This window comes from Ralstonia sp. PBBBR1, assembly GCF_002256165.1.
In the GTDB taxonomy this organism is placed as follows: domain Bacteria; phylum Pseudomonadota; class Gammaproteobacteria; order Burkholderiales; family Burkholderiaceae; genus Ralstonia; species Ralstonia thomasii.
The window spans coordinates 57,158-114,828 of record NZ_NKIL01000015.1; the positions used below are offsets into that span (position 1 = coordinate 57,158).

Annotated in this window: 49 protein-coding genes and 5 pseudogenes (2 of these 54 running past the window's edge); 24 read left to right on the top strand and 30 right to left on the bottom strand. The window is 61.7% G+C overall.

From position 1 onward, the window contains the following. From CFE42_RS22065 to CFE42_RS22100, 8 genes are all read right to left on the bottom strand, one after another. Positions 1-77 carry the beginning of a cyclopropane-fatty-acyl-phospholipid synthase family protein gene (locus CFE42_RS22065; RefSeq protein WP_009241691.1) on the bottom strand. Its footprint begins 1,267 nt before the window's first position, so 77 of the gene's 1,344 nt are visible here — the first part of the coding sequence; it begins with the start codon at positions 75-77; the stop codon falls past the left edge of the window. 142 nt (positions 78-219) lie between these two features. Continuing rightward, positions 220-1,125 (bottom strand): ribose-phosphate pyrophosphokinase, encoded by a 906-nt coding sequence (locus CFE42_RS22070; RefSeq protein ID WP_004635153.1) that lies wholly within the window; start codon positions 1,123-1,125, stop codon positions 220-222. After that, positions 1,122-2,636, bottom strand: coding sequence for a thymidine phosphorylase family protein (locus CFE42_RS22075; RefSeq protein ID WP_004635154.1), 1,515 nt, complete (start codon positions 2,634-2,636; stop codon positions 1,122-1,124). Before CFE42_RS22075 ends, CFE42_RS22070 begins: the two co-directional genes overlap by 4 nt. Then, complete coding sequence (locus CFE42_RS22080; protein ID WP_004635157.1) at positions 2,633-3,997, bottom strand: MBL fold metallo-hydrolase; 1,365 nt, start codon at positions 3,995-3,997, stop codon at positions 2,633-2,635. The genes CFE42_RS22075 and CFE42_RS22080 overlap by 4 nt, the downstream gene beginning before the upstream one ends. A gap of 16 nt (positions 3,998-4,013) precedes the next feature. After that, positions 4,014-4,679 (bottom strand): isoprenylcysteine carboxylmethyltransferase family protein, encoded by a 666-nt coding sequence (locus tag CFE42_RS22085; protein ID WP_004635159.1) that lies wholly within the window; start codon positions 4,677-4,679, stop codon positions 4,014-4,016. A 23-nt stretch (positions 4,680-4,702) separates the two neighbouring features. After that, on the bottom strand, positions 4,703-5,017 hold the full coding sequence (locus CFE42_RS22090) for a DUF2933 domain-containing protein (RefSeq protein WP_004635160.1): 315 nt from the start codon (positions 5,015-5,017) through the stop codon (positions 4,703-4,705). 73 nt (positions 5,018-5,090) lie between these two features. After that, positions 5,091-5,384: a heavy-metal-associated domain-containing protein gene (locus CFE42_RS22095; RefSeq protein WP_004635162.1), complete on the bottom strand. Its 294-nt coding sequence runs from the start codon at positions 5,382-5,384 to the stop codon at positions 5,091-5,093. Positions 5,385-6,155: 771 nt separating this feature from the next. Beyond that, positions 6,156-7,751, bottom strand: a complete 1,596-nt coding sequence (locus CFE42_RS22100) for an oleate hydratase (protein WP_004635167.1) — start codon at positions 7,749-7,751, stop codon at positions 6,156-6,158. A gap of 378 nt (positions 7,752-8,129) precedes the next feature. Between CFE42_RS22100 and ftsH the strand changes: the two genes are divergently transcribed. Beyond that, on the top strand, positions 8,130-10,070 hold the full coding sequence (gene ftsH, locus CFE42_RS22105; protein WP_009241692.1) for an ATP-dependent zinc metalloprotease FtsH: 1,941 nt from the start codon (positions 8,130-8,132) through the stop codon (positions 10,068-10,070). Between the two features lie 112 nt (positions 10,071-10,182). Here the strand turns inward: ftsH and CFE42_RS22110 are convergent, their stop codons facing one another. Both CFE42_RS22110 and ppk2 read right to left on the bottom strand, forming a co-directional pair. Beyond that, on the bottom strand, positions 10,183-10,788 hold the full coding sequence (locus CFE42_RS22110) for a VTT domain-containing protein (protein ID WP_009241693.1): 606 nt from the start codon (positions 10,786-10,788) through the stop codon (positions 10,183-10,185). Positions 10,789-10,864: 76 nt separating this feature from the next. Then, positions 10,865-11,725 carry a polyphosphate kinase 2 gene (gene ppk2 / locus CFE42_RS22115; RefSeq protein ID WP_004635170.1) on the bottom strand — a complete coding sequence of 287 codons (861 nt, stop codon included), beginning with the start codon at positions 11,723-11,725 and terminating at the stop codon, positions 10,865-10,867. 348 nt (positions 11,726-12,073) lie between these two features. Between ppk2 and CFE42_RS22120 the strand changes: the two genes are divergently transcribed. Further along, complete coding sequence (locus tag CFE42_RS22120) at positions 12,074-12,322, top strand: hypothetical protein (RefSeq protein ID WP_004635173.1); 249 nt, start codon at positions 12,074-12,076, stop codon at positions 12,320-12,322. A gap of 156 nt (positions 12,323-12,478) precedes the next feature. Here CFE42_RS22120 and CFE42_RS22125 read toward each other — a convergent pair whose 3' ends face one another. From CFE42_RS22125 to CFE42_RS22140, 4 genes are read right to left on the bottom strand one after another with little or no spacing between them, the layout of a single operon-like run. Then, positions 12,479-12,955: a hypothetical protein gene (locus CFE42_RS22125; RefSeq protein WP_009241694.1), complete on the bottom strand. Its 477-nt coding sequence runs from the start codon at positions 12,953-12,955 to the stop codon at positions 12,479-12,481. Positions 12,956-13,006: 51 nt separating this feature from the next. Next, a complete protein-coding gene (locus tag CFE42_RS22130; protein WP_004635178.1) occupies positions 13,007-13,507 on the bottom strand; it encodes a TPM domain-containing protein in 501 nt (166 codons plus the stop codon). Then, positions 13,507-14,388: a YgcG family protein gene (locus CFE42_RS22135; RefSeq protein ID WP_004635180.1), complete on the bottom strand. Its 882-nt coding sequence runs from the start codon at positions 14,386-14,388 to the stop codon at positions 13,507-13,509. Before CFE42_RS22135 ends, CFE42_RS22130 begins: the two co-directional genes overlap by 1 nt. Then, positions 14,385-15,008: a LemA family protein gene (locus CFE42_RS22140; protein ID WP_004635183.1), complete on the bottom strand. Its 624-nt coding sequence runs from the start codon at positions 15,006-15,008 to the stop codon at positions 14,385-14,387. Before CFE42_RS22140 ends, CFE42_RS22135 begins: the two co-directional genes overlap by 4 nt. Before the next feature lie 254 nt (positions 15,009-15,262). Here CFE42_RS22140 and CFE42_RS22145 point away from each other — a divergent pair, with 254 nt between their 5' ends. Then, the gene (locus tag CFE42_RS22145; protein ID WP_004635185.1) at positions 15,263-16,447 is read left to right on the top strand and encodes a methionine adenosyltransferase; all 1,185 of its coding nucleotides are present in this window, start codon (positions 15,263-15,265) and stop codon (positions 16,445-16,447) included. Between the two features lie 50 nt (positions 16,448-16,497). Here CFE42_RS22145 and CFE42_RS22150 read toward each other — a convergent pair whose 3' ends face one another. The 6 genes from CFE42_RS22150 to CFE42_RS22175 form a co-directional block, all read right to left on the bottom strand. Next, entirely contained in the window at positions 16,498-18,195 is a 1,698-nt protein-coding gene (locus tag CFE42_RS22150; protein ID WP_004635187.1) for an AarF/ABC1/UbiB kinase family protein, read from the bottom strand. 96 nt (positions 18,196-18,291) lie between these two features. Beyond that, the gene (locus tag CFE42_RS22155) at positions 18,292-19,437 is read right to left on the bottom strand and encodes a hypothetical protein (RefSeq protein ID WP_004635189.1); all 1,146 of its coding nucleotides are present in this window, start codon (positions 19,435-19,437) and stop codon (positions 18,292-18,294) included. Next, a complete protein-coding gene (locus CFE42_RS22160; protein ID WP_004635192.1) occupies positions 19,430-21,922 on the bottom strand; it encodes an ABC transporter permease in 2,493 nt (830 codons plus the stop codon). Before CFE42_RS22160 ends, CFE42_RS22155 begins: the two co-directional genes overlap by 8 nt. Continuing rightward, complete coding sequence (locus tag CFE42_RS22165; protein WP_004635197.1) at positions 21,919-22,623, bottom strand: ABC transporter ATP-binding protein; 705 nt, start codon at positions 22,621-22,623, stop codon at positions 21,919-21,921. The genes CFE42_RS22160 and CFE42_RS22165 overlap by 4 nt, the downstream gene beginning before the upstream one ends. Further along, positions 22,620-23,423 (bottom strand): outer membrane lipoprotein-sorting protein, encoded by an 804-nt coding sequence (locus CFE42_RS22170; RefSeq protein ID WP_021197388.1) that lies wholly within the window; start codon positions 23,421-23,423, stop codon positions 22,620-22,622. The genes CFE42_RS22165 and CFE42_RS22170 overlap by 4 nt, the downstream gene beginning before the upstream one ends. 9 nt (positions 23,424-23,432) lie before the next feature. Continuing rightward, positions 23,433-23,657: a hypothetical protein gene (locus tag CFE42_RS22175; protein ID WP_004635200.1), complete on the bottom strand. Its 225-nt coding sequence runs from the start codon at positions 23,655-23,657 to the stop codon at positions 23,433-23,435. A 490-nt stretch (positions 23,658-24,147) separates the two neighbouring features. Here CFE42_RS22175 and CFE42_RS22180 point away from each other — a divergent pair, with 490 nt between their 5' ends. Both CFE42_RS22180 and CFE42_RS22185 read left to right on the top strand, forming a co-directional pair. After that, on the top strand, positions 24,148-24,393 hold the full coding sequence (locus tag CFE42_RS22180; protein ID WP_004635201.1) for a hypothetical protein: 246 nt from the start codon (positions 24,148-24,150) through the stop codon (positions 24,391-24,393). 186 nt (positions 24,394-24,579) lie between these two features. Beyond that, positions 24,580-26,463: a DUF3141 domain-containing protein gene (locus CFE42_RS22185; RefSeq protein WP_004635203.1), complete on the top strand. Its 1,884-nt coding sequence runs from the start codon at positions 24,580-24,582 to the stop codon at positions 26,461-26,463. Positions 26,464-26,878: 415 nt separating this feature from the next. Here CFE42_RS22185 and CFE42_RS22190 read toward each other — a convergent pair whose 3' ends face one another. Genes CFE42_RS22190 through CFE42_RS22210 form a run of 5 tightly spaced genes read right to left on the bottom strand, consistent with a single transcriptional unit; the run spans position 26,879 to position 30,822 of the window. Further along, positions 26,879-27,541 (bottom strand): isoprenylcysteine carboxylmethyltransferase family protein, encoded by a 663-nt coding sequence (locus CFE42_RS22190; RefSeq protein ID WP_004635205.1) that lies wholly within the window; start codon positions 27,539-27,541, stop codon positions 26,879-26,881. A gap of 2 nt (positions 27,542-27,543) precedes the next feature. After that, positions 27,544-27,795 (bottom strand): DUF2933 domain-containing protein, encoded by a 252-nt coding sequence (locus tag CFE42_RS22195; RefSeq protein ID WP_004635207.1) that lies wholly within the window; start codon positions 27,793-27,795, stop codon positions 27,544-27,546. A 44-nt stretch (positions 27,796-27,839) separates the two neighbouring features. Beyond that, positions 27,840-28,139 carry a YHS domain-containing protein gene (locus CFE42_RS22200; protein WP_004635209.1) on the bottom strand — a complete coding sequence of 100 codons (300 nt, stop codon included), beginning with the start codon at positions 28,137-28,139 and terminating at the stop codon, positions 27,840-27,842. Between the two features lie 14 nt (positions 28,140-28,153). Further along, entirely contained in the window at positions 28,154-28,372 is a 219-nt protein-coding gene (locus CFE42_RS22205) for a hypothetical protein (protein ID WP_004635211.1), read from the bottom strand. Further along, positions 28,369-30,822 carry a heavy metal translocating P-type ATPase gene (locus tag CFE42_RS22210; protein WP_004635213.1) on the bottom strand — a complete coding sequence of 818 codons (2,454 nt, stop codon included), beginning with the start codon at positions 30,820-30,822 and terminating at the stop codon, positions 28,369-28,371. Before CFE42_RS22210 ends, CFE42_RS22205 begins: the two co-directional genes overlap by 4 nt. A gap of 185 nt (positions 30,823-31,007) precedes the next feature. Here CFE42_RS22210 and CFE42_RS22215 point away from each other — a divergent pair, with 185 nt between their 5' ends. The 7 genes from CFE42_RS22215 (at position 31,008) to CFE42_RS22245 (ending at position 39,307) form a co-directional block, all read left to right on the top strand. Then, positions 31,008-31,508, top strand: coding sequence for a hypothetical protein (locus tag CFE42_RS22215; RefSeq protein WP_004635214.1), 501 nt, complete (start codon positions 31,008-31,010; stop codon positions 31,506-31,508). A gap of 606 nt (positions 31,509-32,114) precedes the next feature. Beyond that, positions 32,115-32,315 (top strand): hypothetical protein, encoded by a 201-nt coding sequence (locus tag CFE42_RS22220; protein WP_004635218.1) that lies wholly within the window; start codon positions 32,115-32,117, stop codon positions 32,313-32,315. A 150-nt stretch (positions 32,316-32,465) separates the two neighbouring features. Then, positions 32,466-32,885 (top strand): hypothetical protein, encoded by a 420-nt coding sequence (locus CFE42_RS22225; RefSeq protein WP_009277756.1) that lies wholly within the window; start codon positions 32,466-32,468, stop codon positions 32,883-32,885. A 71-nt stretch (positions 32,886-32,956) separates the two neighbouring features. Continuing rightward, a complete protein-coding gene (locus tag CFE42_RS22230) occupies positions 32,957-34,261 on the top strand; it encodes a TolC family protein (protein ID WP_004635223.1) in 1,305 nt (434 codons plus the stop codon). Next, positions 34,258-35,808 (top strand): efflux RND transporter periplasmic adaptor subunit, encoded by a 1,551-nt coding sequence (locus tag CFE42_RS22235; RefSeq protein WP_004635224.1) that lies wholly within the window; start codon positions 34,258-34,260, stop codon positions 35,806-35,808. Before CFE42_RS22230 ends, CFE42_RS22235 begins: the two co-directional genes overlap by 4 nt. After that, positions 35,805-38,972 carry an efflux RND transporter permease subunit gene (locus CFE42_RS22240; protein ID WP_004635226.1) on the top strand — a complete coding sequence of 1,056 codons (3,168 nt, stop codon included), beginning with the start codon at positions 35,805-35,807 and terminating at the stop codon, positions 38,970-38,972. Before CFE42_RS22235 ends, CFE42_RS22240 begins: the two co-directional genes overlap by 4 nt. After that, positions 38,969-39,307, top strand: a complete 339-nt coding sequence (locus CFE42_RS22245) for a copper-binding protein (RefSeq protein WP_004635229.1) — start codon at positions 38,969-38,971, stop codon at positions 39,305-39,307. Before CFE42_RS22240 ends, CFE42_RS22245 begins: the two co-directional genes overlap by 4 nt. 111 nt (positions 39,308-39,418) lie before the next feature. Here the strand turns inward: CFE42_RS22245 and CFE42_RS22250 are convergent. Continuing rightward, positions 39,419-39,964: pseudogene (locus CFE42_RS22250) on the bottom strand (phosphatase PAP2 family protein); the annotation flags it as partial. After that, a complete protein-coding gene (locus tag CFE42_RS22255; RefSeq protein ID WP_012435722.1) occupies positions 39,961-42,363 on the bottom strand; it encodes a heavy metal translocating P-type ATPase in 2,403 nt (800 codons plus the stop codon). The pseudogene CFE42_RS22250 and the gene CFE42_RS22255, both read right to left, overlap by 4 nt. A gap of 87 nt (positions 42,364-42,450) precedes the next feature. Between CFE42_RS22255 and cadR the strand changes: the two genes are divergently transcribed. The 3 genes from cadR to CFE42_RS22270 all read left to right on the top strand — a co-directional run bounded on the left by cadR (position 42,451) and on the right by CFE42_RS22270 (position 45,942). Beyond that, positions 42,451-42,882, top strand: coding sequence for a Cd(II)/Pb(II)-responsive transcriptional regulator (gene cadR, locus CFE42_RS22260; protein ID WP_009277754.1), 432 nt, complete (start codon positions 42,451-42,453; stop codon positions 42,880-42,882). A 144-nt stretch (positions 42,883-43,026) separates the two neighbouring features. Next, the gene (locus CFE42_RS22265) at positions 43,027-44,955 is read left to right on the top strand and encodes an FTR1 family protein (RefSeq protein ID WP_012435721.1); all 1,929 of its coding nucleotides are present in this window, start codon (positions 43,027-43,029) and stop codon (positions 44,953-44,955) included. 24 nt (positions 44,956-44,979) lie between these two features. Next, the gene (locus CFE42_RS22270; protein ID WP_012435720.1) at positions 44,980-45,942 is read left to right on the top strand and encodes a site-specific integrase; all 963 of its coding nucleotides are present in this window, start codon (positions 44,980-44,982) and stop codon (positions 45,940-45,942) included. 99 nt (positions 45,943-46,041) lie between these two features. On the opposite strand, the pseudogene CFE42_RS22275 reads toward CFE42_RS22270, so the two are convergent. Continuing rightward, a pseudogene (locus tag CFE42_RS22275) lies at positions 46,042-46,596 on the bottom strand (Tn3 family transposase); the annotation flags it as partial. Between the two features lie 73 nt (positions 46,597-46,669). Next, the gene (locus CFE42_RS23960) at positions 46,670-48,529 is read right to left on the bottom strand and encodes a Tn3 family transposase (protein ID WP_004635234.1); all 1,860 of its coding nucleotides are present in this window, start codon (positions 48,527-48,529) and stop codon (positions 46,670-46,672) included. Positions 48,530-48,712: 183 nt separating this feature from the next. Between CFE42_RS23960 and CFE42_RS22285 the strand changes: the two genes are divergently transcribed. From CFE42_RS22285 to trfA, 9 genes and pseudogenes are all read left to right on the top strand, one after another. Then, entirely contained in the window at positions 48,713-49,000 is a 288-nt protein-coding gene (locus CFE42_RS22285; RefSeq protein WP_004635235.1) for a hypothetical protein, read from the top strand. After that, the gene (locus tag CFE42_RS22290) at positions 48,994-51,333 is read left to right on the top strand and encodes a VirB4 family type IV secretion system protein (RefSeq protein ID WP_004635238.1); all 2,340 of its coding nucleotides are present in this window, start codon (positions 48,994-48,996) and stop codon (positions 51,331-51,333) included. Before CFE42_RS22285 ends, CFE42_RS22290 begins: the two co-directional genes overlap by 7 nt. 4 nt (positions 51,334-51,337) lie before the next feature. Further along, entirely contained in the window at positions 51,338-52,600 is a 1,263-nt protein-coding gene (locus CFE42_RS22295; protein ID WP_004635240.1) for a TraI domain-containing protein, read from the top strand. Further along, positions 52,597-53,781, top strand: a pseudogene (gene traD / locus CFE42_RS22300) (conjugative transfer system coupling protein TraD); the annotation flags it as partial. The gene CFE42_RS22295 and the pseudogene traD, both read left to right, overlap by 4 nt. Further along, positions 53,778-54,101: pseudogene (locus tag CFE42_RS23965) on the top strand (hypothetical protein); the annotation flags it as partial. The pseudogenes traD and CFE42_RS23965, both read left to right, overlap by 4 nt. After that, positions 54,073-54,354, top strand: a complete 282-nt coding sequence (locus CFE42_RS22305) for a hypothetical protein (RefSeq protein ID WP_004635245.1) — start codon at positions 54,073-54,075, stop codon at positions 54,352-54,354. The pseudogene CFE42_RS23965 and the gene CFE42_RS22305, both read left to right, overlap by 29 nt. Before the next feature lie 95 nt (positions 54,355-54,449). Continuing rightward, positions 54,450-54,713 (top strand): UvrD-helicase domain-containing protein, encoded by a 264-nt coding sequence (locus CFE42_RS22310; RefSeq protein WP_004635247.1) that lies wholly within the window; start codon positions 54,450-54,452, stop codon positions 54,711-54,713. Beyond that, a pseudogene (locus tag CFE42_RS22315) lies at positions 54,689-55,147 on the top strand (3'-5' exonuclease); the annotation flags it as partial. The gene CFE42_RS22310 and the pseudogene CFE42_RS22315, both read left to right, overlap by 25 nt. A gap of 1,131 nt (positions 55,148-56,278) precedes the next feature. Next, a complete protein-coding gene (gene trfA / locus CFE42_RS22320) occupies positions 56,279-57,241 on the top strand; it encodes a plasmid replication initiator TrfA (RefSeq protein WP_004635253.1) in 963 nt (320 codons plus the stop codon). 130 nt (positions 57,242-57,371) lie between these two features. Here trfA and CFE42_RS22325 read toward each other — a convergent pair whose 3' ends face one another. Further along, a protein-coding gene (locus tag CFE42_RS22325) for a ParB/RepB/Spo0J family partition protein (RefSeq protein ID WP_004635255.1) crosses the window boundary here: on the bottom strand, positions 57,372-57,671 show its final stretch. 675 nt of this gene lie beyond the right edge of the window; the window shows 300 of its 975 coding nt (coding positions 676-975); the start codon falls outside the window, past its right edge; it ends in the stop codon at positions 57,372-57,374.

Here is a 57,671-nt window from a genome sequence, read left to right on the forward strand (position 1 = left end):
AACCGACGCAGGATGCGTAGCGCCGGCTCGGTGTCGGTCGAAGGAACGCTGCCAATAAATGCCTTGGTGCTGTTCATCTCTTGCCCTCCCGTTGGGTTGATGGCTCGTCGCGGTCCTCTCCGCCAATTGACACGATGAAGCGCCAACCCGACATCGGAATCGCGGCTTTGCAAAATCCGGCCAGATCTATCTCGAAGTGAACGTGCGGAGTCTTGGCACTCATGTGGCACCCCCGGGGTCTTGCATGAGTTCACGAACCGCGGACGCTAGGTCCGGGGCAACGGAGATTCCATTGGTGGGATGGACAACCGTGTCGCAGCTCACCACCAGCCCGGCCCCAGTGGACTCCAAATCCTGAACCGCGTTGCCTGAAAACACCGCGTGAATCGCGATGCACACAGGCGCGGCCAAGCCCGCGCGCCGCAGATGACCAATGGTCTCGGCCATCGTGCGACCGGTGGAGACAATGTCATCGACCAGCACCGGCGTGTGGTCGCGCCAGCGCTCCACATCCGGCACCGAAACCTCGACATCCCGGTCACCTTTGCGGACCTTGTGCAGCACCACCATGGGCGCGTCCGCCCTGCTTGCGACATCGGCCACCCATTGGTTGCTCTCCTCGTCAGGGCCCACAAGCGCCGGGCGTGTCACATGGGCGCGCAGCCATGCCGCCACAGCCGGCGCCGCGTGGACGTGACGCGTTGGGATTACATAGACCTGCGACAACTTGGTGATGCGGTGCAAGTGGGGATCGACTGTTGCCAGCCAATCAAATCCACGCGACAACCAGGCTGCAAAATGCCGTGCACTCACCGTCTCACCCGGCTGGAAGCAACTATCCTGTCGCATGTAGGCGAGGTAAGGTGCGACCAGACCAACGTCGGTCGCACCGTTCTCCCGGGCGGCCGCCGCCAACAGCAGCAACGGAATCAGCTTGTCGTCCGGCCGGTCTAGCGTGCAGACGATGGCGACCCGCCGCCCCTCCACGGCAGACTCCACCCGCACATACGACTCTCCATCCGGAAAGCGCCGCACCGTCGTAGTCCCGCGCTCTGCGCCCAACGCCGAAGCCAGCTTCTCTGCCATCGCTTCATTGCCCGGCATGGCAAAAATCAGTGGCGTCATCTCGAATCTCCCACATCGATCAGCGGGTGAGCCTCCAGGTAGTCGAACGCGTAGTCCAACTCGCCGAGCGCTTCGGCATGCACGGTGAACAGCGGCATACCTCGCTCGACGCGATCCCCCAGCTTGACATGCAGTTCGAGCCCGGCAGCGGGTGCCTTCGGTGCCCCGGCGAGCTTGGCCACGCGAGCCAACCGCCGGCTGTCGATCTCACGTACCATCCCGTCACGTTCGGCCAGCACAGGCTCGCGTAGCCGCGCCCGCTGCGGCTCGCGTAAGCCCCCTTGCGCTTTGCAGATCGCCTGGAATTTGGCCCACGCGGCGCCGCTATCAAGCAACCGCTGAGCGACCAAGACGCCAGTACCCGGCTCGCTGTGACCGCAAAATTCCAACAGTTGTCCAGCCAATGCGACAGCGCGCACGCTCAGATCCTCGGGCGCGCGCTCGGCACGCTGAAGGACTGCCAGCACGTCGTGCGCCTCCAGTGAGGGACCAATGCCACGGCCCACCGGCTGCGTCCCGTCCGTACGCACTACCTGCAAGTGCAAATCAAAGGCCTGCGCTACCTGCTCCAGCATTTGCTTCAGGCACTCGTAGTCTGCGTCACTGCGCACCTTGGCGGTCGGCCCGACCGGCACATCGATCACGGAGTGGGTAGCGCCGGCAGCGATCTTCTTCGACAGCACAGATGCCACGAGCTGCGCGTCGCTGTCGAGGTCCAGCGGGCGCTCGACGCGGATCAACATGTCGTCGGCCGGGCTGAGCGCCAGCGAGCCTCCCCAGACAAAGCAGCCGCCCTCGCGTTGGACAACGCGGCGCATCTGCTCCAAATCGAGCGCCACCGGCGTCATCGTTTCGATCACGTCGGCGGTGCCAGCCGGCGAGGTAATGGCCCTTGACGACGTCTTCGGCATCGTGAGCCCGGCCGCGGTGATGATCGACACGACAATCGGCGTCGTGCGGTTTCCCGGCAATCCACCCACACAGTGCTTGTCCGCGATCGGTGCATGCCCCCAGTCGAGCCGCTTGCCCGCGGCCAGCATCGCTCGCGTCAGATCGATCGTCTCCTGCAAATCCATCCGCCCGCCGGCGCAGGCGCTTAGAAAAGCGGCGATATGTGTCCCAGGGTAGCTGCCAGCGGCGACGTCACTAATGATCGAGTCCAGAGCCGACGCGTCGAGCCTGTGGCCGTAGATCTTCGCCCGCACCTGGCTCATTGAGTCCAGCGTCGGGGCATGCGAGATCGTGATCCGGTCGCCCGGCGCGGGCGCCAGCGCTCGCCACGCGCTGTTCGAAAGCGCCGCCTCCCCCAACTCCAGCAAGGTCGGATCGACAACGTTCAGCGTGGCGATGATCGAGCGTCCGTTCAGGCTAATCAGTACTCGCGTCTGCGCCTCGAAACCCTCGGAGCGGCAAACATGGCAGTCTCGATGCATGTAGACGACATATTCCTGCTGCGTCTCGATGCCCATCCGACGCACGGCAAGACTTGCCCTGTGGCGAGGGTTCCTCATACATCGAACTCCACGTGCTGTCCCAACAACGGAACGCTGGCGGACCACCCAAGTTCCCGCTCGATGCGCTGGCGCATCGCATCAGCCGGCCCCGGCTCGCCATGGGTGACGAACACCGAGCGCGGCGCCGCTGGCGCACTGCCCAGCCACTCGATCAATTGGCTTGCATCGGCATGCGCCGACATGCCCTGCAGTGAAATCACTTCGGCACGCACGGCGACGTCCTCACCGTGAATGCGCAGGCTTCGCTCACCAGCCTGCAGCCGCGCGCCGCGTGTCCCCCCAGCCTGATAACCGGCCAGGATGATGGTGTTGCGCCGGTCCGGCGCCAGATGCTTCAGATGGTGCAGCACGCGGCCGCCGGTGGCCATGCCGCTGGCCGAGATGATCACAGCCGGGAGGGCCAGCCCAGCCAGCGCCCGCGATTCCTCCGGGGTCCTGATCATGCGCGCAGCTTTGTACATCCCGAGGCAATCTTCGAGCGACAGCTTATGTTCGGCGTGATGGCGGTGATAGATCTCGGTTGCATCTATTGCCATCGGGCTGTCGAGAAAAACAGGCAGGTCTGGAATCGCGCCCTGTTGCTTCAGCTTGTGGATCAAATGCAGCAGCAACTGTGCACGCCCCACCGCAAACGCCGGAATCACGACCATGCCGCCACGGTGTGCTGTGCGAGCAATCGCCTCACCGAGCACGGCCTGCGCATTGGGTACCGGTTCGTGTAGCCGGTCCCCATAAGTCGATTCGACAACGATGTAGTCTGCCTTGGGAGCCGGCGCAGGCGCACGCATCACCGGGTCGTCGGGGCGGCCAACGTCTCCGGAGAACAGCACTGTCGTCTGCCCCGCTGTCAGTTCGGCCGAGGCCGCGCCGAGAATATGCCCAGCCGGGCGCAAGGTCACCGTAACGTCGGGGACGACGTCCACACACTGGTCGAAAGGCAATCGGTGCAACTGTTCCATTGCGCGACGTGCGTCGTCCTCCGTGTACAGCGGCAAAGCCGTGGCGTGCTTGGAGGTGTGATGCCGGTTCGCATAGGCGGCGTCCTCCTCCTGGATTCTCCCGCTGTCGGGCAACAGCAGACCGCATAGTTCGATTGTCGAGGGCGTCGCCAGAATCCGGCCCCGGAAGCCCTGTTTCACGAGCAACGGTAACGCACCGGCATGGTCCAGATGGGAGTGTGTCAGCACCACCGCATCGATGTCGGCGGCGCTGAACGGCAACGGCTCCCAGTTCAGCAATCGCAACTGCTTGTAGCCCTGGAACAACCCGCAATCAACCAGCAGGCGCTGCCCCTGATGCTCCACCAAATACTTTGAGCCGGTCACTGTGCCGGCCGCACCGTGAAAACTGAGCTTCATCGCCTCCCCCTTTTTGTCATGCGTGGTGGTGGCGATCCGCTTGCTTGTCGCCAAAATTCGGGATGAACCGCGGGGTGTGCGACGCATAGTGCGCCCACTCCTCCCCAAATTCGCGCTCCGCCCACTTCTCTTCCGTAATGGCCAAACGCACGTACATGACCACCAGCACTGGGAACATCAGCAGTGTCAGGATGGTCGGCCACTGCAGTAGAAAACCGAACATGATCAAAACGAAGCCCACATACTGCGGATGCCGGATACGGGAGTAGGCGCCGGTGGTCGCCAGCGTATGGCTCCGCTGGTTGTGGTAAAGCACCGCCCAAGCGGCCGACAATAGCCAAAAGCCACCGCCGATGAAGATAGCGCTCAGCAGATGGAACGGCCCGAAATGCGGATTGGCGCGCCAGCCGAACATCACCTCCAGCAGGTGGCCAGCGTCATGCGACATGAAATTCACGCCGGGGAACTTCGCGCTCAGCCAACCCGACAGGAGGTAGATCGTCAGCGGGAAGCCGTACATCTCGGTGAATAGCGCCACCAGGAACGCAGAGAACGCGCCAAACGAACGCCAGTCGCGCGGGCTTTGTGGCTTGGCGAAGCTGAACGCGAAGATGATGAAAACGAGGGAATTGATGATTACCAGCGACCATAAGCCATAGGCGGGAGGTGTCGATTGGTCCATGATGGCGCTCCTCTGAGAAGAACTTAGTGGTGGTGATGCTGAGCGCCCTGAACGGGCGGTTGTTCGCTGGCCGTCGACCCCGATGGGCGGCTACTTCCGGAATCGGAACCGCGCGGCTGGTCCTCGTGACCTGCGTGCCCTCCATGGCCACCGTGCCCGTGGAAGAGGTGCAGCAGCGGACAAGCCAGCAGTAGAAGAAACGGCAACCAGCCGAACAGATGTGCCCGGTGCTCGGTGAACAGGAAGAACAGGGCAATCAACGCAAACGCAATGAAGATGGCCCCTGAACCGATGCGGCCCGACTGGCGGTGCCTGGAGAGAGATCGAAGCGACGACATGAGAACTCCTTCGCAAGGTCAAGGTTAGGGACGCCGATCGGTGCACTGCCCGGCCGCCCCTCCTAGCGGTCTATCAGTGGCAGCATCCACCGCTCTTGTGAGCAGTGCCGGTTGGGACGTCACCATGGTGGGCATGCTCCGTCTTCGCTCCGGCGCCAGTGCTAAGCGACTCGGCTTCGTAACCGGCTGCTGCCAGCGCGGCCAGCATTGCGGGCGCGGCCTGGGCGTTACCGCTGACGCGCGCGATACCGCGCGCCAGATCCACGTCGACGGCATCCACACCAGGCACTCGCTGCAGTGCATGAGTAACCGACGAGACGCAGGAGCCGCAGCTCATGCCCTTGATCTTCAGTTCGATAGTGTCCATGGAAGAAATCCTTTTAGGAGGTGACGTTGAAAATCTCACTGCGACTGCGTTCAACACAGCGCCAGACACTTTCCGGCAGTAGAGAAAGAACGCAATCGAGACGCTCGGGGCGAATGCCGACCAAGGCCGCTTTTGTTCAGTGCATTGACGATGGAACGGCGTGTTGCAACGCACCTTTGGCGGTGTCCGCACTGGATGCGCGTCAAGGCGATACGTAAGACAAAGCCGCGCACTGCCAAACAGCGACAGAGCGCTATAGCGTCAACCGGAGGAAGACGATTGGTATAGACGCGAACTTGTCCGCTGGCCGGGGATTGGACTGACGGTGCACACTGCAGCGGTCCACCTCCGGCGTGGATGCCATGCTCATCGGTAATGGCACGGCCACCGGAATGAGAGGCTTGTCATGATCCGACAGCACACGGGGAATGCTGGTTGAGGACTTTTCGCAGAAGCTGTGGCAGGCAATCTTGCCGCTATCGTCACAGCCATCATCGTCGGCATCCGCATGGTGTCCATGACTGTGGGCTGACACGTGGCCAGATGCCGGCGCTGCGGCCTTACCTGCATCCGCGACAGCGCACGCGTTTGCGATGCCGACGGCCAGACCCAACAGCCACACCAGTAGCATTTGAGCTGCCCAGCGGCGTAGATGTCGGGAGTGGAAGAACATGATTTCTGCCCAAAGAGAGGAACGGTCACACAGAGTCAGCCTAGGCGCGGATGTCCAACCTCCGGTTGATACAAATCAACCGTAAACCGTCCGACGGTTCAACTCAACAACGTCTTCAGGCCCGCAAACGCAGCGCCTGGGTCAGCAATCCCGTGGTAAATGGCCGGGATCTCGTTCTTCAAGCCCAGCAGCCCATAAACCGCGTGCATCGCGCCGCGAACCGAATATTCGACGGTGAACACTACGTCCTGAGGGATCTCAACATACTGCCCAAGCAGCGCGAAGTTCTTCGCTCCGTGCGGGATCACTGGCGGCCGATCCGAAGGCTCGCGGCGCTCAAATTCGCTGGTGATGTACGGCATCATCACCGGGATCACAGTGGTGGTACGACAGACCTCGTCAAGAATGTCCTCGCAATGCAAATGGTGCAGCAGCTCGGTGAGGATTTCCTGGCCGGTTGCCTGGGCCATCGTCTTGTCGATGTAATCGCCCTTGTTGTCCACGAAGAGCCCGTAGCCCCACAGGGTGTACATGTCTTTCGGCTGTCCGGCGAAGTGCGGCGCGTGAGGCACGACGATCGACATCAGCCAACTCGAATCCTTGAACGTCATCAGACCGCCGGTGCCTGGCGCATTGCCGGTAAAGGTCTCAATCCGGTGCACAAGCGCCGGGCTGCGCATCGTCAAGGTGAACGACTCCCACTTGCTTTCGTCGACGTTGCCACAGAACGCATTCGGCCGCCCGAGCCCAGGTTCCTTACGGGCCATGGTCTCCCACAGAGTCCAGGCGCCATCGCGTTTGTCGCGCACCAGTTCCGGTGCATGGTGGTCGTCCCCATAAGACGCGTCGGCGGTCATCGAGCCGATGGTGATGAGCACCAGATCCTCTTGCCGCACGTCATAGGCCATCGGCTGTCCGCCGCGCACCACGCGCAGCAGTCCAATTCGCCGGCCGTCACCGGTTTCAACAAAGTCGACATCCTCCACCTTTGTGCCATATTCGAACACCACACCCTGCTGTTTCAGCCATTGCTCCATCGGCCGCACGATCGCGTCATACTGGTTCAGCGGCGTGCGCCGTACGCCGGCCAACGTGTGGATACGCGGGAACTCCTGCAAGAAGCGCAACATATAGCGTTTGAGTTCGATCGCGCTGTGCCAGTTCTGGAAGGCGAAGGTCGTACGCCACATGGCCCAGAAGTTGGTCTCGAAGAAGTGCGGCGAGAAACAGTCCTCAATGCGAAGCGTATGCAGCAGCCCTTCTGGCGTGGCCAGCAATCGCATGATCTCCAACCGGTCATGGAGGTTGAAACCCAGATCGGCAGCGTCGAGGATACGGCGTTGCCCGTCGATCAGCCGGGCGTGTGAATCCGAGCGCCATTCGGCGTTGAAGGCCCAGGCCTGCTGCTTGACACTGATTTTCGGATCATCCAGCGACGGAATGCTGTCGAGCACGTTCCACAGACAGACATAAGTCTCTTCGGTGAACATGCGACCGCCCCGAGTTACATAGCCTTTGTGCGGATCACCGGAGCCATCGAGCGCACCACCGGCCACCTGCTGTTCCTCCAAGATGTGGATGTTCTCCCCCTTGAAGCCTGCGTCGCGAATCAGCAGCACGGCAGCCGACAATGACGCAATGCCGCTGCCAACCAGGTATGCGCTACGGTGCTCGTTCTTCGTTACCTCAGCCATGGAATCCTCTGATTCTGTGTGGATGCTCAATGAGCAACGCGACTTGGGAATACTTTAGGTGGGTATGCGATCGATACTTTGCGCCAGCGCAAGTTGCTGTTGAGTCTCATGCCGCCGTAATGGATTTGTCATGTTTGCTTTCCGCGACACATCCCCTATCGGCTGGGCACAACCATGGAGAAGCCACGGCGCTTGCGCCCGCGCGCGCGGCCCCAATGTCGCGGGTTGATGAAGGTCAACCTCGGCGATTTCCAAGCGTCAATACTGGGAACGCATACCAATGCGCGGTTGTCCGGCGCCTACCCAGGCCGCCCACCAACCTTCCCAGCATTGGAGACCAGACTCACTTTCAATAAGGTCGACTTGGAGAAGAATCCCATGGAACCGCGACAGCAACAGTTCTCCCTCTGGTACGTGCTCGTGACCATACTGGCCATGCTTGCAATCCAGACGCTCTTCGTGTCGGGGCATGTCGAGACGATCCCATACAGCGATTTCAAGGTCCTACTGAAGGCTGGCAAGCTCAAGGACGTGGCTATTGGTGAGCAGGCTATCAGCGGAACCTTCTCGACAGAAGGTATCGACAATCTCCTTGCCAAGCAGCAGATCGAGGAAATCCGCCGAGAGGCAAAGGGCGACCACGCCTTCTCCACGCTTCGAGTGGCCGATCCTGAGCTGGTGCAGGAGCTCGAAGCGGCAAAGGTGCGCTTCGTCGGGCAGCCCGACAACAAATGGCTGAGCACGATCCTCTCGTGGGTTGTGCCGGCCGTCATCTTTTTCGGTATCTGGAGCTTTCTCATCAAGCGCGTGGGCGGCGCCGCCGGCAGCATGATGGAAATTGGCAAGAGCAAGGCAAAGGTCTACATGCAAAAGGAGACCGGCGTGACTTTTGCCGACGTGGCTGGAATCGACGAAGCCAAGGAGGAGCTGTCGGAGATTGTTAGCTTCCTGAAAGATCCTCAGCGGTACCAGCGCCTGGGCGGAAAAATTCCCAAGGGCGTGCTGCTGGTTGGGGCCCCGGGCACTGGCAAGACCTTATTGGCAAAGGCCGTGGCAGGCGAAGCCGGCGTGCCATTCTTCAGCATGAGCGGCTCCGACTTCGTCGAGATGTTCGTTGGTGTGGGTGCAGCACGGGTCCGCGATCTCTTTAAGCAAGCCGAAACCAAAGCCCCCTGCATCATCTTCATTGATGAGCTTGACGCACTCGGAAAGACGCGAGCACTGAATGCGGTCGGCGGCAACGAGGAGCGCGAACAAACACTGAACCAGCTTCTGGTCGAGATGGACGGTTTTGATAGCAACAAAGGCGTCATCATCATGGCCGCCACAAACCGACCCGAGATACTGGACCCCGCCCTGCTTCGCCCCGGTCGCTTTGACCGCCACGTCGCACTGGACCGGCCTGACCTCAAGGGACGGGAGCAGATTCTCAAAGTTCACGTCAAGGGCGTTGTCCTCGCTCCTGAGGTCGACCTGACTAAACTCGCCGGACGGACCCCGGGGTTCGCAGGTGCCGATCTTGCCAACTTGGTTAACGAAGCCGCGCTCCTTGCCGCGCGCAAGAGCAAGCAAATGGTCGAGATGGCAGATTTCGACGAGGCGCTTGACCGGATCGTCGGCGGCCTGGAAAAAAAGAACCGCGTGATGAATCCGAAGGAGAAGGAAACTATCGCATTCCACGAGGCAGGACATGCCATCGTCGCGGAGCATCGGCCGCTGGCTGACCGTGTCTCCAAAGTTTCCATCATTCCGCGGGGCGTTGCGGCGTTGGGTTACACGCAACAGACCCCAACCGAGGACCGCTACCTGCTCAAGCGCAGCGAACTGCTTGACCGGCTCGATGTCTTGCTCGGTGGCCGTATTGCGGAACAGCTCATTTTCGGCGACGTATCCACGGGCGCACAGAACGACCTGCAGCGCGCAACCGACATGGCTCGGCAGATGATTACCCAGTTTGGCATGAGCGACCAGCTGGGCCTGGCCACGTACGAGAATATGCCGAACCCGCTCTTTGCTGGGACGGGGCTAATGCAGCGCGAACGCAATGAATACAGCGAGAGCACCGCACAGATGATTGATGCTGAAGTCCGTAAGCTATTGGCAGAAGCAAGTCATCGCGTACAAGCGACGCTGGAAGGACAGCGGACCAAGCTCGATGCTCTGGCCCAATTACTTCTCGAGAAGGAAGTGGTTGACCGCCAAGACCTGGACATGTTTTTGTCAGCGAAGGTGACGCCAATGCCTCCGCCCAAGCCCGTCGCGAATATCGAGGAGTCAACTGCAACGGGGAAACCGGACCAAAAAACGCAAGGCACATAGAGCGAAGATTGATGCCATGGCATGCCAAGAACGCAACCACGCCAAAGCGCGGCCGGCTGCCGGCAATCAATGCGTTCACCACGTGAGACAGGCGCCCCGATGGTGTATTGAGCTACCGACGCCCTCCCCGCGTGGGGGTTGTGCCACCGTCAGCCTTCGTGCCGTTGCCGAGCACTGCCCGCAACGTATCGACATGGCGCCGGCCGTGGCGCACAAGCCGATCCGGAAATCGCGAGGCGAGCCAGGCGTAAACATGGTATTTCGCCAACTTGCCGAGCCACAGTGCGGCGATGACCTCTGCGACCGGAAGTCGCGAGATCGCCGCAAACATGAGAGCGGGGGTGAGAGGCACCGGTAATGCGGCAATGACCGAAAGCGATACGACGCCGTAGTGTTCGAGCCAGTGGGTCGCATCACGCCACGCGGTGGATCGCACCACGTCCGGGTAGGCAGCGAACAACCGGTTCCACCCCAGGTGATGAAAGACGAGGTACAGCACGAGAGCGCCAACAGCGGCCCCCAGGCTGGCCAAAGTCGCGATGGACACCCAGCGGCGCGGCGCCAACAGGACTGCGGCCATCAGCAGGCTGGCAAATGGAACCGACATCGACAGTTCCGCCGCCAGTGCTGCCCCGGCAACCACCAGTGGGAACGCGCGCGAGTCGGCCCGCCGGGTTAGGGCACGGAGCAGACCGGACTGCAGGCTCAGGCGTAGCATTGCTCAGTTGCCTTCATCGCTCACGCAGACGACCTTCAAGCGTCTCCTCCTTATCGATTGCGTCTGCTGGATAGCATCAGGATGCGAGACGTTTCGCATCGAGGCACTCCTTCGAAAATTCGAACACGACCTCAGGATCGGGAGCGACCAGCTTGTTCTTCTTGCCCGCGTAGTGCAGCCGCGACAGGATGTGACGAATCAAGTTGAGCCTGGCCGTGCGCTTGTCGTCGGCGAGCACGATGTGCCATGGCGCGGCAGCCGTGTGCGTATGCATCAGCATGGCGTTGCGTGCCGTCGTATAGGCATCCCAATGCTTCAACGCCACGGCGTCGACCGGGCTCGTCTTCCACTGCTTGAGCGGATCGCGGCGCCGCTCGGCAAGTCGGCGAGCTTGCTCGGCTTTGCTGATGTCGAGGTAGTACTTAAGCAGCTTGATACCGGAATTGACGAGCATTTCCTCGAAGTGGGGCACGGAGTACATGAACTCGTCATACTGCTCAGCAGTGCAGAAGCCCATCACGCTCTCAACGCCTGCCCGGTTGTACCAGCTGCGGTTGAAGAGGACAAACTCTTCGGCGAGAGGAAGATGGGGCACGTAGCGCTGGAAATACCAGCCGGTGCGCTCGCGATCTGACGGCTTACCCAGCGCTACCACCCTCGTCTCGCGGGGGCTGAGAAATTCGATAATGCGTTTGATGCTGCCGTCTTTGCCTGCCGCATCCCGCCCCTCCAGCAGGACAAGGATGCGGTCACCACACCCGATGAAATGCCGTTGAAGCTTGACCAATTCAATTTGCAGCAGGTGCAGTTGCGCCTCGTAGTCCTCGCGACCCTGGACTCCTTTGGCAGCATCGACTCGCGCCTGGCTGGACGATAAGCCAGTTACGTGTTCGGCGTCCGATGAAGTGGTCTTTTTCTTCGACTTGCCTTTTGCCATATGCGCACCTCCGGCGTTGGCTATGGAAACGGGAGTAACGCTCCAGAGCGTCATCAGCCGTATGGCGGTTTCGTTGTTACGAAACGCTCAAATGGGCAGACAACCACATTTTGAACCTACGAACGGGTGAACAAGCTTAAGCACCTGCCAATTTTGCGCGGTTGATGTGAGTCAAGCGCCCTCCGATGTATGGTCGAATTCAGGAGGACATGGATCAGCGCGACTATTGCGCGATCCTTTGCCCGAATGACGCTCTCGTAATGTGGTCGTCATCGCTCGGTCAGGGGCGGATTCTTATAGTGGCTCCCATAGCAAGTCCTTTGAGTCCAACCACTTCAGGAGAATGCAATGAACCACACCAAGAAGACCGTCTTGATCGCAGCCGCGCTGATTTCTCTCGGCGCGAACATTTCCAGCGCAGCAACCTCCAGCAACGGGGCCCTCGCTCAGCGCGACGTCTACACCGACGGGGCGCGGGCTGCTGACGCGCGCGATCCGTACACTGATGGCGCCAAGGCTGGAAAGTTTGAGATCTACTCGGACGGCGCATGGACGGGCGACACGCGCTATCCGGCCACCGGTGGCTCGTCGAGTTGAGGCATTACGAAATGTCTACGCGATCATGGCCCTCAACCTGAGTTGACAGGTCTTGGTCGCTGCTGACCTTTTCGACGTCCAATCATCGTCTTACAGGCTTGGCGAATCCGCCGAGATGCATTGGTCGGCACAGTATCGGCCATGCTCCATCCGGTATCAAGGTTCACTTCCGCCGATGTGCGGAGGCGAGACCGAAATCCGATATTCGATGTCATTCGTTCGGTCAACAAGTTTCACCAGTACGCGGAAATACACGCGCCCACTCAGCACCGAGGTGAACACCTGGCCGTAGGAAACCTGGCCGTTGATAACCATGGGCGTCAGATACTTCGGCGGCGAATCAACGATCCCGACTTCCTTGAGTTGCGCACGCACCACGGCATCTGTGATACGGGAGCCGTCGGCACGAAACAACGCCACTAGCAAGTGGTGAGGGCGGCCGCCTCCCGGTGAAGGTGCGCCATGCGACTCCTCCAAGTCGAGCCTTTCCGAGGCGATGGCGGCGGGAATCAACCCCCAGTAGAGGACGACGCCCTCACGTTCGAGCCGCGCTTGCGCGAGCGTTTCCACCGACGGCAGCGCCAAGACACAAATCACCGCAGCGTAGGGAACAAATGAGCGCAGAGACAACATATTCACCTCCTACCGCGACTTCGCAAATATCAAACAGAGATTTCTGCGTCTTCACAGGATGACCGGCTTGCCGGGCAACCTCTGCTCGCGCCGGTCGCGCGCCGGGAAATGCTGCGTCAGGCGCAGCGTGATGGATCGTATCCCGTCGATCACACCGCGCTCATATTCGGCGCGCCGACACGCGGCTTCCATCTGGCTGCAGATCGCCTGCCATCCTTGAGCACCAACCCGCGCGTGAATGCCACGGTCGGCAACGATCTCGACACTGCGGTCCGCCAGCAATAGATAAATCAGGACGCCGTTGTTCTGCTCTGTGTCCCACACACGCAGTTGCGAAAAGACTTCAAGAGCCCGTTCCCGCGCCGTCACCCCCTTCCATAGCGCAGAGAAGCTCAACGCGCCTTCCACGGCAAAGCACAGATGCCCGACATGGGACGACTCGCTTTGAGCGATCGCTTGCCCGATGGCCCGCATCGCCTTGCGCGGGAACGCTCGCCTGACGCGCCAGTGCGTCGTCAGTAGATGGGAAAGAATTCGCTTGATGTTTTCCATCACCATTTTCCCGAGGCACCACCACCACCGAAACCACCGCCGCCTCCACCGAAACCGCCGCTGCCACCGCCGAAACCGCCGCTGCCACCGCCGAATCCCCCGCGGCCCGAGCGTGAGCCTGTAGACCAAGAGCCTCCGTGCCCAACCATGCCCGGACCCAATAGCGTATAGATGAGCGCGATCACTCCCGCCGTAAACGCGACAAAAATGGCGCCCGAAAGCAACCAAGCGACTAGGGCGACGGCGCCGCCCGCTGCAACCGCCCCCGGAAAACGGCCAAGGAAGTCTCGCAGCGCGCCGCCAAACACCAACGTCAACACCAGAATGACAGGCATATAGGACCGAACGGATACGCCTCCGTCGCGCGTCGACCGTGAGGGGGGCGGCAGTGCTTCACCCTCAATCACGGCTTGCATACTCTGAACACCGTCTTTCACGCCGCCATAAAAATCGCCAGTCTTGAACCGCGGCGAGATGACTTCGCTAATGATGCGCTTGCTTGTCGCATCGGTTAGGACACCTTCCAACCCGTACCCGACTTCAATGCGAAGTGTGCGGTCGTCTTTAGCGATGATCAGCAGTGCGCCGTCGTCGACGCGCTTTCGCCCCAACTTCCATTGCTCGACCACGCGCAGCGAATACTGTTCGATGGCTTCGGGCAGTGTGCTGGGCACGATCAGTACAGCGATCTGCACGCCCTTTTTGTTTTCGAAGGCTTGCAGCGTCTGTTCTAGCTCTGCTAGTTGCCCAGGCGTGAGTGTGCCGGTCTGGTCAGTCACCCGCGCCGTCAAGGGTGGCACGGCAACTTCGGCAACCGCCCCAAAAGAGACGAGCGCAGCCGCTGCCACAAGCAAGCCACGCGCGATTTTGAGGAGGTTCACTTGGAGCTCCCCGGCGCACTGGCGGACGGCGAACCGAATTCCACCTGGGGCGGCTTGGCAATGGCCGTCTCGTTGGCAACGGTGAAATTGGGCTTCTCCTGATAGCCGAAGGCCTTCGCGGTCAGATTCGATGGAAATGAGCGCACGGTCACGTTGTAGCTCTGTACCGATTGGATGTACCGATTTCGTGCAATGGTGATCCGGTTCTCGGTCCCCTCAAGCTGTGCTTGCAGATCGCGAAACCCAGCATCTGCCTTCAACTGCGGGTAGTTCTCCGACACGGCAAGGAGTCGGGACAGCGATCCGGTCAACTGCTGCTGCGCCGACTGGAATCGGGCAAACGCCTGCGGATCATTGAGCAACGCAGGCGAGGCTTGGATGGCGCCGACACGCGCGCGAGCCTCAGTCACCTCCGTCAACACCTCTTTCTCATGACTTGCGTAACCCTTGACCGTGTTGACCAGGTTCGGTACCAGGTCGGCGCGCCGCTGGTATTGGTTCACGACTTCAGACCAGCCTGCCTTGACCTGTTCATCCTGCGCTTGAATGGTGTTATAGCCGCACCCCGAGAGGCTGATTGCCAAAATTACCGCAACAACGACTGACCATGCTGCTCGCATCAGACACCTCCATTTTCGAGATTCTTAGCCCCGGAGGCATGGGAACACCGCGCATGGGCCAACCATGCCGTTCCTGCCACACAAGAGCCCATGCCGCTCCGGGTGTCCTGTTTCCATGCTAGTCACTCGGGCGGCGAATTTGTTGATGTCGCTCAAGGCCCACAATCGCGACCCCCGAGGGGACGGTCTTAATACCAAACTGGACTGCCAGTGAATAGAATGACCCAATCGGATTTGGGCAGGAGCGTCTTATCATGCGGACTGTCGGCGAAATTGCACTCTCCATCTCGACCACGTCGACGCTGGAAGCCACACAAACCGAAATTGCCGAGCACAAGGGCTTCGGCCATCCGGACAGCCTGTGCGATGGCGCCGTCGAGGCGGCAGCCTGCGCCCTATCCCGAGCCTATCTGCAAGCATACGGAGCGATTCAGCACTTCAACCTGGATAAGGCGCTGTTAATCGGAGGCATCAGCCAGCCACGGTTCGGCGGCGGCAAAGTTCTGCGTCCCGCGCGGCTGATCGTCTGCGGCCCCGTGACCGAGTTGCCGTCGGCTTCGGCCACGTCACTCGTCGAGCAATCCATCCGCGAATACCTGGTGGCAACCTTGGGAAAGGCAGGCAATGACATCGGCATCGAGCTTGTTTTGAGGCCTTCGGCGCCGAATCTTCAGCGTGTTATCCAGCAGGCGGCGCTTCCGCTGGCCAACGACACCTCCTTCGGCGTCGGGTACGCACCCCGCTCCCGACTCGAAGACACGGTCCTTTGCGCTGCGCGCGTCCTGCGCTCCAACGAATTTCGCAGCGCCTTTGATGCGGCTGGGGCGGATTTTAAGATCATGGGGCACCGGCTGGGCGCGCACTTCGGCCTTACCGTGGCGCTCGCACTCGTCGACCGAGACGTGGGAAGTATTGAAGACTATTTCACACTCAAGGGCCGATTGGCAGCGTACCTGGCTGGGTGTCTGCCGACGGCGTGCCATATCGGGATCAACACCCTGGATGACCCAGCTACGCTTGACGAGAGCGGAATTTACCTGACCGTGACCGGGTTAAGTGCGGAGCACGGCGACGATGGCGAGGTCGGCCGCGGCAATCGCGTCAACGGCTTGATCACGCCGTACCGCCCGATGTCATTGGAAGCGGCAGCGGGAAAGAATCCGGCCGCGCATGTCGGCAAGCTCTACAACGTGCTGGCACATCGATTGGCGGCGAGCATTCATGCCGACATCGAAGGCGTGGATGAAGTGACGGTCAGGCTGCTCTCGGCAATCGGCCACCCGGTCGACCAGCCTCAGTTGGTGGCGATCGACCTTGCAGCGGCGGGTGGGTTCTCCGCTGCGCGGCAGCGGCAAGTTCGCGAGCTGACCGCGCAGCATTTGGCGGCGCTTCCAGCGCTGATACGGGAGTTGGCCACGGGTGCCATCGCCGTCTTTTAGCGGAGCGCTGCATCGTTGCTTTCGAGGCCCCATTGCTTGTAGCGGCGCCTCTAGAACTTTCCTGATCGCAGGATCGCAACCGCCCAAGCGAGGCCCATCACGCTGGCGACGACGAAACCCAGAAGCCCCAGCACTGGAATGCCCGCATAGTGCGGACCGCTGTGGAACGCCATGACGATTGAGGAGCCAATCACGACGCTCGCAATAATCAAGCTCAAGCTCAGCCGGTTGCTTGCACGGTCGATATGCGCTTCCAATCCTTGCAACTGGTCGTGTTTGATATGCAGCGTCGCCTTACCGCTGCTGAGCGCCTCCACCGTGCGGTTCAGAATGTCGGGCAGCAAGGCGGCGGCGTGATGCAGCGCGCGCAAGGTGCGGAATCCCCTGCTGAACTCGGTCTGTACATTCGCCCCCTGCAATAGTTTGCGGCCGAGCAAATGCGGCGCATATTCCCGCAAGGACGCGAGTGCGTTGAAGTCCGGGGCGAGCGTCAACGCTTGCGATTCGACCAGCATGAACGCTTTCGAGACCAGCAGAAACTGGCGCGGCAGTTTGATCCGATGGCGCTGGCTGAGCAGCGCAAACTGGCGGACAATTTCGCCGAACGAATAGCCTTTCCCGGCGGCTTCGTAGTATGCGTCAAGTGCCTGCGAAGCATCGCGGGTAAATGCCTCACGATCCACCCCCTCGGTCGCCACCCCCATCTCGAAATAGGCATCCACCATCCATGACACCTCGCCGGAACTGACGGCGAGAATCAACTGGGCCAAGGCTTCCTGATCATAGGCGGACAGCCGTCCCATGATGCCAAAGTCATGAAAGCAAAGCCGGCCGTCCTCCAGCAAAAATACGTTGCCCGGATGCGGGTCGCCGTGAAAGAAGCCGTCCTCGAAGACCTGCTTCAAGAACGATGCCATCAGCGCCTGCGCCACGCGCCGTCGGCTCTCCTGTTCGGACGACGGAATATGCGTAAGCTTCTTGCCGAAACTGCGCTCCATGGTCAAGACACGTCGGCTGGTCTGCTCCCAAAAGATGCGGGGCACGAAGACGTGCTTATCATCCTGCAAATTCTCCCTCAGGAGATCGCCGTTGCGCGCCTCGACTTGATAGTCCAATTCTTCGTTGATGAGCCGGGCAAACTCTTCCACCAGATCGCCCGGGCCAAATCGGCGACTCTCCGGCACATACCGCTCCAGTTGACGGGCCAAGAAGCGCATGATCCTGACATCGGCATGAATGATGGGCTCGATGCCGGGGCGCTGCACCTTGACCACCACGCTGGTGCCGTCAATCAACTGCGCCGTATGGACCTGGCCGATCGACGCGGCAGCCAGGGGCGTCTCATCGAAACTGGTGAACAACGCGTGAACGGATTTGCCCAGTTCACGCTCGACAATCTCACGCGCCTGCTCGCCAGGGAAAACAGCGACATCATCCTGGAGCCGTTGCAGCTCCTCGATATAGACCTCCGGCAACATATCGCGCCGCAGGCTCAGAAGCTGGCCAAACTTGACGAACGCGGGCCCCAGCCCTTCGAGCGTAGCTCTCAGCCGCTTTGCATCCTGATCGGTCGCTTGCACCGCCTCAACTGAAGCTTCGAGTGCGTCACGGCCAATCCGTAGCCGCTCCACATAATGCGCCCACCCTGCCCCGGCCAATGCGCGCAGGATGTACAAGAGCCGTGGCAGTTCAGCGGGCACCCGCTCGCGCACCGCTGGTTCGGGATTCGCATGCGTTATGACGCCCATGTTCCTTCTCCTCGTTGCCCACCTTCCCCATTGCCGCGCCATGCACGCATCCGAGCCCAGCTTTCCGGACGTCGACAGCCGGCAAGCACTATCGTTTTAGAAGAACCACTGTATCTGCGTGTAGTAGATGTGATGGAAATGTCCAAACTCACTGCCACTGCTGCCCATAAAGAACTGGGCGCCGATCTGCCAGTCGAGATTCGTCTTGATCGAATAGGTCAGCAGGGGCGAAACGAAACGGCTATGGTCGTCCAAATTGACCACCACATAGCCCTCCCACTTGAGCAGCGGCGTGATTTCGTAGCTCATGTAGCCACCAGCATAGTGCTTGGCAACGCTGCGAATCTTGCCGGTCAACAGCGACGTGAAATCGTACGCGGCGGCATTGGTCGTGCCGGCGCCGTTGTAGTAGAGCTCGGCGCTAAGCGTGAGCGTGTTCGCAAACGCATAATCGAGCGCGAGAACGGCACGTTGATAGGTCGAGCCAGTCTTGGCACGCACTTGCGTGAACTCACCACGAATGCCCGCCGTGCCGATCTGCCCCGCGAGATCGAAGCCGGCGACCTGCTCATTGCCGAAGCGCCCGCCGACAATGGAATAGTCCACGCCATGCGTGTTGGCGTGCCAATTGAATGCCGCGCTGGAGTCCGCGCCACCGTGCCCCGGCGCGTACACAGCGCTGATGCGGGAGATGGGCCCCAGCTTGTGCTCGGCCAGCACCGCGTCGACACCCACGCGCTCCTCGCGCTCGATGGCAGTCGGGTTCAGGGGGTTCAGCAGGTCGAGCGGGCTCCAGAAACGGCCCGTTCCCCATGCGATGCGCTGCCGCCCGATGCGCACATCGGTGTCGCCCGATGACAGGGTGACGTTGCCGCGATACAGCCGGTGCTGGCCGTAGTACGAGCCGCCACGCAGGTAATTGCCGTCGAGATCCAGGTACTGATCCGGCGCGAGACTGCTCTGGCTTGCGAACTGTGCGGTGTGCAGGTAGCTGCCGAACAGCAATTCGTTGTCGTACTGCAGATCCACGGCGACGTGCTCGGAGAGCTTGCCCTGCAACTGCAGCCGCAGGCGATTGAGATCGAGCAGATAGCGTTGCCCGCCGGGCACGATGGTTTCCGATTCCTCCAGCAAGCTCTTGTAGTAACCGGAAAATTTCAACCCGGACTGCGACGTCTCCTGCGCCGAGGCTCCGAAGGCCAGAGCCGCCAGAAGTCCGAACGGCACGGCTTGCTTAAACATGGCGTATCGCTTGCACTGGATCGAGCCGCGCCGCCTTGGCCGCGGGATAGAGCGAAACCAGCACGCCGGCAATCAACAGCGCAATACCCGGCGGGACCACCGTCGCACCGAAAATGCGCGGATAAACGATGCCGGTCAACCCGGGGATGGCGGAATATCCGGCGAAGAAGCTCGACAGGTCCATACCGGCATGCCCAAGATACAGCACCAGCGCAATGCCGGCGCCATACCCGACGGCAGACGCGATCAACAGCAAGGCGATGGACTCATATACGACCATGCGCCTCAAGGCGGCGGGCGACGTGCCAAGCGCCAGCATCACGCCAAACTCGCGCGTGCGCTCGGTGACGGCCATGAACACGGTATTGATGACCGACGTGGTAATCACCAGAAGCAGCACCGCCAGGATGATACTGCTCACCACGCGCAGGAGCCGGACCATGTCTTCGAGCTGCGGCAAGAGTTCCTGCCACGGTATCAGCGTCACGTCGGTGCCACCGATACGCGCGCGTAGCAGGGCAACGGCAGCGGACACGTGCGCGCGATCCTCCAGCCGGACATTGATGGTGGAAACGCGTGAACCGAGCGCAAGCAACGACTGCGCCGCTGGCAGCGTGACAAAAGCAAATGCGCCATCGAAACTGGCACTTTCCGTCGAGAAAATGCCCCCCACCCCGTAGGCTGCCGTGCCGAGCTCGCCGTTGGCGGCCTGGGCCATGACGACGATCTTCTCGCCCAGGCGGACACCGAGCTTGTCGGCGAGCCTGCGGCCAATCATGACTTCGCGATCGGCGCCAGGTATGAGCGCCCGTCCCTGGACAACCGTGCGGGAAATGAACGTGACCTTAGCCTCCGCCACCGGATCGATGCCGATGAGCATGATGCCTTCGGATTTCGAGGCCGTGCTGGCCAACGCCTGGACCTGGGTGCGCGGCGCAGCCGCAATCACGCCAGGCGTGCCCCGGACGGCTTGCAGCAGCGAGACGGCATCGTCGATGGCAAGCTCGGGGGCATAATCCTTGCGAAAGCCCTTGCGTTCGACCTGGATGTGCCCCGTCAGATAACGCGTGGAGTTCTCGATCGTCTGGTCGAAGAATCCGTCGAAAAACCCCAGGATGAAGACAAAGCCCACGATGCCGAAGGCAGCGCCTGCGGCCATGAGGGCCGTGCGGCGTGGATTGCGCAGCAGGTTGCGCAGTGCGAGCAGCACGAACACCGGCAAGCGGGAATCGCCCGTGTTTCGTGACGACACCCGCATGGCAGCGGGTAGCCCGCGAATCGCCTCGATGGGCCGCAACTGCACGGCCTTGGCAGCGGGATACAGTGCCGCCAGCCCGGCAATGACGAAGACCGCCACTGACAGCACGACGCCACGCTCGGCGCTCACCACCGGATAGACGACGTCGGACAGCCCGGGCATCGTGCGCAGCCCGGCTTCAAAACCGTGCAGATGGATACCCGCGCGCGCGAAATACGCCGTCACTGTCCAGCCGACGGCGTTGCCGACGATCAGGCCAACGATGCCCAGAAGGATCGATTCATACAGGACCAGCCGAAGCACGCGCGTGCGGCTCATGCCGACGGCAAGCATGATGCCGAATTCGCGCGTGCGCTCCATCACGGACATCAGCACAGGATTCGCCACCGCGAAGACGACCACCACGAAGAACACCAACAGCACCACGTAGGTCGTGACCTCGTGAAAGCGCGAACTGACCGCTACCATCGGTAGCAGCCGTGGCCACCCCACGACTTCGTAACGATCTCCCAGGCGCTCGGCGAGCCCCGCGCTGACCGGCTCCAGGCGCGAGCGCTCGCGCAGCCGCAGGGCGATGGCGGTGGCGCCACCGGGCGCGGAGAGAAACTCCCGCACAACAGGCAGCGGCATCACGGCGACGTAGCCGTCGAGATCGTCGATCTTGCTGCGGAAGATGCCGCGCACCGGATACTTTCCGCTCGATATCGAGCCGTCGTAGCCCTGCCCCACGAACACGATGTTCTGCCCGGGCCGCACCGCGAGCGCTTCAGCAAGCATCTCCCCGATCAGCACGCCGGGCGCGCCGGTCGTCAGCGGCTGCCCGGCCACGATGGCGTCCGAGAGCATCGTCACCTGCGCCTCGTCTGCCGGCTCGACGCCGACGAGCATGAGGCCGCGCGACTTGTCGCCCCGGCTGGCCAGCGCTTTGGTTTCCAGGCGGATGCTGGCGGCTGCCACCCCAGCCTCGTTGCGCACGGCATGCAGGATGGGGGCCGAGTCTGGCATGGCGAGATCAAGGATCGGATCGTCGTGGTAGCCCTTGAGATGCACCTGCGCATCGCCGGCGAAATACCGCGTGGTGTTCTCGACCATCTCGCGGTTCATGCCAGCGGTGAATCCCCAGTTGAAGATCATCGCCGCTAGGCCGATGGCGATCGACGAGATGGTGATGGCGGAACGCCTGCGGTTGCGCAGCACATTGCGCACGGCGAGTGGCAGCAGCATCATGGCGGTCGGCGCTCATCGGCTTCGATCCGGCCGTCACGCAGGCGAATGACCCGCCGCGCGCGTTCGACCACCATCGGGTCGTGGGTGGAGAACACGAACGTCACGCCGCGCCGTTCATTCATGGCCTTCATCATGTCCATGAGCGCGGCGCCGGCTTTGGAATCCAGATTGGCGGTCGGCTCATCGGGCAGCACGATGATCGGCTCGGCCGCGATGGCGCGCGCCACCGCCACGCGCTGCTGCTGCCCACCGGAGAGTTGCTGCGGACGCCTGTGCTCCATCCCTTCCAATCCCAGTTCCTTGAGCAGCGTCATGGCGCGGTCCCGGCGCTGCATCTCTGGCACCCCCTGCAACAGCATCACGAATTCCACGTTTTCTAGCGCGGAAAGAACGGGAATCAGATTGAACTCCTGGAAGACGAAGCCGATCTTGCGCAAGCGGATGTCCGAAAGCGCGGCTTTACCCAGTGTCCCGATCTCGCTGCCGTCGACCCAGACATGGCCTTCGGTGGGTGAGTCCAAGCCACCGATCACGTTCAGGAGCGTTGTCTTGCCCGAGCCGGACGGCCCTACCAGCACCGCAAAGTCGCCTTTGCGGATTTCCAGATTGATATGCTGCAGCGCATGCACGACGCTGGCACCTTGCCGATACAGCCTGGAGACACCTACGAGCTTGACGACTGTATCGGCTGCAGCATTCATGGCTTTTGCAGATTGCGCTGCGTAAAGCGTTCGTCGTCAATCGGCTGGTCGTAGCGCGCGGCCTTGACGACGATCACGGTTGCGTGGCCTGGATCATTCACGGGGCGCATTTCCCATTTGGTCGGAATGGTGCGGCCACCCATCGGGCCAACGTCGGAGAACGTCAGGACCCGCACCAGTTCGTTGCGCTCGTTGTAGTAATACTGCTTGAGCGGAATCGTATCCGCTTGCCGAATCCAGTAGAGAATCTTTCCCCACACGACGGCGGCATCCGGCTTGGGAATCGATTCAATCACGTAAGACGCGGCGCCGTTCAGCACCTCCGTGCGGAGAACCCGATGCGTGTAGTCATCCACGGCGCTGCTTTGCTTGACCAAGTCGTCGTTGGTGAAGTCGGAGCCCATCCAGGGCTGCAGCATCATCGACGGCGGAATCTTGATGGTGCGCTCGATGTTGGGCAGGTAGTTCCACATCTCCGAGCCGATACGCAGCGACCCAATACCGGCCTCCTTGGCCGGCGCCAGAACGCGGATGAACGAGCGCCGCGGCCGCTCCATCCAGGCGCGCAGGTCAAGCGCGCGCTGCCAGCGCGGTGTGGTGATCGTCATCTGGAACTCGCCTTGCAGCGTCTTGCCCCACAGCAGGGTATCGACGCGATCGACGAGCGTGCGGCCGTCTGGTTCCTCAGCCCAAGCCCCACCCACCATGCATGCGGCAGCAAACGCCACAAGGCACGCGGACACCAGAGAGGGAATGGCCTTGCGAACCATGGTGCCATCCGGGCAGCTGAACGATTTCATGGCATCCGACTAGCCAGGACGGCCAGACCCTTGCCGTGGCCATTCGACAAATGCCAGCACCCAAAGCCCGATCAGGTTGAAGAATGGCACCAGCACCAGAATGGCCCAAAAAGGCGACAACCCGATCCGCATCAGGATTCGGCCGATGGGATACAGCAATACCACCGCCATGACGGCAAACGTGATCCAGTGAGCGAGACCATAGCCGGCCATGTCGAACCCGTGAACCATCATCGTGCACCTCCTCGTGAAACCCAAGGTGTAACCCCAAGCACAATTCACGTTACACCTTTATGGGCGGCATCGCTTTACCTGGATCAAGGCATATTCGATCCAATTGCGTAGCAGGTAATAGCTTACCCGTCGCCATTTCAGCCCCCATGTGCCAGAAACATGCACCTGAAGATCAAGCAACTGGAATGCATGACAGAAAAGTCACCTTCCGGTCAGCTTCCCATCGGGAAGCAGTTGGCAGACTGCCGATACCCCGCTCATGGAAACCATCCCCGCACCCACCGCCCCTGCCCAAGAGCATTGGGGCATGGCGTACGAGACCAAACATCCTGCTATTGGCTGGGTGAAATGAGACATGGAGCGCCGATCCGGCTTGACATGGATCAAGCCACGGTCGCTATCCAGCAGGAGTCAGTGCAATAGTGGCCCCTCATCACCCAGAATGGACTGCAAAACTGAACCGCCAACTTTTATCGCTAGGAGACACAACGTGAACCGCAAAACCATCCTTTCCGCACTGCTGCTTGCAACCGCCGCATCCATGTCGGCCGGCGTATTTGCCACGGACAACGACATGCCCATGGCATCCGAAGCCTCCGGCGCGCACAAAATGAAACCGCATTCGCACGTCGCCGAGAAAGCTGGCGCTTCCGCCGCCAGCGCGCCGGCGGCCGCCCCCGCCGAGGACACCAAGGGCAGGGACAAGTCCAAGCATTTCCATCCCGATACCAAGTAAGTCTGCGCGCGGGCTCAGAAAAGAGCCCGCGCTTCAATTCACCTGACCTGCGACAACGAAGTTCGGCCCGATGCGGCTAAGCTGGCCTACAAGGCCCATGCAGTTGCACCGCATGATTTGCAGCCCGTGTCCGCACTGTCTGGTGACGGACATCACGACTTTCACAGGAAGTGATGAGGTGGTGTGATGACAGACCGTACGGTACAGCGCAAACGACGTCCGGCCCGATCGGCGCCGGGTGTAGCAGCCCCGGCGCTGCGGTTGGTTAGCGAACCGGACCACCAGGCCGAGCCACAGCCGGCACCTGCCGAGCCCCCTCTTGAGCAAGGGTGGGACTACTGGGTGGATGTCACGCAGCGGTGGATTCTGTTCATCGATATCCTGCGGCAACGCGCCAACAATATGTTGGCCCATGAGGAGGCCGGCCTGCCGCCACCGCTGCATTTCGACTACGAATTGCTACTGGATGCGCGAACCTTCGAGCGCCCGGCCAACTATGCCCTGCTCCGTATCACGCGCTGTGGCACCGACCACCTGGAGCGACAGGTTCGGGCGGATGCAACCCCCGTCATCGTCATCGACCCGCGTGCCGGTCACGGACCGGGCATTGGGGGCTTCAAGCGCGATTCGGAAGTCGGCATGGCCCTCGCCGAAGGCCATCCTGTCTACTTTGTCAGCTTCTTCCCGGCCCCCTGCCGCGGACAGACCCTTGGCGACGTCCTGAACGCGCTTCGTACCTTCGTCGAGGAGGTCGCGCGACGGCATGACGGGCAGGCGCCGGTGCTCTACGGCAACTGCCAGGCCGGCTGGGAAGTGATGCTCCTGTCTGCCCACTGCTGCGAGCGCGTCGCCTGCCCTGCGGTGCTCAACGGCTCCCCGCTCTCGTACTGGTCCGGCGAAGCAGGCGTCAACCCGATGCGCCTGCTCGGGGCGTTCACCGGCGGCGTGTGGTCAGCAAACTTTCTTGCCGATCTGGGCAACGGCCGTTTTGACGGTGCATGGCTGGTACAGAACTTCGAGGCACTCAAGCCTGAGTCCGCGCTCTGGACCAAGCTCTACACTGTCTTCGCCGATCCGGATGGTGAAGGTGACCGGTTTTTGGAATTCGAGCGCTGGTGGAATGGCTTTTACTTTCTCAGCCGGGAAGAACTGGTCGCAACCATCCAGGATCTTTTTGTCGGCAACAAGTTGGAAACCGGCGAAGTGCATGTCGACGGTAAGTGCACGGTCGACTTACGGCGCATTTGCAAACCGATCGTCATCTTTGCCTCGTACGGCGACAACATCACGCCACCGCACCAGGCGCTCGGCTGGATTCCCGTCGTGTACGAAAGTACGGAAGCTCTGGTCGCCGCCGGCCAGCGAATCGTGTATCTCACCAACCCGCATGTCGGACACCTCGGCATTTTCGTCTCCGCAAGCGTGGCGCGTCACGAGCATCGCGCGATCCTGCAAAGCCTCGATGCGATTGAGGCGCTGCCGCCCGGCTTGTACGAGATGAAGCTGTCGGAACACTCCGATGCGCCGCCACAGAACAACTCCCAACGCGGGGTCACGTTTGAGCCGCGTCGCGTCGAAGACATTCAATTCCCATACCCGCGTGCCCTGTTCGAGCATGTGCGCGCCGTCTCGGAAATCAACGAACGGCTGTATGACCAGTTCTGGAGCCCAACCGTGCGCGCGCTGGCAACGCCGTGGAGCGCTGAATGGCTGAAATGGAGCCATCCGATGCGCTGGACGCGCTATGCATGGTCCGAGCGGTTCCAACCATGGCTGTTGCTCGTAGCCGCCATGGCTGCGGGCGTGAGGGCCTCCAGGCGAAAAGCCGGGGAAGACAATATCTGGCGCGCTTCGGAAGAAGCGCTTAGCGCCACGCTGACACACACACTTGAGACAGGTCGGTCAGTGCGCGACTTGGTGGCCGAGACGGCATTCCAGTGGCTTTACGGGCCATCTTGGCCCTACTCGTTTGCGCAGTCTTATATTCCGGCATCAGACCATCGTGACTGCGACGTTGGAGAAGCAACGGTTCGCCAAGCTTGCAGCGCTTGCGACACTGACGTGCGGTGAGGTTTCCGGCGACTCTTAGCTGCATATCCAATGGGCGGTTGTGATGATCCAGACATGGGCAATGGCCCAATCAACGGGCGCTCGAATTTGCCGGCCAAGCGCACTAGCAACGCGAGCCTCAGCGGGCAGCGCTTTCTCTTTGACCTAACTGGCCGTTGTGCGGCGACTAAAAGAAGGCGCCCGCCGCAAAGAACCGTACTACAAACATGATGGCGGGATACAGAAGGGACCATCACGTGAGCAGTTGGCCGGCAGATGCTTGAAATCTACGCCATGGAAAAGCGTGCCCATGAAATCCACGAAAGGTTCGGGCGCCGCCAGCCAAGCCAACGTGCATTACGTGGAGAAGAGGATCAGAGTGGCGGACTCTGTTACAGCGGCTGCGAAGGGTTGCCTCCTGCCGAGGATGTCGTGATCAATGAGACGACGCCTTCGACGCACCACTGCTCCAACGGGGGATGAAACGTGGTGTGCGCTCACAATACGCTTCGTATGCCCGGCCGAACTCGGCCAGCGCATCTCGCTCCTCAGTCAGCGCGAGATGAACATACATCCAGACCAGCACTGGAAACATGATCAGCGTGAGCAACGTCGGCCACTGCAGCAGGAAGCCGAGCATGATCAGGACAAACGCCACATATTGCGGATGGCGCATGCGGGTATAGAGTCCACCGGTGGCCAGACGGTGCTGCTGCTGCGCCAGATACAGCACCCGCCAGGCGGAAGCGAGCATGATGAAACCACCGAAGATCAGCAGGTTGCTTAGGATGTGGAACGGCCCGAAATGCGGATTAGCGCGCCAGCCGAACATCACCTCCAGCAAATGCCCCGCGTCGTGAGAGAGGAAATCGATACCGGGAAAATGCTTGCTCAACCAGGGCAGCAACAAGTAGATCGTCAGTGGGAACCCGTACATCTCCGTAAACAGCGCCACGAGAAACGCCGAGAAGGCCCCGAAGGACCGCCAGTCACGCGAGGTCTTTGGCTTGGTGAAGCTGAAAGCGAAGATGATGAAGATGGCCGAGTTGATGATGACCAACGACCAGAGCCCGTAGCCGGATTGTGTGTCGTGCTGCATCGTTACTCTCCCTTTGGATGTACGTGCGTTGACGGCTCGCCCCCTTCGTCTTGGTGGCCGTGGTGCATGAACAGGTGCATCAACGGGCAAGTAGCGAGCAACAGGAAGGGCAGGAACGGGATCACGTGTGCCCGATGTTCCGTGAACAGGAAATAGGCGATCACAAGCAGGAAGCCTATCAAAACCCACCTGGACCTGAAGACTGTCCTGTGCGCCGCGTGCGGCCCATCTTCAGGGTTCATTTGATCATTCATGCGAGCCTCCTCGTCCACAGGCAATCGGCTTGAAAAAAGGCTGGCTAGCAGCACCCGCCGTGATGGCGATGGTGTTGGTGGACGAAACGTGAAGGATTCTGCTGAAAGACCGCGCGAGATTGCTCAGACTCGAAGTAGAACGTCTTCCCTTCAAAATTGGCCGTGATGGCGTGGGTCGGGTCAACCCGGTTTCCGGTCACTGGGTCACTGTTTGCATCTGGAGCGCCGTGCATCATGCCGGCACCCTCGCCGCCTCTGGAGCGCATCGCTTGGCTGCGCCAAAGGAACACCACCACCAATCCGCCCAGCACGATCCAGATCAGGTTTTGCGAAAGCCAGGTCATTTTCCACCTCCGTCTTACGACTTCCTACGCGATTTCAGTTCCCGCTCCACTGCCGCCTCAACCTCTCGTCTGGTTTGCCGTGAAAGACGCAAACTCATCCAGATCACCCAGACCGGACAGGCCAGGAGAATCAGCGCAACCAGCACCGAGAACAGTGAGATTCCGTACCAATAGAGGATGGCGGCGGCCAGCGCCGTCGCCACGGCGGCACAGAACCAGACAGCGGGTTTCATGCCGGCACCTCCTGCGCCTTACTTGTCAGCCGCACGCGCTTGAGCATGGCCGAATTCGCCACCACGCTAAGCGAGGACAGCGACATCGCCGCCGCCGCCAGGATGGGATTGAGCAGGCCGAAAGCCGCCACCGGAATGCCGATGGTGTTGTAGAAGAAGGCCCAAAACAGGTTCTGCTTGATCTTGCGCATCGTGGCGCGGGACAACTCGATGGAAGCCGCCACGTCGCGTACGTCATTGCGGATCAGGATGATGCTGCCGGTCTCCTTGGCCACATCCGAGCCCGAGCCGATAGCGACGCCGATATCCGCCGCAGCGAGCGCGGGCGCGTCGTTGACCCCATCGCCGACCATGGCAACCACCTCGCCGTCCTTCTGCAAGCCCTGGATGGTCTTGACCTTGTCTTCCGGCATGACCTCTGCGATTACGCGCTCGATGCCGACCTGCCGCCCGATAGCTTGCGCGGTGCGCTGGTTATCCCCACTGAGCAGAACCACCTTGATGCCGCGCGACTTGAGCATGGCAATGGCCTCTGACGCCTCTGGCTTGACCGTATCGGCCACGGCGATGATGCCAAGCAGTTCATGCCCGATCCCCGCCAGCATCGCTGTCTTGCCATCAGCCTCCAGCCCGGCCAGCGTCGCTTCAATCGTATCGACTGAGATGGCCTGCTGCGCGAGCATGCGCCGGTTTCCTAGCCAGGCCTGCTGGCCGTCGATGGCCCCCTGAATACCCATCCCCGACAGCGCCTGGATGTTGTTCGCCTTACGCGTCGCCAGCTCACGATGCTGTGCGGCACGGACGATCGCTTCGCCCAGCGGATGCTCCGAGCCGGACTCGACCGCTGCAGCAATACTGAGCAGCTCGGCTTCCTGGTGTGTCCCAAGCGGCAGGATATCGGTCACGGTCGGTTCGCCGCGCGTAATCGTGCCCGTCTTGTCAAAGACAACGGTGGTCAATTTCTCAGCGCGTTCGAGCACTTCGCCGCCGCGGATCAGGATGCCGGCGTCCGCGCCTTTTCCCACGCCGACCATCAAGGCGGCAGGCGTCGCTACACCCAGAGCGCACGGGCAGGAGATGATAAGCACGGCAATAAAGGCGAGCAGCCCCTGCGGGAAATGCCCCGCGAGCGTCCATCCGATGACAGCCAGCAGTGCAACGCCCACGACCGCCGGCACAAAATAGCCGGTCACCTGGTCGGCCAGCCGCTGAATCTGTGCCGAGCTTGCCTGCGCGTCTTCTACCATCTTGATGATCTGCGCCAGCGCCGTATCCGCACCGATGCGGGTCGCCTGGAACGTAAAGGCGCCTGACCGGTTCAGCGTACCGCCGATCACCGTTGCCCCAGGCTTCTTGTCAACTGGCATCGACTCCCCGGTCAGCATCGATTCGTCCACGCTGGTTTGCCCGTCCGTCACCTTGCCATCGGTTGGAATCTTCTCGCCGGGGCGGACCACTACCAGCTCCGAGACCATGATGCTTTCGGCGGGAATCTCGACTTCCTTGCCATCGCGAATCACGTGCGCCACAGCGGGCTTGAGGTCAAGCAGGCGACGGACTGCGGCGGAGGACTTCTTTTTGATGATCTCCTCCATGTACTTGCCCAGCAGCACAAAAGCGATGATGACCGCGGACACCTCGAAGTAGACATCGCGTTCGGCCACCTTCACCGGCAACCAGGATGGGAAGAACAACACGACCACGCTGTAGAAGTACGCTACCGACGTACCCAGCGCGATCAGGAAATCCATGTTGATGTTGCGCGTGCGGACCGCGTTCCACGCGCCTTTGTAGAAGCTCCAACCTCCAATGAACTGTACGGGGGTCACCAGCAGGAACAGCCATATTCCCCATGTGAACCAAGGCAGCGCCGGAATGGGCGCCCAAGTCAGCAGGGTCGCACCTGCAGCCAAGGCCAGAAACGCCCCGGCGCGTAACACCGCCAACGCCAGCACACCGGTCAAGGCAATGGTGACGCGCGTCTTCATCGCCTTCAGTTCGGACTCCGGCGACTCAAACGTGTGCAGACAGCTCTCGCTGCAGAAGTAGTACTTTCGCCCTCCTCGCTCTGCGGACAAGGCAGTGGCCTTGTCAACCATCATTCCGCAGATGGGGTCCTTGGCCAGTTGCTTCGTGCTTGCGGACACCGCAGCAACTCCGGTTGGCGCGTGATCATGGGCCGCGCCGTCGTGGTCATGCGCGTCATGCGCGTCATGCGAGAGATATCGCGCCGGATCAGCGAGAAAAGTCTTCTCACAGTGCCGAGAACAGAACCAATAGCGCTGATGCCCGACTTCCGTGCTGGCTGCTGCCTGCGCAGGGGAAATCTCCATACCGCAAACCGGATCGCGCACGCGACCGGCATCGACGACCGGTTGAGCGATGCGCAGCGCGCTCTGCCGACCGACCACTTGATCGCCACGATGGTGTCCGATGGAATCGCTTGGCATGCCAACCTCGGATGTGCTGATTGTTTAACTTGATTAGGTCTGGGCACAACTACGATTGCAGTGTGTTCCACGCCCGGAACGGGAGGTTGATACGGGTCAAGCGAGAGCAATTCGTTGTGATACGTCAACTGGCGACCACCGATCGCATATCAAAATGAAATCCCATCATTTCAGGAGGCAGCACCATGACGAACAACAAGCATGTTGGCTTTCTTGTAGCAGGCGCGCTGCTGATCGCCAGTGCATCGGTCTGGGCCGTTGACGAGCACCACCCCGCCGCAGCGAGCCAGCCTAGTGCGGCAACCCCAGCGAAGACTGCCCCTGCCACGGCAAACTCTGCGGATACGGAAAAGCGCTTCGAGCAAGCCCGTCAGCAGATGAAGAAGATGCAGGCCCAGATGGACAAGATCCATCAGACCAAGGACCCGAAGGAACGGCAACGTCTGATGGCCGAGCACATGCAGGCCATGCAGGACACGATGCAGACAATGCACGGTATGGGCGGCCCGATGATGATGGACATGATGGGCGGTCAAGGGATGGGGGCCGGCGGTGCGGCGCCGATGATGGGCGGCTCGGGCATGCCCATGGAGCAGCGCATGAACATGATGGAAAACCGCATGGACATGATGCAGATGATGATGGACCAGATGCTCAAACAGCAGGAACCATCAAAGAAACCTTGACGTTGCCATTGTGGGAAGGTGAATACTGCCCAGAATTGGTCAACAGGCGTGCGTGACGCATACCTGCTGACCGTTAGCTTGAACCTACGCAACATCTGACAAAAATCCGCGCGCGATGAATCCCCTTTGGCGCATGCTGATGATCGTGCTGCTTGCCGTGGCGTTGCCTGCGCGCGGGCTCCCCATGGCATCAATGCAGATGCACGGCGCTGTGGGTCTGCCAGGGCTGTCGACAGCGCATGATGTCGTACAAGCCGAGAAAGGACACCCCTGCCATATCACCGGTGACGGCCATGCCCAGAGTGGTTCCGACTGCACGGACACCGCTCCTTGCGTGTCTTTCTGCGCTGTGATCGGGGCGCTTTCCAGCCCAGCGATGCCGCTCGGCGCCAAGGGGATGCACATCCTGGTTCCCGCCCAGGAGCCTGTCTATATTTCCGCAGTTCCTGTGCCGCTCGAACGGCCACCCCGAGCCCGCTCCATTTAGCTTTACGGATCGCGCCTTTTTGCAGTGCGGCATCCGTATAGCGGCGTAAGCGAATACGCCACGCAAATTGCTAAGCCGGCATTCATGCCGGCCCCGCGTGAAATCACTGGAGCATCACCATGAAGAAGGTCATTCTTTCCGCTGTCGGCTTGGCGGCTGTTTTGACATCGTTGACGGCCATTGCCGGGCCAGACTGGCAGGTCATCGAGAAAGCTCGCAACGCGAAACTTGCGCAGATCCGCGCAGCGCAAGCGCAGAAAAGCGCTGGCATGCCTGCGATGCCGCAGCCCTGCCAAGACATGATTCAAGCGCCGAAATAACACGGTGGGGCGTTCTGCATTATCGGCAGGACGCCCATCGCGCGATGGCACGTTTGCGGCAGATCAACCCGTTCGATCATAAGCCGCGTCCGCGTGCACATCGCGCGTAGCCGCTGTTACCATTCGATCCAATCACATCATCTGCAGAACGTGCGCGCATCGCTTCGCCGGCCGTGGTTCGCCGGATTCCTAGTCATCGCTTTCCTGACAGTTCAACTGGCAGCGGCAGCATACGCCTGTGCGGCAAGCCGCGGCTCAGCGGAGGTCATGCCCACCATGGCCGATGCGACCGACGCCGGTGCCATGGTGCAGTCGTGCCCCGAGATGGCCATGCAGGCGCAGCAGGATGTGCACCAGCATGACGGCCTCTGTCTTGAGCACTGCCAGAGCGGCACCAAGTCGGCCAATCACGTATCGCCGCAGATTCCCATCTTCCTGCCCGTCCTGATCCGGATGATCACGGCCGAGCCAGTCATCATGGCGGACGGCCAATCGGTCTTGCTCGCCGATGTGGCGCCCCGTGCACCACCACCCCCGATTCCCATCCTGAACTGCTGTTTCCGCACGTAGCCTCCGAAGCGACGTATCTCTCACGCCTTGCCGCCTAACCGGCAAGGTGGTCGTTGCTTTCCGGAGGCTTTATGCTTTTGCGTTTTCCCCCACGCGGTGGGCGCTTGCTCGCGCTCGCCGTCCTGCTGCTTTTAAGCAGTCATCTGGCGTATAGCCAGACCGATGCGCTCTCCTTGCAGGAAGCGATCGGCTTGGCATCGTCCCGCTCCGCCGACGCGGAAACCTCCCGCGCCGGTGTACAGTCGGCGCTCGACATGGCCGTGGCGGCAGCCCAACTGCCCGACCCTGTCCTCAAATTCGGCGTGAACAATGTTCCCGCCGATGGCAGCGACCGGTTCTCCATCGGCACCGATTTCATGACCATGCGCTCGGTCAGCGTGATGCAAGAGCTCACGCGGACCGAGAAGCGCCGTGCCCGTGCGGAACGTTTCAACGCCGAGGCCTCCGCGGCCGAAACACAGCGTGTCGCCGCGCTGGCAGCCGTCCAGCGCAGCACAGCGCAAGCCTGGCTTGACCGCTGGTATGCCGCACGTACCGTTCAACTGCTGGCGGAACAAACAGCCTCTGTCGCCTTGCAGGTCGAGGCAGCCGAGGCGGCCTATCGCGGCAATCGCGGCTCACGCGCCGACATCGTAGCTGCACGCCTTGAACGGCAGCAGTTGCAAGACCGGACCGACGAGGCCCGGGCGACGGAAGCGTCTGCCAAGGCCATGCTGCGGCGCTGGGTAGGCGACGCATCCAGCCGCCCGCCCGCCGCGCCCCCCAGGTTCGACGTCCCGCAGTGGCTCGACGCGCTGGACGACGCGGCCATCGATACCCTGCCCGATGTGGCCGCTGCCAGCGCGCAAGCCGCCATGGCGGACGCTGAAGGACGTGTCTCTCGTGCGGCCAAGACACCCGACGTGACGGTGGAGCTGATGTATAGCCAGCGCGGACCGGCTTACGCCAACATGGTGTCGTTGAACGTCTCCCTGCCGATTCCCTGGGATCAGAAGAACCGCCAGGACCGCGAGGTCTCGGCCAAGCTGGCGCAAGCCAATGCCGCGCGCGCTCAAGCAGAAGTCTTGCGGCGCAACATGGTGGGCCAGATTCTGGGCAAGCGCGAGACGTTGCGACTGAACCAACGCCGCCTGGATCGCTATCAAACCACGACCGTCCCGCTAGCGCGCGCGCAAACCGAGGCAGCGCTAACGTCCTACCGGACTGGAAGCGGTTCGCTCGCCGCGGTCGCCGAGGCAAGCCGCAAGGCACTCGACCTTGCGCTGGAACGTCTCAAGCTCGAAGCGTCGACGGCCCAACTCTGGGCCGAGCTCGCCTTCCTCAAACCGCTCCCCACGGCAAACCAGCCGACCTCCAACGTTGGAGTTCAACCATGAACCGAACCATCTTTGCGCGCATTGCAGCCAGTCTGGTGTTGGCGAGCCTTGGCATGGGCGCCACCTACTACCTTGGCGTGAGGCAGGGACAGCGGAGCGCGCCCACGCAGGCGGCAGCATCTGCCCAAGCCGCCGATGCCCCGCTCAAAGCGGGCGACATCGATCCCAAGACGGGCAAGCGGATTCTCTATTGGCAAGACCCCATGGCACCTGGCCAGCGTTTCGACAAACCAGGCAAATCACCTTTCATGGACATGCCGCTTGCCCCCGTCTACGAGAATGGCGCCGGCGGGAGCGCCGCCGTCACGGTTGATGGCCGTGTGGCACAGAATCTTGCTGTGCGCACGGCTGAGGTCAAGACCGGCCGGCTGGACGCCATGCTGGAAGTGCCCGGCAATATCGCCATCAACGAGCGCGGCATCGAGATCATTCAAGCGCGCGCCGCCGGCTTTGTCGAACGGGCGTACGCGAAAACCACGTTAGACCCGGTCAAGCGCGGGCAACCGCTGATCGTCGTCTACGCGCCGGAATGGGTCGCCGCACAAGAGGAGTACCTGGCCGTTTCGCGTACGGCCAACGCCCTGCAGGGGGACCTGCGCAGCGCAGCGTTGCTGCGCATGCGCCAGGCCGGCATGACGGAGGCGCAGATCCGGCTGGTCGAATCCACCGGCAAGCCACAGCCACGGCTGGCGATTTCCAGCGACATCGATGGCGTCATCACCGAGGTCGGGGTCCGGGACGGCATGGCTGTCGCACCCGGCATGACGCTCTTCAAGATTGCCGACTTGTCCACCGTGTGGGTCTTGGCGGAGATTCCCGAGAGCCAAGCATCGGCCATCCGCCCGGGCCAGGCGGTGACGGCCACGGCGACGGCAATCGCTGGACACGCGCTGACCGGCAAGGTGGATGCCATCCTGCCCGACGTCAATGCCAATACGCGAACCGTCAAGGTGCGCGTCGAACTCCAGAACCGGGACCGCCGCCTCTTGCCCGGCATGTTCGCCAACGTGCGGTTTGGCGCGCAAGCCGGCCCGGACAAGCTGCTGGTCCCCACGGAGGCGTTGATTCGCACCGGTACGCGCACGATCGTCATGGTGGACGCCGGCAATGGCGGCTTCAACCCCATCGAAGTCAAGACCGGAGCCGAAGCCAATGGGCAGACCGAAGTGACCGACGGTTTGAGCGCGGGACAGAAGGTGGTGGTTTCCGGGCAGTTCCTGATTGATTCGGAAGCTAGCCTGCGCGGCACCGCCCAACGCATGGCATCGCCACCTGCGGCCTCCGCGCCCGCAGCGGCCGCCATCGAGCATGAAGGCGTCGGCCGCATTGAGGCTGTCACCAGCGAAGGCCTGACGATCTCACATGGCGCGATTCCGTCCGCGCACTGGAGCGCGATGACAATGGATTTTGCCGCACCGCCCTCCGGCCTGCCAAAGCGCTTCAAGCCTGGGGACCGTGTGCGCTTCCGGTTCCAACTGCATGACGATGGCATGGCAGTCCTGTCCTCGGTCGAGCCGGCCGGCGCGGATCAGGGGGGCAAGCCATGATCGCACGGCTGATTCTCGCGTCCATCCGCAACCGCTTCCTGGTGCTGCTAGCGACCGTCATGCTGACGGCCTGGGGTCTGTGGGCCGCGCGCAGCACGCCGCTCGATGCGCTGCCCGACCTGTCGGACGTACAGGTCATCATCCGCACGCCGTTCCCTGGCCAAGCGCCGCAGATCGTGGAAAACCAGGTCACGTATCCGCTGACCACCACCATGCTGTCGGTGCCGGGCGCCAAGACGGTGCGCGGCTACTCGTTCTTCGGCGATTCGTTCGTCTATGTGCTGTTCGAGGACGGGACTGACCTGTATTGGGCACGCTCGCGCGTGCTGGAGTACTTGAACCAGGTGCAGTCCCGCCTGCCTGCGGCGGCCAAACCGGCGCTGGGCCCGGATGCCACCGGCGTGGGCTGGATCTACGAATACGCGCTGGTCGATAAGACCGGCCGGCACGACTTGGCCCAACTGCGGGCGTTGCAGGACTGGTTCCTGCGCTTCGAGTTGAAGGCCCTGCCGAACGTCGCGGAGGTCGCTTCCGTCGGCGGCATGGTCAAGCAGTTCCAGGTGGTGTTGCAGCCGGACCGGCTGCGTGCGTTCAACCTGACACAGGCCAAGGTGCTGGCAGCGCTCAAGGGTGCCAACCAGGAGACCGGTGGCTCCGTGCTGGAACTGGGCGAAGCCGAGTACATGGTCCGCGCCAGCGGCTACCTGAAGACGCTCGACGACTTCCGGCAGATTCCCCTGATGACGAACGATGCGGGCATCGCCGTGCATTTGGGCGATGTCGCCACCGTCCAACTCGGGCCCGAGATGCGCCGTGGCATCGCGGAACTGAACGGTCAGGGCGAGGTGGCAGGTGGCGTCGTCATCCTGCGTTCAGGCAAGAATGCCCTGGAGACGATCGAAGCCGTCAAGGCCAAGCTCGCCACGCTGCGCACCAGTCTGCCCGAAGGCGTGGAGATCGTTCCTGTCTACGACCGGTCCGGTTTGATCAAGCGCGCGGTGGACAACCTGACGCACAAGCTGATCGAGGAATTCATCGTCGTCGCTGTCGTGTGCCTGGTGTTCCTGTTCCATCTGCGCTCGGCACTGGTGGCAATCGTCTCGCTGCCGCTGGGCGTCCTGGCGGCCTTCCTGGTGATGCGATACCAGGGCGTCAACGCCAACATCATGTCGCTGGGTGGCATCGCCATCGCCGTCGGCGCCATGGTCGACGCGGCCGTGGTGATGATCGAGAACGCGCACAAACATCTGGAGCATTGGCTCGAGGACAACCCCGGCCGCGAACTCACAGGCCACGAGCGCTGGAACGTGATCGGGGAATCGGCGGCAGAAGTGGGGCCGGCGCTGTTCTTCTCGCTGCTGATCATCACGCTGTCGTTCATCCCCGTGTTCACGCTGGAGGCGCAGGAGGGCCGCCTGTTCTCGCCGCTGGCGTTCACCAAGACGTATTCGATGGCGGCAGCGGCTGGGTTGTCGGTCACGCTGGTGCCTGTGCTGATGGGCTACCTGATCCGCGGGCGTATCCCGAGCGAGCAATCGAACCCGCTCAGCCGCTGGCTGATCCGCCTCTACCAGCCAATGCTGTCCAAGGTGCTGGCGTATCCCAAGGCGACGGTCGCTATCGCCATTGTGCTGCTGGGGGCAACGGCCTGGCCGATCCTGCGCACAGGCGGCGAATTCATGCCGCCGCTGGATGAGGGCGATCTGCTGTATATGCCGTCAGCATTGCCTGGGTTGTCGGCCGGCAAGGCGGCTCAGCTCCTGCAGCAGACCGACCGCCTCATCAAGACGGTTCCCGAAGTGGCCAGCGTGTACGGCAAGGCTGGGCGCGCGGACAGCGCAACGGACCCGGCGCCGATCGAGATGTTCGAGACCACCATCCAGTTCAAGCCGCACGACCAGTGGCGCCCCGGTATGACGACCGACAAACTGGTGGAAGAACTCGACCGCGTGGTCAAGGTGCCGGGGCTGTCCAACATCTGGGTGCCACCGATCCGCAACCGCATCGACATGCTCGCCACCGGCATCAAGAGCCCGGTCGGCATCAAGGTGGCGGGCACGGACTTGAAGGAGATCGATCGACTGACCACTCGGATCGAGGAGACCGTCAAAACCGTGCCGGGTGTCACCTCTGCGCTAGCGGAGCGGTTGTCCGGCGGACGATACATCGACGTGGACATCAACCGACAGGCCGCCGGCCGATACGGCCTGAACATCGACGACGTGCAAAGCATCGTGTCATCCGCCATCGGTGGCGATAATGTCGGTGAGGTGGTTGACGGCCTGGCCCGCTTCCCGATCAACCTCCGCTATCCGCGCGATTATCGGGATTCCGTGGAGCAGTTGCGGCGTTTGCCGATTGTCACTGACCGGGGCCAGCAGATTGTGTTGTCCGACGTCGCGGACATCCGCGTCGTGCAGGGCCCGCCGATGCTGCGCAGCGAGAATGCCCGGCTCTCGGGTTGGATCTATGTCGATATCCGGGGGCGCGACCTGCGCTCGGCGGTGAAGGACATGCAGGCAGCAGTGACCAAGGCGGTGCCGATGCCGGCGGGCTACGCGCTGAGCTGGTCAGGGCAGTTCGAGTACCTGGAGCGTGCGAGTGCCAAGCTGCAGGTGGTCGTACCATTCACCTTGCTGATCATCTTCGTGCTGCTGTACCTCGTGTTCGGCCGTATCGACGAGGCGCTGCTCATCATGGGCACGCTGCCGCTCGCACTGATCGGCGGGTTCTGGCTGCTGTATCTGCTCGGCTATAACCTGTCGGTGGCCGGAGTCGTCGGCTTCATTGCGCTCGCCGGGGTGGCGGCCGAATTCGGCGTGATCATGCTGCTCTATCTCAAACACGCTTGGACCGAGCGGCAGGAAAACGGTCAAACTTCTACCCAAGCGCTACTGGAAGCGATTCAGGAAGGCGCCGTGCTGCGTGTACGCCCCAAGGCCATGACGGTGGCCGTCATCCTGGCTGGCCTGCTCCCGATCATGTGGTCGGACGGCACAGGCTCCGAAGTCATGCAGCGCATTGCCGCGCCGATGGTCGGCGGCATGATCACCGCGCCGTTGCTGTCCCTGTTTGTCGTTCCTGCTGTCTACCTGCTGCTGCGCAGGCGTGGCAGCGGGCAATCCATTCCCCAACCACCCTCTCATGACAAGGTCTCACGATGAACTACGTTTCCGCTGTTGTATTCGCCCTGACGCTGGCGTCGACTCCAGCCGCCTTTGCGGCCACGCCGATGGAAGGTATGGACATGAAGCCTGCTGGTCAAACCAAGCAGGCGCCCAAGCCCGTGGCAGCAGAGGTCCGCAAGATCTACCTCGACACCGGCAAGGTCACGCTTAAGCACGGCGCCATCGACAATCTCGGCATGGGCGCCATGACGATGACGTTTGCCGTCAAGGACAAGGCATCACTGCAGCACTTCAAGGAGGGCCAAGCGGTGTGGGCCGTCTTTGATATGGTCGACGGTCAGCCGACCGTCGTCGATTTGCGGAGCAAGTAAACCCTCGGCGGCGCACGGCCCATCGGTCGTGCGCCGCTGCATGCTGCGGAATCAGCCAGAAAGTCCCTTCACGAGGGCGCCTTGTCGTGACATCAATGCTGAGCGCAACAACCCTGCTATAGCGACGCTGCTAGCCCCGAGCATCCAGCCGGCGACCACATCCGCCGGGAAATGCATCCCGGCGGCAACACGCGACCACCCGACCAACGCGGCGTAGAACACCAACGCGAGACGCCCCCGAAAACCCACCAAGGGCCAGAGTGCCCCGACCACAAGCGCTGCGAACGTCGAGTGCCCGCTCGGCAGGCTGTAGTGCAGTTCCGGCTCACCAATGACGTGCACGAGGTGGCCGAGTACCGCCGGTGGCCGTGGGAAATCCAGCCACCACTTCAAGGCGGAAGCGGCCAGCAGGGCAAGCGCGAAGGCCAACCCAAACGTGACGAGGCGTTGCCTGACAGCGCACGCGCGCGCTGGATTCGACGCTGATATCGACCACCGCCAGAGCCCCAGCAGCAAGAGCGGCGCAGTCCAGTAGTTGCCAATCAGGCTAAAGCACCACGCCACCGGGTCCAGGGCGCTTGGCATCCCCGAGTTGATGGCGTGGAATAGCGCGACGTTCCAGCCGCCCCAGTCGTACACGAGGAACTTCCAATTCATTTGCGCAGCAACCTCAGCCCGTTGCCGACCACCAGCAGGCTGGCGCCCATGTCGGCAAACACCGCCATCCACATGGTGGCCTGGCCTGTAAAGGTCAGTGCCAGGAACACGACCTTGATGCCGAGCGCCAGCGCAATGTTCTGCTTCAGCACCCCGGCCGTGGACCGGGATAGTCGTACAAACGCCGGGAGCTTGCGCAGATCGTCGTCCATCAGCGCAACGTCGGCCGTTTCGATCGCCGTGTCCGTCCCGGCCGCGCCCATTGCGAATCCAATATCGGCCCGTGCCAGCGCCGGCGCATCGTTGATGCCATCGCCGACCATGCCGATGGTTCCTTGTGCGGATCGGCGCTCGATTTCGCGCTGCTTGTCTTCCGGCAGCAGATTACCGCGAGCCTCGTCGATACCGACCTGCTGCGCAATCGCCTCTGCGGTGTGCGGATTGTCGCCGCTCAGCATCAAAGTCTTGATGCCCAGTGCGTGCAATTCCTTGATCGCTTGGCGACTGCTGTCCTTGATGGTGTCCGCCACACCGAACAACGCGCGTACGCCGTCCTGGCCGATCAGCATCACGACCGTTTTGCCCTGGGTTTCCAGCACGGCAAGCTGTGCTTCCAATGCCGGCGAACACACGCCCAGTTCCTCGACCAGACGATGATTGCCCAGGTGATAGAGCGCACCGTTGACATGGCCCCGGACGCCGCGTCCGGGCAAGGCCGCAAAATCGGTGACGTCGCGCAGGGCTAGGCCTTGGTCCTGCGCCGCGCGGGCCACGGCCAGGGAGACGGGATGGTCGGAGCGGGCAGCCAGGCTAGCTGCCAGGATCTGGGCGGCGGACGCGTCCGCACCGTTCCAGGCCACGACGTCCGTCTGCGCTGGCTTGCCGTGCGTGATCGTGCCGGTCTTGTCGAGCGCCAACCATTTCAGCTTGCGTCCCTCTTCCAGATAGACGCCGCCCTTGATGAGGATGCCGCGCTTCGCGGCGGCCGCCAGGCCGCTCACAATGCTCACCGGCGTCGAGATCACGAGCGCGCAGGGGCAAGCAATCACGAGAAGAACTAGGGCCTTGTAGATCCAGTCCAGCCAAGTCGCACCGAAGACCAGCGGAGGGACGATGGCCACCGCAAGCGCAACCGCGAACACAATGGGCGTGTACAGCCGGGCGAACTGGTCAACGAAGCGCTGCGTGGGCGCTCGACTGCCTTGCGCGGCCTCGACGGCGTGAATGATCCGTGCCAGTGTGGAGTCGCTTGCCGCTGCGGTGACGCGATATTCGAACGACCCGGATTCGTTGATGGTGCCGGCGAACACGGAGTCGCCCGCTGCCTTCTCGACCGGCAGGCTCTCGCCCGTGATCGGCGCCTGATTGACGGATGACCGCCCCTGCAGAATCGTGCCATCGAGCGCGATGCGCTCGCCCGGCTTGACCCGCACACGGCTGCCAACGGCCACGGTCTTGGCATCGACGTCGGACCAACTGCCGTCGCTGCGCTGTACCGTGGCTGTCTCCGGGGCGAGATCCATCAGCCCCCGGATCGCATCTCGGGCGCGGTCCAGCGAACGGGCTTCGATGACCTCCGCCAAGGCGAAGAGGACCATCACCATCGCCGCTTCCGGCCAATGGCCGATCACCATCGCCCCAGTGACTGCGATCGACATGAGGGCGTTCATGTTCAGGTTGCGGTTCTTGAGCGCGATCCAGCCTTTCTTGTAGGTGGACAGCCCGCCGGTCAGGATCGCGGCCAGCGCCAGGATCACCACCACCCAATGGTTGCCACCGTTGAGCCAATACACCACTTCCGCCAGGACGGCGTTCGCGCCGGCAATGGCAAGCGGCCACCATTTGGTGGGCGCGGCATCTTGTTCGGGAAGCGGTGCTGCGGCAGAGCGGTCGCGCACCTCGGCATCGAAGCCAAGCGACTGAATGGCAGCCAGCACTTGCGGTAGCGCATCGGCAGCGTGTTGAACGGCGAGTGTGCGTTGGACGAGATTGAACTGCATGTCTGACACGCCCGCCATGCCCGCCAGCTTGCCGCGAATCAGCGTTTCTTCGGTCGGGCAGTCCATCTGACGAATGGTCAGGACTGTGCTCTGCCCGGCGGGGCTTTCATCGGCGCGAACCGCTCGCATGCCAACGGCTGCCAAGGCTTGCTCGATCGGCGCCGGGGATGGCAGCCGGTGCTGGACGGCCAGCGAACGCTGCATCAGGTTGAACTCAAGGTTGACCACGCCGGGCAGCGCCGCCAGCTTATTGCGAATGAGCGTTTCTTCCGTCGGGCAGTCCATGTTGTCGATCCGGTAGCGGGATCGTTTCAGGTCAACAGCCGCCGCATCGCCGTCCGCCGGCGTCACCACGTTGGTGGCAGCACAACCGCACCCCTTGGAGCCGCAATCACTCACAGCACCTCCCTTTGTCGCTTGAAATGGATTGGACTCAAGTACACACTCTATAGCTACTATAGAGTCAAGGGACTTCGGCCCGACATCATGAACATTCAGATCGGTGAATTCGCCAAGCGCACGGCCTGCCCGATTCAAACCATCCGGTACTACGAGCGCGAAGGCCTGTTGCCGCCGCCGGACCGCAGCTCGGGCAACTTCCGGCTGTACAGCGAGCGGCACATTGAGCGGCTGCAGTTCATCCTCCACTGCCGGTCATTGGACATGCCGCTGAACGACGTGCGGACACTCCTGCGCTACCGCGAGCGACCGGACGAGGATTGCGGCGCGGTGAACACCCTCCTGGACAAGCACATCGAGGAAGTCGAGCGGCGTATCGAGGCACTGGGGGTGTTAAAGCACCATTTGTGCGCGCTGCGCGAGACCTGTTCCGACGGGCGAGCTGCAGAAGCTTGCGGAATCCTGCAGGGGTTGTCCGAAGGTAGCGGCACGTGCACTGGAGACGGCACGCACCGCTGACACGAAGGGGAATGGCCGAACGGGTTCGCTATGTGACCCCTTCGGCCGCATGTTTTTTGACCAGCGCGACATCTGCGTCACGAAACATGAATTACAATCATTCTCATTTAAAGCCATTTCTCCCGCTTCGCCGGTAGGCTCTTCATGCAACTGCAGCGCGTCGTCACCCTCATCCTGTTCTACCTGCTGACATCGGTTTCAAGCGCGTACGCCGACACGCTGTCCACTCAAGACAAGACCAAGCAGGTCTGGCAATTACTCGACTATCTGGCGGTCGATTACGGTCGCTCCGTCAAGGACGGCCAGGTGGCCAATGCCGATGAGTACGCCGAAATGCAGGAGTTTGCGCATGCGGCGCAGCGCCAGATTGCCGAGTTGCCGGCGGGGCCACAGACGCAAGCCTTGCTCAAGGATGCTGGCGCGTTGCGCACGCTCATCGCCGACAAGGCCGCACCCACCGTCGTCGGTGAACAGGCGCATAAGCTCGCGGACAGCTTGCTGGCCGCCTACCCGGTGCCGATGGCGCCCAGCAAGGTGCCCGACCTGAAGCATGGAGCTACGCTGTATCAAAGCCAGTGCGCGTCCTGCCATGGCAACACCGGACACGCCGATGGTCCGCTGGCCGCCAAGCTGAGCCCGCCCCCCATAGCCCTGGCCGATCATCAGCGCGCCCAGGAGCGCAGCGTCTTCGCCCTCCAGCAGATCATCACGCGCGGTGTCGAGGGCACCTCGATGCCGAGCTTCGCGCAGCTCACTGACGATGATCGCTGGGCACTGGCCTATTTTGCGTCGACCTTGTCCTATTCCGATGCGGACCGGCAAGCCGGCGCCAAATTGTGGGCATCCCGCCCGGAGCTGCATAGCGCGGTGCCGACGCTCGCCAAGCTCAGCCAGACGCCAGAAGCGTTGCTGGCCAAGACGATCAGCCCGGATGCCGCGCGGCAATTGACCGCCTATTTGAGAAGCGCGCCGGATGTGCTGAACGCCTCCAACGCAGACAGTCTCGCAATCGCCAAGGACAAGCTCAAAGAGAGCGTAGCCGCCTTCGACCAGGGCGACAAAGCGACTGCCTCGCGCCTGGCGCTCTCCGCCTACCTCGACGGCTTCGAGCCGGTCGAACCGGCCCTGGCCGCCAAGAACCAGTCGCTGTTCCAGGACATCGAAAAAATGATGGGCCTGTATCGCAACGCGATCACTACCGGTCAGGCCGAGCAGGTACGGGACATCGCGCAGCATCTGCAGACGATGCTGACTGAAGCCCAGGATGCACTGGGTGGCACCAACGACCCGCTGTCGACGTTCCTGGGCGCCTTGACGATCCTGCTGCGCGAGGGCCTGGAGGCACTGCTTGTCGTGGTCGCCATGATGGCCTTCCTGAAGAAGGCCGAACGCACCGACGTGCTGCCATACGTCCATGCCGGCTGGATTGTTGCGCTGGCCGCCGGTGGACTGACGTGGGCCGTCGCTACCTACCTGGTGGATTTGAGCGGTGCCAGCCGCGAGATGACCGAAGGCTTCTCGGCAATCTTTGCGGCCGTGGTCCTGCTCGGCGTGGGCATGTGGATGCACCAGAAGAGCCTGGCCGGTCGCTGGCAGGCCTATGTGAAGCAGAAGCTGTCCTCCGCGCTGAACAAGCGCTCGGCGATCATGCTGTTCGTGCTGTCATTCGTGACGGTGTACCGCGAGGTGTTCGAGACCGTGCTGTTCTACGCCGCGCTGTGGAGCGAAGGGAACGGCATCTACCTGCTGGCCGGCTTGGGCTCCGGGATTGCGATCCTGGCGATCATCGCCGTCGTGCTGCTGCGCTCCTCGGCGCGCCTGCCGATCCGCCAGTTCTTTGCCTTCAGCTCGGCTCTGGTCGCGGTCCTGGCAGTGGTGCTGATCGGCAAGGGCGTTGCGGCGTTGCAGAAGGTTGGTTTTCTGCACATCACGCCGATTTCGATGCCGCGTATTGACGTGCTGGGGATTTACCCGTCCATGCAGACGGTGATCGCACAGGTGGCGATCTTGCTGATCATTGTGCTCAGCTTCGCGTATAACCTCCGATCGCAGAAGGCATCGAGCAAAGCGTAGTCGCTACCTTGATTTGAGAGTTCAATGGCGGATATCGACAGGTATCTGCAGGCAGCGACCCGCGATCACACACGGCGCAGCTATCAGTCCGCCATCCGTCATTTCGAGCAAGAGTGGGGTGGCTTCCTGCCGGCCAGCGCCGACAGCGTTGCACGCTATCTGGCTGAGCACGCACAGACGCTTTCCATCAACACGCTGCGCCAACGGTTGGCTGCGATCGCGCAGTGGCACGTTTCGCAGGGCTTTCCCGACCCCACGCGAGCACCGCACGTCCGCAAGGTGCTCAAGGGCATCCAGGCACTGCACCCCGCGCAGGAGCGGCGCGCCAAGCCATTGCAGCTCGCCCAGTTGGAGCAACTGGTTGCCTCGCTGGATGCGCAGATCGCGACCGCCTCGTCTGAGGGCAACGCCCATCAACTCCAGGTGCATACCCGCAACAAGGCGCTGGTGCTGATCGGCTTCTGGCGGGGCTTCCGGTCGGACGAACTGAGTCGGCTGCAGATCGAGCACATCACGGTGGAGCCCGGCCGGGGCATGACGATTTTCCTGCCGCGCACCAAGACGGACCGCAACCATGTCGGTACGACCCACAAGGCGCCCGCGTTGTCGCGCTTGTGCCCAGTCGCCGCCTACGAGGCCTGGTTGGCGGCGTCCGGCCTGACCGAGGGCCCCGCGTTCCGCAGGATTGACCGCTGGAGCCGAATCGCAGCCGATGGACTGCAGGCCAGCAGCATCGTGCCTTTGTTGCGCGCGCTGCTCCATCGCGCAGGACTGCCGCAATCGGACCGCTACAGCAGCCACTCACTACGACGGGGCTTTGCAACCTGGGCGAACTCGAACCAGTGGGATCTCAAGATGCTGATGGAATACGTCGGCTGGAAGGACGTACGCTCGGCCATGCGCTATATCGACGCGGCCGACCCATTTGCCCAGCATCGGATCGAAACAGCGCTGTCGGTCGCACCCCGGCCGGGCATTGCAGTCTGACAGGTCCGGTCTGGCGGACCTCTGCCATTGCTTTGACGCAGTAACCTTGCATGAACCTCTAATAAACGCGATTGCGGCCGACCCGTGCCAAGCAGGACTTCATGCTTGGCTCGCACGCCGGCGAGGTGCCGCCTCCAACAGGGCATCCTGAAATTGGTGGATCTTGAAGCTCAAAACGCCCCGGAAATTCACATGGGCGAAGTGTGCCGGCCCCATGCGGCGCAGCCAGTCATCGTCGATCCGTTGCCCCTTGCGCTGCCACGTATCCACCGTCGTTTGCATCCGCTCGGTATTCCAGGCAATCACCAGATTGGTCAGCAGCGAGAGCGCCCCGGAAATCGCGATCATCTCGTCCTGGCGGCGACCGCGCTCGTGTTGGACCTTACTCATATAAATCGCCCGCTGGAGATGGTGCACGGATTCACCCCGATTGAGGAGCGTGCGCAACTCGCGACGAAACTCGATGTTGCTGAAAAAGTCGCATAGGAACAGCGTGCGCAGCAGCTTGCCCAGGTGATCCGCTGCCCGGTGGATCGGGTCACCCTGGGCAGCACTGCCGAAGCGTTGCAGCGCAACGATCGCGCTCACGCGCCCCGCGTGAATGGACGCCACCAGGCGTAGCAAGCCATCCCAGCCGTCGCGGATCGCCTTGAGTAGATAGCGTCAAGTAGTACTGCCGGTTTACCGTCGATCATCATTGCCGGTCGGCCGGGGTAATTGTCGGTGGTTAGTCGGGCATGGTTGTCGCTCCTCCCTCGTCATGGTTGTCGCTAGATGGTTGTCGGCGGCGCCCGGCCTGTTTGTCGCTGGCGGTGCGGCGCCGGTAGCTCTCGACGTTCATTTCAAAGATGGTTGAGTGATGCACCAGGCGGTCGATGGCGGCCACCGTCATCGAGGGGTCTGGGAACACGTCGTTCCAGCCGGAGAACGGTTGGTTGGCGGTGATCATCAGGCTGCGCCGCTCATACCGTTCGGCGATCAGCTCGAACAGCACGCTGGTCTCGGCTTGGTCCTTGCGGGCGTACGACAGGTCATCCAGGATGATCAGGTCGAATCGGTCGAGCTTGGCCAGGGCCGATGGCAACTGCAGGCTCTGGCGCGCGGCCTGCAGCTTCTGCACGATCTCGCTGGTGCGTGTGAACAGCACACGGTACAGCTTGCGCTCCGACAGGTTGCGCAGCCAGGGACAGAGGTCAAAGCCAAGTAGCTTGGCCACCGCCATCCCCACGTTCGTGTAGCCATGGGTGTCGACGGCGAGCCGCAGCAGCCCACCGTCAGCGCGGGTTTCGTTGTGACGCATGACGCCTTCGATCGCCGCGCCAGTTTGGCGCTCGTTGAGCACCATCGGCTGGTTGTAGACGATCCCATGCTGATCCAGCACGTGCGTATAGACGCCAGCGGCGTGCGTGCGTCGGCGGGGATCAGCGCGCGCGTAGAACAGATGTGGGGACGTGTCCAGGCTCATGGAGTCGCTGGAGGCGAGTTGGCCGGTGCCCCATAGATCGGTGATCGGGTGCGTGCGCTGGAACTCCACCACACGTTCGTTGGCGCGGCGCAGCCGGCCGGGCATTTCCAGGGAGCGCATCGCGGTGGAGACGTGCGCGAGGTCCAACTGCGGGATCATCGCCGCGACGCCCTTGGCATCCAGTTCGGTGCCGTGCGCGATCAGGGCTGCATAAAGGGAGACGAGTTCGTGGGCATCCCGCGCCTTGCGCGCCAACAGCACTTCACTGAAATTGGTGCGCGCATCCATCTCCAGAATCATGTCGGCAAACTGTGCGCTGCCGATGTCCTTGAACAGCAGATCTCGGGTGCGTTGAGGCGTGGTATCCGTGGTCTGCGCTTCCAATGGCGACAAATGCAGGATGCCGTCCGCGTCGATCGTAAAGTGGCCAGCCTCACGGGCCTCGTCCAGCGCAGCGAGACCCGCCTTCAAATGCTCGGTCAGGCGATCAAGATAGAGCCTCGCTTGGCTTGGCAGGCCGAGCGAAGACAGATGCCGGTCGCGGTCGACCTCCCACTGTGCCGGCGGAATCAGCAACTGGTCTCGTTCTCGAAACGACAGGCTATGGTTGATCCACACCGTGCCGCGGCGCAGCCCCTTGCGCAAACTCATTACAGCAGAGGCCTCCAAGGCACGCAGCGCGCGCTGGCGGTCCTCACCGTCGACCAGGTCGCGCCAACTGGCGCTCACTGGCACATTGCAGTCTGGCGGCAACTCCGTCATGCCCCGATCGTGCAAACCGCCAACGAGATCGAGTTGGCGCATGGCAGGATCGTTACCGTGACTGGCGAATTCCAACGCCCGCAAGGGTGTCAGGAGGTTGCGGAGTCGGTGGTGGTCTTCGGTAAGGGTTTCGCGCACGCTTGCGGCGTGACTTGCCGGCGGCCGACTGGACAGACCCTTAAGCAGCTTGCCGATGTCGGCCAGTCGGTCCTCGGCCGAGCGGCGGGTATCGTCCACCAGGGCCTTGATCTCCACCAGTTGCTGCCGGTATTCGATCGCCGAGCGGGCTTGCTTCGTCGTGGTCTTGTTGTACGCCTGCCGGACCAGGTCTGAGATACGGCGCCCGCTTTGGTACACCATGGCGTCAGTCAACTCCAGCAAGGTGACACGCAGGAAGAACACCAGTTCGAGCGTGCGCGTCGACGCTTTGAGTTCGCGGATTTTGGCGGGACGGCGGGCCTGGATACGTTGGCCGTAGGCCCGCTGTTTCTCGATGGGGACCGCGTCAAATGTCCAGGTAGCCGCTCCCTATCACTGCCTCGCATGATCGGTGGTGTTGTGCGTGGCTTCGCCATTGCCAACGGCACGCTCACCGCAGTGCTGGTCTACATCACTTACCGAGCCGGTTGGCAGTTCATCTGCGGATTCCTTGCGCTCGGCATGGTGGTCCACATGGCGCTGCGCTGGCTGACCAACAAAGACCCGTGGTGGAACCAAATCCTCATGGTCTATGACCGCTATGGCGACTTGTACGAGCCAGGCCCCTGGCACGGCAAGCTCGGCGCACGCTTTCGCCGGCCCTACGGGTTCGACAGTGATCTGCCATGCTGAAGAAGAAACGACCCATCCAGGAAATCGCTCCCTGGCTCACCTTTATCACGCCCACGCTTGTGCTCGGCAAGGATGGAAGTTTGCTTGCCACCTATGGGCTTGGTGGCGTTGATGCTGACCATCCCAACAAGAGCGAAATCACGTCCGCTCGGGATCAGCTCGATCAGGCCTGCCGGAGTCTGGATGGCCGTATCACTGCGTGGTGGCGCATCAAGCACCGTCGCGCACACGACTACATCGCCGGCGAGTTCGCCAGTGCCCAGGACGCCAAGATCGACGAGCTCAACCGGGCCAACATGTCATCGGGCAAGTTCTACCAGAACACGCATTCGCTCGCGCTCAGCTACACGCCTGCGTCTGGCTTGGACAAGATCTTCGAAAAGATCAGCTACCACGTCACGGTTGGCGGTAAGGGGCTGGTCGCCGCGTTGTTCGAGTCGCTGAAAGACACGTTCCTTGCTCGCAACGCGTTCGCTTTCGATCTTGCCAAGACGCAGGCCGATGCCAAGCGCTTCGAAGGCATGCTCGATGCATTTGTCGGCGGCAACACCAAGATTGGTCTCAAACGGCAAATGCTGCAGGAGTCCATGGCACTTCTGCATCAAGCGGCGAACCCTTCCGTGCCGCCGCGCAGGATTCGCTTCCCGATGACGTTGCTGGACACCCACCTCACCGAGTCGATCGTGACACCGGGTGCCGAGCAACTACTTTTTGAGTCGGCGCATGGGATGCGCTACGCGGCCGTGGTTGCCATTAAGGAGTGGCTCGGCTTCCAGGAAGCAGCGCTGGATGTTCTGACGAAGCTCGATGTTGAGCTGGACGTCTGCGTACTCTATCGCTTCTTGGACAACTCCAAGGCCAACGTCTACATCGAGAAGATCCGCAGCTTCTACAAGATGGCGAGCTTCAACCTGTGGAAAATTCTGAAGCAGTTCGCTGCCAAGGAAGAGCAGGAGAACGACGAGGGCCGGGAACAGCTCGCCGACGAGGCGGGCCAGGCGCTTCGCCGTCTGACCGCGGATGGTCAGCAGCATGGGTTCGCCAACATCTCCATCATCGTCTACGGCAACACCGAAGAGGAATGCTCGGACGCGGTCAGTCTGGTCGTCGGCGCCATCAGCAACGCGGGGTTCGGCACGATTCGTGAAGGCACGAACCTCATGCCGGCATGGAACTGCACGCTGCCCGGCCGTTGGGACAACCAGCGGCGCCTGCAATTCGTCGAAACACCCGCCGTATCGGACGTCGCCCCGATTTGCACGATCAATCCCGGGCCGACCCGCAACGACTGGCTCTCGGACAAAGCTGGCAAGGAGATGCCACCGCTCACCTGCTTGCCGACGCGCCACCTGACCGCCCAGCGTGTCGACATGCACGAGCCTGGTGGCAACGGTCACCTCTTCGTGATCGGCCCGATTGGCGCGGGTAAGTCGGTGTTCCTGAATTTTCTCATGTCACAGGCGGGGCGGCACAACCCGCGGCGCATCCGTTTTGATAAGGATCGGTCGACACGCATCACCACGCAACTCGGTGGCGGCCAATTCATTGATGTTACCGGCAAGTTCGCCACCGCCACACGCTGCAACCCGCTGTCCCTCCTTGGGGAGGCGGAGAACCACGCCTACGTGACGGAATGGCTGATCCTGGCCATCGAGGACGAAGACGGATTCAGGCTCACCCCCACACAGAAGCAGGACATCTTCGATGCGGTTCAGATTCTGGCCGGCTATAGCCGCGAGCAATGGACCCTGTCCTTCTTCGCCACGCTGATCCACGCTGATCTACGCGAGCGGTTGCAACTCTGGATGAAGGGCGGCCAGTACGGTGATTTCTTCGACAACGTCGACGACGCCTTCCAAATCAGTGACGACTTGACCATCGAGATGGGCGAGCTGCTGATTAACTATGAGCGCGCAGCCGTTCTGTTCCTGGACTATGCCTTCTTCCGGATCAGCAAGAGCATGGACGGTCAGCGCTTCACGCTGATTGAAATCGAGGAGGCGGGCTTCTTCTTCAAATACGAGCGCTTCTACAGGCGCTTGGAAACGTGGCTGACCACCATCCGCAAGCTCAACGGCGCCGTATGGATGGCGACACAGTCGCTGCGTCAGATCTCCCGGATCGCTGACTTCGAGGTGCTGAAGGAAACCATCGCGAATTTCATCTACCTGCCAAACAGCCTCGCCAATACCAGCAAGAACCTCTACTGCGACACGTTCGAGATTCCCAGCATCGCCGGCAAGCTGTTTGGCAATGGTGGCGGCATCAGCGGCGGCGCCGTGAAGAGCGGCATCAAGGCCGCGTGGGGCCTTGGCAAGCGCATGGCGGGCTGACGACATGAACCACACGCCGATGCCCATTGCTGCTCTGACCGCCACGCTCGGTTCGCGGCTGGACCTCGTTCGGCAGTACGCGAACGAGTCGTCGAGCGCGGATTTCGAGCGCAAGTGGTTGTCCGTGCTCGAAACGTGTGCTGACTGGTATTCGTCGATGCCGCTCCGGCCCGAACAACATTCGGAACCCGGTGGCGCCTTCCGCGCCACGGTCGAGACTGTCTACTACGCCTTGCGGCTGTCCGGGGGACAGAAATTCGGTGCCGACCAAACATCGGAGCGTCGGCGCAAGCTCGAACCGCAATACCTCTATGCCTTGTTCCTCGCGGCGTGCAGCACCTGGCTGGATGAGCCGTTCCGCCATTTCCAGTTCTTCCGTCTGACAGACCAAGCGGAGTGGAGCCCCGCCGCGCATGGAGCCTTCTCGGCTTGGCTGCAGGGCTGCGAATACCGTGTGCAACGTCGCGAAGCACCGCTGCCTGTCGAACGCATGCGTACCGCCCTGCTCGCGCGCTCGATCCTTGGCAGCACGCGGCTGGAGCTGCTCGAGAGCGTGGTGCAGACCGACCTCTTCGGTGCGATCAATCCAGAGAGCCGGCCGGCCGGTACCGAGTCGCTTCTGCACAAGGTCCTGCGTCAGGCGGTTGCGGTGACCTGCGATACCGAAGACAAGGTGCGCCGCGCTCGCTTTGCCCCCGATACGACGCCGATTCCGCCCGTGAAAACGATGGAAGACGGTTTTGCGGCCCAAGCCCAGCCGGCAGCCGCCGCCGAGAAGCGTCCATCGCAACCCAGAGCCAAAGCAGCAAAGAGCGAGCCCTCGGCGGCGGATAGCGTGTCGGCACTGTTCGAGCAGGCCAAGGCCGCACCGGCGCCAATCACCTCGGCTTCGCCCGAGACACCCACGTCCGCGCCAGAGAAGCCCAACACCCAAAGCTCGCTGTTCGACTTGGACACGATGCAGGCTCCAAAAGAACCAACAGTCAAACAGGAAGACCCCTTCGCACAGATCCTGAGTTCAGCGAGCACCCTCATGCGCGAGTTCTTTCGCGCGCTCATGCAGGACGTCGAGTCAGGCAAGGTGGCCGTGAATTGGGGCGAGAAGGGTCTAGTGCTGCAAAAGCGCATTCTCGGCAGCTACGGCATCGCCAGCGAAACGCTGGTGGACAACCTGCGCAAGCTCAACCTCCTCGCCAGCTCGCAGGGCGCTGAGATTGTGCTGGTCGAACGCATTGGCTCGCTGATCCTCGCTCGCCCGCAACAATGAACAGCTACATCAACCACTTTCGCCCGATCTTCGAGGCCCGTGCGGCCGTCGGTTGGCTGATCGGGTTGATCTTGCTCCCCTTATCCGGCATGCCGCATGCCTGGGTATTCGCAGGATTTTGCGCCCTCTTCCTGCTGGCTCGAACGTATCAGGTGCACAAGGCGCTGGCCTTTCGCATGTCGATTTCGACACGCTGGCTCACCCTCATCCAGATCGAGGTATTGCTGCGCACGAGCGCCCGCATGAAAGCGGATCTGGATGCGATGTACTTCGGCACCGGCTTCGAATGGACCCAGCGACACTGCCAGATCGCGCACGACATCCTGCGGATGCCGTCCAATGAAATTCCGGGCCTGCCAAAGTGGCTCCCCGTCAACGTCGCCAAGCGCATCGAGACCGCGTTTGCGCCGCCCAACAGCGTTCCCGATACCGCGCCGCAAGGCAAGTCGTGGATTCACGGGATGGAGCCCGACAAGATCGTGGTGCCCCTGCACTACAAGGCGCTTGGCGGTCACACGGCCGTGGGAGGCACCACGGGCGCTGGCAAGACCAAGACATACGAACTCATTGGCACCCAGGTCATCCACAGCCCCGGCAAAGACGTCCTCATTATTGTCGACCCCAAGAACGACAAGGACTTCAAGAAACGCGTCGAGCGAGAAAGCAAGCGTGCCGGCCGCAAGTTCCTGTACTGGAAGCAGGCGGCGCCGTCGGAGTCGATCCGACTGAATCCGCTGGAGAACTGGTCCCAGCCATCAGAAATCGCCAGCCGCGTCTCTCAGTTGATGGAAGAGGGCCCCTTCCGCGACTTCGCCTTCCTCTTCATCGACCGCGCGGTCAAGGGCGAGCTGTACGTCGGCGACAAGCCCAACCTGCGCTCGATCCTGAATTACGCGCAGTCTGGCATCAACGGTCTGCTGGACCGGTGCCTGCGCCGCTTCTTTCCGGAAGCGGGCATGCTCGACTGGGAAGACGAGGCCAGAGGATTTCTGCAGCGCATCGCCCAGAAAGGCGGAGTGGATCCGCTGCAAGGAATGGTGCAGCTCTATGTCGACAACTTCGCCAAGAAGGGGCTCGGCCACGAGACGATCGACGGCCTGGTGGCCACCTTTGTGCACGATCGCGAGCACTACATGCGGATCATCGCGTCCGCGCTGCCGCTACTGCAGATGCTGGCCACCGCCAGGCGCGCAAGGAGGGCGACGCGAATATCGCCTTCGTGCGCGGCCTCTTCACGCGCTCGCACGAGATCTTCTCGATGCGCTATGCGGCGTTCAAGGGCGAGAAATACCACGTCTGGGCACCGCTGCAGGAACCCATCCCGGAATTCGAGGCGCGGCAAAGCGCAGGCTACCAGTGCCGTATGGTCGACGAGCCCTGCCCCGACGACGTGACGCCTCGCAGTGCCGCAATGCAAATGGCCGCACGGGTGCTCAGTGGCCACGTCTTCTGCCGTTATTTCGAGGAATACGATGTCGCTGAAGAACTCGCTCATCGCTAAGGTGTCCCGCCTCGATCTCGACACGGTTGCGGTAAAGGATTTGGCGCCGCCAGTCGCGTGCAAGACGTTTGGATTCGAACAACAGTCGATCGCCGAATCGGCGCTTGCGGCAGGTCAGAACCTGGCGACGATGTATTGCATCTTCGTCCTGTTGGGCTTCGGTTGGGTGCTGACGGTCGGGTCCTTCACAAGCAGCCGGCACGCCTTCCGGGCGTTGCTCCAGAAGGGCCGTCAAGCCAAGGTCGCACGGTAGCCGCCGGGCCCGAGCTGTACACACGGGCCCGTGCGCCACCTGCCGGACCTGACCGCGCATCGCAAGCCCAATCGGCCTCTTCATTCGTTCCCCAAATGCCAACGTCGATCCTAGACGAACTGAATCCATCGCAGCGTGAAGTTGCGGAGCTTCGCCAGCACTGTGTCGCCGTAGCCTGCCCAGGCGCAGGCAAGACTAAGACGATTGCGACCAAGGCGGCGATTCTCCTGGGCGATCCCGCTTGCCGGGTGGGCGCCGTGACCTTCAACAAGGATGCGGCCACGGAGCTGCAGGATCGCATTCGCGTGCTGGCCGGGCCGGCGTCGAAGCCCCGTCTGCTGGCGGGTACCGCGAGCTGATGAAGCGGCTTGCCGAATGGCGTGGTCTCTGCGATCGGAAGTTCTATCCACTTGTCCTGGAAGGCGTCTACGAGTGGATGGCGCAACGTGCAAAGGCCGACACAGCTAAGCGCGCGGTCACGACAACCTACGACGTCCTGAGTCGCCTCAACGGTCCATTCTCAGATCGCCTCGCTTTCCTTCGACGCGAGAACAATGTGCCGGCAGCCGACGCCCTCATCCTCACGACCATGCACAACTCCAAGGGCTTGGAGTGGGATCACGTATGCATCATCCGGGCCGAGGAGACCGTGGTGCCAAACGAAAAGAGTACCGAGTCCGAGGAGCGACGACTCTTCTACGTCGCGATGACCCGCGCGCGCGACCGTCTTGAGATGAGCACGGCAAAGAAGAATCCAACCTCTCGGTTCGTTCTCGAGGCCAGCCTTACGTAGTGACACTGCCAACCACGTGACGTTGCTTCCCATTCGGAGCTAGCGACCAGATAGTTCCGGCTCCACCTCTCGCGGTCCCTCCAGCTATTGGTAATTCGCCAATGGCCTTCGCTCGCCTCGATCATTGGCGAACTATCAATAGTCCCAGCCGCTGCCGGCAGCAGTGTGTGCACTTCATTCTGGCCCTTCACCATTGGCGAACTATCAAAGGGCTGCGCCGGCGCGGGCTCCCCTGGCCATCGGTGAACTATCAAGAGTGGTGCCTCTCCCCATCGGTGAACTATCAAGTCACAACCCGCCTCAGGTGCATCGGTGAACTATCAAACGTGGCGCGTTCTCGCCATTGGCGAACTATCAAGTCGCAGTCCCCTGGGGGCCCATAGGCGAACTATCAAAGACTCCTTTCTGAGCGCTCGCTGCAGGTGCAGGACCATTGGCGAATCACCAATACCCAGCGCACGATCTGTGTCCCATAGCGCACAAAGAGGTGCATTTCCGATCTCTTTTTGGCGTGCTTTCCTGCGAAAGCCTCGGTCCAGGCAGGCCCGTTTGATATTTGACCTATGCTCTGTCGGATTCCGGGAGCTAATTTCTTTCAGTTACGCCACTATTGGAGAGAGTGGTTACTTACTTTCGTACAGATCAAGCGTTGTTGCTCCGTGCCGCACGCCCCGCCTAAATTGCCTCTGAGTGGCGTTGTAGCGCCATGTGACGGTACCCAAGGCAGTTGTGGGGCAACACGAGGGCATGGGCGAACTATCAATAGTGGATCGGCGATTCACCATTAGTAGATCGGCGATTGACTAGTAGCAGTATGGCTGAACCATCACTAGCAACACAGCTATACAACTATTGGTAGTTCGCCAATTATCCACAGGGCTATCTCATTGATTACAAAGGGGAAACCGCCATCCCTAATAGGTTTTCTAATCTTTTCTTCTAATACAATGCTGCGAATGTTGTCTCACATCCTGCCCAGCAGAAGGGGCGGCTACGCCGCATTGAGAGATTGATTTCAAAACCATTGGTGAACTATCAATGATCATCGCTGAATTACCAATACCCCTTGCTTGACAGTGGTAAACGTCCCCGCATAATGCCCGACAGGCAATATCGCCCCGGGAATCCAGCATGGCATCGACAGAATCAGGCAACTTCGAGCTTGTATCGGATCTAGACTCCGATGCAACCTCCACGCGTTCGCCTCGAGCCAAGGGTACTCGCACTTCATCGTCTGCAAGCCTTCTCGACGCCACTGAGAAGCTGTTGGCAAGCGCGGCCAATCGCAAAGCAAAGGGTGTGGTGAGTGCACCTGTCCCACTCGAGTTGCCACTATGGCCAGAGGATAAGCGTGGGTTGCCGAATTCGCTCGCACGTGGTGCCCTCTTCACGGCAGCCAAAGACAACAACCGTGAGTACTTCAAGGGGATGAAGGTTCTCACGCTTGCGAACGTGGACATTGTCTACAAGGGCGAAGAGCTGCGTCAGGACGACATGAGCGTTCTCTTGACGATCCTGCACTTGGCACGGCAGCGGCCTCTCACAAAGGATGACCCGGTTCAATTTACTGCCTACAGCTTTCTGAAGGAGGTAGGTTGGACCATTAACGGTCAAGAGTACAAGCACCTCCAGGAATGCTTTGACCGACTGGTCGCGAACCAGGTGAAGGTGTTGGCGGACGGAGGGAAAGCTGGGTATGCCGGCTCTCTAATTCAGTCGTTCGAGTGGCGCGACTCTGAAGGTAAGAGCCTTAGTCGCTGGAAGGTTTGGTTTGACCCCAAGATCGCTGGACTGTTCACCCAGGACTCCTACACGCTCATGGAGTGGGCCGAGCGAAAAAAGATTGGGCAACGCTCTCCACTTGCACTGTGGCTTCACAGCTTTCTGTCGACGCATCGTGAGCCAATCCCTATTTCCGTGGCCAAATATCGAGAGTTGAGCGGCGCCAAGGAGAAATCGCTCGCGGGCTTTAGGCTACGCCTCAAGGCCGCGCTGCAAAGGCTGAAAGACGCGGGAATGCTGGACGACTTCGAGATCAGGAATGACCTCGTGTATGTCGTCAAAGGCCGTCCGCGGCTCGCTAAAAAAGCTTGACTCTCGCCGCGCAGTGAACGGCCGCGTTCGACCGTGTCCCCATACCGGCCTGAGCGGATACGGCGTCAACCAAAACGGCGGCATGCCCGATTGGTGATTGGCTCTCCCGAGCGGCCGCCCTCGCCATACGTCACGCAACGTGTGCAGGGAAAAGATCCTTGATCTTCTTTGCGACCTCCTCAGCCTGCTGCGCGCTCAGACCTTTCAGCTTCAATTCAAGGCGGCCGTCAGCCTCAAACGTTCTGAGTTCGCCTTTCGCTTCGCCAAAGCTCAAGCTCTCACGGATTGCGCGCGTTCTGCGCACGGGACCTTTGGCCGCTGACTTGCGGCGAGTAACCACGTCTCGGTAACCCAGCCCATTCTTCGCGGCGTCCTGGATGAGTTCGAGGGTCTCTTCGTCGCCCTGCTGTTCCCAGAATTCGCGCAAGGC

Bases quoted from the DNA above. Each gene is read 5' to 3' on its own strand.
- CFE42_RS22070 (WP_004635153.1), bottom strand. From the start codon at position 1,125: ATGACGCCACTGATTTTTGCCATGCCGGGCAATGAAGCGATGGCAGAG.
- CFE42_RS22075 (WP_004635154.1), bottom strand. From the start codon at position 2,636: ATGAGGAACCCTCGCCACAGGGCAAGTCTTGCCGTGCGTCGGATGGGC.
- CFE42_RS22080 (WP_004635157.1), bottom strand. From the start codon at position 3,997: ATGAAGCTCAGTTTTCACGGTGCGGCCGGCACAGTGACCGGCTCAAAG.
- CFE42_RS22085 (WP_004635159.1), bottom strand. From the start codon at position 4,679: ATGGACCAATCGACACCTCCCGCCTATGGCTTATGGTCGCTGGTAATC.
- CFE42_RS22090 (WP_004635160.1), bottom strand. From the start codon at position 5,017: ATGTCGTCGCTTCGATCTCTCTCCAGGCACCGCCAGTCGGGCCGCATC.
- CFE42_RS22095 (WP_004635162.1), bottom strand. From the start codon at position 5,384: ATGGACACTATCGAACTGAAGATCAAGGGCATGAGCTGCGGCTCCTGC.
- CFE42_RS22100 (WP_004635167.1), bottom strand. From the start codon at position 7,751: ATGGCTGAGGTAACGAAGAACGAGCACCGTAGCGCATACCTGGTTGGC.
- ftsH (WP_009241692.1), top strand. From the start codon at position 8,130: ATGGAACCGCGACAGCAACAGTTCTCCCTCTGGTACGTGCTCGTGACC.
- CFE42_RS22110 (WP_009241693.1), bottom strand. From the start codon at position 10,788: ATGCTACGCCTGAGCCTGCAGTCCGGTCTGCTCCGTGCCCTAACCCGG.
- ppk2 (WP_004635170.1), bottom strand. From the start codon at position 11,725: ATGGCAAAAGGCAAGTCGAAGAAAAAGACCACTTCATCGGACGCCGAA.
- CFE42_RS22120 (WP_004635173.1), top strand. From the start codon at position 12,074: ATGAACCACACCAAGAAGACCGTCTTGATCGCAGCCGCGCTGATTTCT.
- CFE42_RS22125 (WP_009241694.1), bottom strand. From the start codon at position 12,955: ATGTTGTCTCTGCGCTCATTTGTTCCCTACGCTGCGGTGATTTGTGTC.
- CFE42_RS22130 (WP_004635178.1), bottom strand. From the start codon at position 13,507: ATGGAAAACATCAAGCGAATTCTTTCCCATCTACTGACGACGCACTGG.
- CFE42_RS22140 (WP_004635183.1), bottom strand. From the start codon at position 15,008: ATGCGAGCAGCATGGTCAGTCGTTGTTGCGGTAATTTTGGCAATCAGC.
- CFE42_RS22145 (WP_004635185.1), top strand. From the start codon at position 15,263: ATGCGGACTGTCGGCGAAATTGCACTCTCCATCTCGACCACGTCGACG.
- CFE42_RS22150 (WP_004635187.1), bottom strand. From the start codon at position 18,195: ATGGGCGTCATAACGCATGCGAATCCCGAACCAGCGGTGCGCGAGCGG.
- CFE42_RS22155 (WP_004635189.1), bottom strand. From the start codon at position 19,437: ATGTTTAAGCAAGCCGTGCCGTTCGGACTTCTGGCGGCTCTGGCCTTC.
- CFE42_RS22160 (WP_004635192.1), bottom strand. From the start codon at position 21,922: ATGATGCTGCTGCCACTCGCCGTGCGCAATGTGCTGCGCAACCGCAGG.
- CFE42_RS22165 (WP_004635197.1), bottom strand. From the start codon at position 22,623: ATGAATGCTGCAGCCGATACAGTCGTCAAGCTCGTAGGTGTCTCCAGG.
- CFE42_RS22170 (WP_021197388.1), bottom strand. From the start codon at position 23,423: ATGAAATCGTTCAGCTGCCCGGATGGCACCATGGTTCGCAAGGCCATT.
- CFE42_RS22175 (WP_004635200.1), bottom strand. From the start codon at position 23,657: ATGATGGTTCACGGGTTCGACATGGCCGGCTATGGTCTCGCTCACTGG.
- CFE42_RS22185 (WP_004635203.1), top strand. From the start codon at position 24,580: ATGACAGACCGTACGGTACAGCGCAAACGACGTCCGGCCCGATCGGCG.
- CFE42_RS22190 (WP_004635205.1), bottom strand. From the start codon at position 27,541: ATGCAGCACGACACACAATCCGGCTACGGGCTCTGGTCGTTGGTCATC.
- CFE42_RS22195 (WP_004635207.1), bottom strand. From the start codon at position 27,795: ATGAATGATCAAATGAACCCTGAAGATGGGCCGCACGCGGCGCACAGG.
- CFE42_RS22200 (WP_004635209.1), bottom strand. From the start codon at position 28,139: ATGACCTGGCTTTCGCAAAACCTGATCTGGATCGTGCTGGGCGGATTG.
- CFE42_RS22205 (WP_004635211.1), bottom strand. From the start codon at position 28,372: ATGAAACCCGCTGTCTGGTTCTGTGCCGCCGTGGCGACGGCGCTGGCC.
- CFE42_RS22210 (WP_004635213.1), bottom strand. From the start codon at position 30,822: ATGCCAAGCGATTCCATCGGACACCATCGTGGCGATCAAGTGGTCGGT.
- CFE42_RS22215 (WP_004635214.1), top strand. From the start codon at position 31,008: ATGACGAACAACAAGCATGTTGGCTTTCTTGTAGCAGGCGCGCTGCTG.
- CFE42_RS22220 (WP_004635218.1), top strand. From the start codon at position 32,115: ATGAAGAAGGTCATTCTTTCCGCTGTCGGCTTGGCGGCTGTTTTGACA.
- CFE42_RS22230 (WP_004635223.1), top strand. From the start codon at position 32,957: ATGCTTTTGCGTTTTCCCCCACGCGGTGGGCGCTTGCTCGCGCTCGCC.
- CFE42_RS22235 (WP_004635224.1), top strand. From the start codon at position 34,258: ATGAACCGAACCATCTTTGCGCGCATTGCAGCCAGTCTGGTGTTGGCG.
- CFE42_RS22240 (WP_004635226.1), top strand. From the start codon at position 35,805: ATGATCGCACGGCTGATTCTCGCGTCCATCCGCAACCGCTTCCTGGTG.
- CFE42_RS22245 (WP_004635229.1), top strand. From the start codon at position 38,969: ATGAACTACGTTTCCGCTGTTGTATTCGCCCTGACGCTGGCGTCGACT.
- cadR (WP_009277754.1), top strand. From the start codon at position 42,451: ATGAACATTCAGATCGGTGAATTCGCCAAGCGCACGGCCTGCCCGATT.
- CFE42_RS22265 (WP_012435721.1), top strand. From the start codon at position 43,027: ATGCAACTGCAGCGCGTCGTCACCCTCATCCTGTTCTACCTGCTGACA.
- CFE42_RS22270 (WP_012435720.1), top strand. From the start codon at position 44,980: ATGGCGGATATCGACAGGTATCTGCAGGCAGCGACCCGCGATCACACA.
- CFE42_RS23960 (WP_004635234.1), bottom strand. From the start codon at position 48,529: ATGGTGTACCAAAGCGGGCGCCGTATCTCAGACCTGGTCCGGCAGGCG.
- CFE42_RS22285 (WP_004635235.1), top strand. From the start codon at position 48,713: ATGATCGGTGGTGTTGTGCGTGGCTTCGCCATTGCCAACGGCACGCTC.
- CFE42_RS22290 (WP_004635238.1), top strand. From the start codon at position 48,994: ATGCTGAAGAAGAAACGACCCATCCAGGAAATCGCTCCCTGGCTCACC.
- CFE42_RS22295 (WP_004635240.1), top strand. From the start codon at position 51,338: ATGAACCACACGCCGATGCCCATTGCTGCTCTGACCGCCACGCTCGGT.
- CFE42_RS22305 (WP_004635245.1), top strand. From the start codon at position 54,073: ATGTCGCTGAAGAACTCGCTCATCGCTAAGGTGTCCCGCCTCGATCTC.
- CFE42_RS22310 (WP_004635247.1), top strand. From the start codon at position 54,450: ATGCCAACGTCGATCCTAGACGAACTGAATCCATCGCAGCGTGAAGTT.
- trfA (WP_004635253.1), top strand. From the start codon at position 56,279: ATGGCATCGACAGAATCAGGCAACTTCGAGCTTGTATCGGATCTAGAC.